Below are 57,068 nucleotides of genomic sequence, written 5' to 3'. Positions count from 1 at the left end.
GTCGAAGAAGCCCTGGATCTGCGCGGTGTGCAGGTCGACGGTCATGATCCGGTCCGCGCCCGCGGTCTTGAACAGGTCCGCGACGAGCCGCGCCGAGATCGGCTCGCGGCCCTTGTGCTTCTTGTCCTGCCGCGCGTACGGGTAGAACGGCATGACCACGGTGATCCGCTTGGCCGACGCCCGCTTCAGCGCGTCGACCATGATCAGCTGCTCCATCACCCACTTGTTGATCGGCTCGCAGTGGCTCTGGATGACGAACGCGTCGCAGCCGCGCACCGACTCCTCGAACCGCACGAAGATCTCGCCGTTGGCGAAGTCGTACGCCGACTGCGGGGTGATGCTGACGTTGATGTGCTTGGCGACCTCTTCGGCCAGCTCCGGATGGGCCCGGCCGGAGAAGAGCATCAGGTTCTTCTTCGGCGTACCGGACTTGGCGTTCATGACTCCTCCTCAGGGCCTGCGGCGGCGTCGAGCGCCTTGCGCGCCGCCTCGGCCGCCGGCGTCCCGGCCCGCCGCCGGAGCACCCACTCCTCGATGTTGCGCTGCGGGCCCCCCGACACCGCGAGCGCCCCGGGCGGAACGTCCTTGCGCAGCACCGTCCCGGCCCCGCTGTACGCGCCGTCGCCGACGGTCACCGGGGCCACGAACATGTTGTCCGACCCCGTCCGAACGTGCGACCCGACGACCGTCCGGTGCTTGGCCACGCCGTCGTAGTTGACGAACACGCTGGCCGCGCCGATGTTGCTCTTCTCCCCGATGGTGGCATCGCCCACATAGGACAGATGCGGCACCTTCGACCCGTCGCCGATCTCGGAGTTCTTCACCTCGACGAACGTGCCGACCTTCGCGCTGGTTCCCAGCCGCGTGCCGGGCCGCAGGTAGGCGAACGGGCCGACGCTCGCGCCGTCGCCGATCTCGGACTCGCGGCCGTGCGTGCGGATGACGTTGGCGTCCGCGCCGACGGCCACGTCGGTGAGCGTGGTGTCCGGGCCGACCACCGCGCCCTCGCCGACCGTGGTGGCGCCGCGTAGCTGCACACCCGGCTCGAGGACGACGTCCCTGGCCAGCTCGACGCCGGCGTCGAGCCACACGCTCGCCGGGTCGACCATCGTGACGCCCGCGCGCATCCAGCGGTCCAGCAGGCGGCGGTTGAGCTCGGCGCCGAGCGCGGCCAGCTGCACGCGGTCGTTGACGCCCTCCACGAGCCACGGGTCGTCGCAGGTCCACGAGCCGACCCGGTGCCCGTCGCCGCGGGCGATGGACAGCACGTCGGTGAGGTACTGCTCGCCCTGGGCGTTGTCGGTGGACAGCCGGCCGAGCGCGGCGGCGAGCACGGCGGCGTCGAAGGCGTAGACCCCGGAGTTGATCTCGCGGATCGCGGCCTGGTCCGGCGTGGTGTCCTTCTGCTCGACGATGGCCTCGACGGACCCGTCCTCGCCGCGCACGATCCGGCCGTAGCCGGTGGGGTCGGCGACCTCGGCGGTGAGCACGGTGACCGCGTTGCCCGCGGAGCCGTGCTCGGCGAGCAGCGCCGACAGGGTGAGCGTGTCGAGCAGCGGCACGTCGCCGTAGGTGACCAGGACCGTGCCGGTGAGGCCCTCGGGCAGCTCGTCGAGCCCGCAGCGGACCGCGTGCCCGGTGCCGTGCTGCTCGGCCTGCACGGCGACGGTGACCGTGGTGTCGATGACCTTGGCCAGCTCGTGCAGGTGCTCGGTGACCGCCTCCCGGCCGTGTCCGACCACGACGGCCATGCGCCGCGGGGTGAGCCCGGCGGCCGCGCGCACGGCGTGCTCCACCAGCGACCGGCCGGCCAGCCGGTGCAGGACCTTCGGCGTGGCCGAGCGCATCCGGGTGCCCTCGCCGGCGGCGAGGGTGATCGTGCTGACTTCGCCGAGCCCGGTGGAGCCCTCGAGCATCAGCTCTCTCCTTGGCGTGATCGAGTTTCCGGCCGTTGGACGATCGGCCGGCGACTCGATCCTACGTGGCCTCCGGGAGCACCCATGCGGGGTCAGGGGTGGCCGGCTCGTCCGCGATCAGGACCTCCGGGCCGTCACCCTCCGTGGTCGCGATCGCGACGACGTCGTTGCCGCCCTTGCGTTTCGCCTGGTACATGGCGGCGTCGGCACGGGCCAGCGCGCTGGCCGTGCCCTCCTCGGGACGCAGCGCGACCACGCCGACGGACAGCGTCACGCCGTGCGAGAGGTCTGGCGGCAGCGCCGCGACGGCCACCGCCGCGCGGCGCAGCGCGGCCGCGGCGGCGAGCAGCGGCGCGCCGGGCAGCAGCACGATGAACTCGTCGCCGCCGTAGCGGGCCACCATGTCGCTGCCGCGCAAGGTGTCCCGCACGGTGCTGGCGACGACCCGCAGCACGTCGTCGCCCTCGGCGTGGGAGAGCCGGTCGTTGACGCCCTTGAACCCGTCGAGGTCGACGAGCGCGATGGCCAGCGGCTTGCTGCCGGCGACGTCGGCCTCGGCGGAGAGCTCCTGGAGCCGCTCGTCGAGCGCGCGCCGGTTGGGCAGGCCGGTGAGCGGGTCCTGCAGGGCCTGGCGGGCGACCGTGCCGTGCCGGCGGGCGAGCCGCTCGTGCTCGCGCCGGGTGGCCAGCGTCGCCGCGCGCGACTCACGCATGTCCCACAGCTGGCTCTCGAGCTCGGCGACGTAGAACCGCAGCGCGCTGGTGGTCCGGTCGCCGTCGTCCTCGCTGCCCGACAGCCGGGCGTACTCGCGGATGAGGCACAGCAGCAGCGCGGGTTCCGGCGCGGTGTTGTCCAGCCGCTTCTGCACGCCGGTGAGGACCTCGACGGCCTCCTCGGCGCGCTGGTCGCGCTCGAGGCAGCGGGCGAGCGCGATGGCGACGAAGATCACCTCGCGCGGCACGGCGGTCTCGAGCAGCCCGGCGAGCCGGTCGATGTGCCCGGGGCCCGGCAGGGCGAGCGCGTGCGCGGCGCCGACGACGGCGATCTGCTCGGCGGCCGGCTGCTCGGGGTGGCGGGGGAACAGCGACTCGCGGAACGGCGCCTCGACGTCGCCGGCCATCGCCGCGGCCCGGGCGAACCGCTCGGCGGCCTGCTCGTCCTCGCCGATCCGCTCGAGCCGCAGACCCCAGCCGAGCTGCATGCGGCAGCGGGTGATCAGGTGCACGGAGATGTCGTGCGGCCCGGCGCCGCCGCGGATGTGCCGGTGCGCCCGGCGCATGACCTGGTCGCCGACCTCGTAGACGCCGAGCTCCATCAGCACGAGGCCGAGGTCCATCAGGGTGGACGCCATCAGCACGTCCCACACGCGGCCGCCGAACGCCGCGTCCGGCGAGACCGTCTCGTCCAGCATCGCGAGGCCGACCGCGGCCTCGGTGAGCGCGACGTCCTCGGCGCCGGCGAGCAGGTACCGCTTGGCGCGCAACGCATGCGCGTCGGCCTGCAGGACGAGCAGCCCGTGCCGCTGGGTGTGGTCGAGGAACTCGTCGACGATCGACTCGGCCTCGGGGGATCCGGCCTGCTCGGCGTCGTTCACCCGGATGACGGCCGCGGCCCGCAGCAGCTGGGCGACCATCCGCGGCTCACCGCGGTGGCGGGCCTCGGCCAGCAGCCGGTCGACCTCGTCGGTGTAGCGGGTGCGGGTGCCGCGCTCGCTCGCCTGGGCGATCGCGAGCAGTTCCCGGGCGCGTCCGGCCAGCCACGCGTCAGATCTCTCGTCCAACGCCGGCAGGTCGACGTCCTCTCGTTCGCTGCCGCCATCCACGCCTGGCTGTCCACCTTCGTGCTGCTGCTGTAGTTGTCCCGCCTCCGCCGCCAGCTCCGCCGCCAGGGATCGAACCTGGACCATCAGAACCAAAATCTGAGGTGCTGCCTTTACACCACGGCGGACCGTGGGTCGGGTGTTCCGCCCACGGTTGGACATCGTGGCACGCATGGATCGTCTGGGGCAGTGGTACCCGGCCAGGAAGACCACAGTGCGGCCGAATGGGTGTGAGCTGGATCACTCCAGCGGCTTTACGCGACGGATCTGGCGCACCGGGTCGGCATGTACTTACGCTGTCGTAGGTTACGGCCGCGTAGGCGAGGCTGACCTTAGGACCGAACCGCACCGGATGACATCGGACGACGAGGTGAGAGGTAGAGGATGACGACGACCCTCGAGGAGACTTCGGGCGGGGACGAAGCGGCCGCGAAGGGGCCGAAGCCGATCACCGTGGGCCGGCGCAAGGGCTGGACGCAGTTCGCGGTGTACGTGTTCATCCTGGTGCCGTTCGCGGCGTTGATCGCGGCGGTGCCGTTGGCCTGGGGCTGGGGGCTCACCTGGGTCGACGTCGGCCTGGCGGTGTTCTTCTTCTACCTGTCCGGGCTCGGGGTCACGATCGGCTACCACCGGCACTTCACGCACGGGTCGTTCAAGGCCAGGCGGGGCCTGCGGGTCGGGCTCGCGATCGCGGGGTCCATGGCCGTGCAGGGCCCGCCGATCATCTGGGTCGCCGACCACCGGCGCCACCACGCGTTCTCCGACCGCGAGGGCGACCCGCACTCGCCGTGGCTGTACGGGACGTCGCCGGTGGCGCTGGCCAAGGGCTTCTGGCACGCGCACATGGGGTGGATGTTCGACCGCTCGCTGACGAACAAGGAGCGGTTCGCGCCGGACCTGTTGGCGGACAAGGACGTCGTGCGGGTAAACAACCTGTTCGTGGTGTGGACCGTGGCGACGTTCGTCCTGCCGGCCGCGCTCGGCGGGCTCATCACCTGGTCCTGGTGGGGCGCCCTCACGGCGTTCTTCTGGGCGGGCTTCGTGCGGGTGGCGATCCTGCACCACGTGACGTGGTCGACGAACTCGATCTGCCACATGATCGGCGAGCGCCCGTTCGTCAGCCGGGACAAGGCGGCGAACTTCTGGCCGCTGGCGATCCTGTCCTTCGGCGAGTCGTGGCACAACCTGCACCACGCGGATCCCACCTGTGCGCGGCACGGCGTCAAGCGCGGGCAGATCGACACGTCGGCGCGGCTGATCTGGGTGTTCGAGAAGCTCGGCTGGGCGAACAACGTGCGCTGGCCGACCCCGCAGCGCCTGGAGAAGATCACCGCCGGCGCGGAGTGACCTGCGCATTCGGCCTAGTTCTGCGCAATCACGTCACGGGCTGTCGGTGGGTGCCCGTAGGGTGACACGAGTGGCGGCCAGGCGGCGAGAGCGCGTTCGGACTCCGGCCGGTCGGGCCGGAGCCCCTGTTCCTCGCGTGCGGATGAGCGGTGAGGAGCGCCGCCAGCAACTGCTGGACGTGGCGCGCTCGCTGTTCGCCGAGAAGGGTTTCGACGGCGCGTCGGTCGAGGAGATCGCGCACCGGGCCAACGTCTCGAAGCCGGTGGTGTACGAGCACTTCGGTGGCAAGGAAGGCGTCTACGCGGTCGTCGTCGACCGCGAGATGCACTATCTGTTGACGTCCATGACCTCGGCGCTGGCCGAGGAGGCCCACCCGCGGTTGCTGCTGGAGCGGGCCGCCGTGTCGCTGCTGGACTACGTCGAGGGCTCGGCCGACGGCTTCCGGATCCTGGTCCGCGCGTCCCCGGTCGCGTCGGCGACGGGCACGTTCTCGTCGCTGCTGAACGACATCGCGCGGCAGGTGGAGGACATCCTTGGGCGGCAGTTCAGCTCGCGCGGCTACGACCCGAAGCTGGCGGCCCTGTACAGCCAGGCGCTGGTGGGGATGGTCGCGCTGACGGGCCAGTGGTGGCTGGACTCCCGGAAGCCGAAGAAGGAGGAGGTGGCCGCCCACTTGGTGAACCTGTCGTGGAACGGCCTCCATCACCTGGAGAGCAAACCCACCCTGCGCGAGTCCCACCCCTGACCGACCCGGCTCTGGTTGAAGCCCGGCTCCGGTACACGCGCCGGGTGAGCCTCGGCTCGGCCGGTTTTCGCGGCCTCGCGTGAGCCTCGTTCGGCTCAGCGAGTTGTCCACAACGCGCCAACTTGTCCACAAGTTGATCTTGCGGCCCTCATTCGCCGTTGCCCTCGAATAGACTGGACCCATGGGGTGCCCCCGGAGTGGGTGGGGGCTTCCCTATCCCCGGTTTCGCTCGCAGGCAAGGGAATCGCGGGAGGGCGGCGGGCATTCTTCGAGGGTCGCGCGAGGGCTTTCGTTCTGGGTCGGCCGGGGTCGGGGCGTGTCGCGTGGACGTGTTGGCGCGGGTCAGGCCGGGGTCACGCGGAGCAGTTTGTCGTCCGAGCCGTTGGTCGTCGTGATGTACAGGGCGCCGTCCGGGCCCGTGCGCGCGGCGCGTAGGCGGCCGAAGCGGTTGTCGAACTCCGTCGGGATCGCCACCGACGCCACGTCCCCCCGCTCGGTCAGGGTCAGCACCAGCACCTTCGCGCCCTTCAGCGCGGTCACCACCAGCGCGCCGTTCAGACCGCCCCACTGATCACCCGACAGGAACGTCGCCGCGCACACGGCCTCCGTCGTGTCGCCGGACTGCCACTTCGCCGGCACGGCGTCCGGGAAGCGCTGCAGGTCGGTCATCGGCACGCCCTCGTCGTAGCCGCCGACCGTCCCGCCCTGCGACGGGTCCCAGCCGTAGTTGCGGCCCGCCTGGATCAGGTTCACCTCGTCGTTGCGGTCCGGGCCGTGCTCGGCGGTGAACACCTGGTCCGAGCCCGGCCGCACGGCGACGCCCTGGATGTTGCGGTGGCCGTAGGAGTACACGTACCGCTCGTGGGCGTTCGCCGAGTCGATGAACGGGTTGTCCGGCGCGGGCTCGCCGCTGTCCAGATCCAGCCGCAGAACCTTGCCGCCGAGGCTCGTGCGGTCCTGCGGGATCGTCCCCTGCGCGGTGTCACCCGTGCCGACCCACAGCTCGCCGTCCGGGCCGATCGTCGGGCGGCAGCCGGAGTGGCGGCCGCTGCTCAGCGGCAGGCCGGTGAGCAGCTCCTTCTCCCGCGTGGCGATCTTGCCGTCCTCGGCCAGGCGCCACGTCACGAGCCGGATGTCGGTCGGCTCGCCGTTCTCGGTGTGCGTCTGGCAGGTGGTGAACCGCCGCGTCCGCTCGAAGTCCGGGTGCACGACCATGCCCATCAGCCCGCCCTCGCCGGAGACGAACACGTCCGACAGGTCCGCCTTCACCTGCGTCGTCGTGGCGCCGGGCTTGGTGCCGGACAGCAGCGCGAACCGGGCCGGCCGCTGGGTGATGAGTACCTTGCCGTCGGGCAGGAACCCGATGTCCCAACCGTGCTCGAGCCCGCCGGCGACCTGCTCGACGCGCAGCTTCGGCGTGTCGCCGCTGCTGGGTGGGGTAGCCGAGCTCCGCGTCGGCACCTGGCCGACCTCGCGGTCCGCGGGTGCGTCGGTGCACGCGGTGAGGCCGGCCAAGACGAGCGCGACGACGAGGAAGCCCGCCCGTTTTGCCATGGGTCCAGAATGCCGGGGTGCGCGTCGCACTTGTGTGAGGACCGCCGTCGAGGGGAGTAACGGGTGAGCGACAACTGGTACACCGACCACCGGCAGAACCGCCGGCTGCAGGGGCTCGAGGAGGACTTGTCCTCCGTGAGCGCGTCGCTGCGGTCCTCGCAGCGGCGGCTGCACGCCGAGCTGTCCAAGGTCAGCGGGTCGCTCGAGCAGCGGCTCAACCGGCTGTCCGCCGCCTTCGACGCGTTCGTGGAGATCAGCGACCTGCGGGTGACGCTCGGGCTCTTCGACGCGCAGGGCCGGGTGCGCCACCAGGCCAGGCAGCTCTTCGCGGGCGCGGGGCCCGACGGCGAGATGTCCGATGTGGACGCGTACTGGCTCGCGCCGGCGCTCGTCGCGTTGCGGGTGGCCGCCGACGGGGTGGCCGACACCGACTCGCTCGAGCTCGCCAAGGCCCGCGACACCCAGCGCGCCACCGTGTTCCACGTGCTCGGGACCGGGCTCCTCGGCGGCCGGGGGACGGTGACCGCCGCGATGCTGGCCGACGCGCTGCCGGTGCCGGCCGCCACGCTGCCGCGCCACCAGCGTGCCGTGTGGACACTCGCGGCGGACGGCTTCTTCGGCGAGGCGGGCTGGGAGCTGGTGCGCCGGCGCGGGGTCGACTTCGTCGGCGCACTGTCCGACGAGGACCGCGCGGCCGCGGTCGACGGCATCCGCAAGCTCGGCACGGCGAAGGCGGAGGTCGGGTCGCTGCCGCGGGAGCTCGAGGGCGTCGGCGACCTCGGCGGTGCGCTGGCCGCGACGGCCGGGCTCTCGGCGCTGCGGTCGTGGGTCGAGGAGGTGCTCGCCGCGCACACGAACGAGCCGGCCGTCGAGATCGACCCGGAGGTGCGGCGCGCGGTGGAGCTGCTGGTCGAGGAGGGCAGCCCGGCGGAGCTGCCGCTGCTGGCCCGCGAGCGCGAGCTGCGGGTGGTCATCGAGGGGACCGGCAGCGAGCCGCCCGCGTGGCACGCCCCGGTCGGCGAGACGATCGCGCTGCTGCGCACGGACGCGGCCGACGCCGAGCACCCCGGCCGGCGCGCGGTGGCCGTGCGGATCAGCGGTTCGCTGGTGCTGGACGCCGCCGAGCGGCTGGCCACGGTGGCGCGCGGCGATGTGCCGGACGGGGCGCAGGCGCGGACGCGGCAGGGTTCGGTGGCGATCACGACGACCGGCCCGGAGCACGCGTCGCTGGCGAAGGCGCGGTCGCGGATCGACGCGGCGGCGAAGGTGTCCGGTCAGGGCCGCGCGGTGGCGTACGGGGCGCTCGGCGTGAGTGTGCTGTTCCTCGTGCTCACGGTGGTGGCCGGCTGGGGCTGGGTGATCGTGGCGCTGGGCGCGCTGGCGGTGGCGGCGGTGCAGTGGCGCAAGGACGTCCAGGAGCGCGCGACCGCGGTGACGAAGGCGGCCGACGCGCACGCGCAGCTGGCGAAGGAGCTGGAGAGCCGGGTGGCGACGTTGACCGACTGCCACGACAAGCTGAGGGCCCGCCGGCCCGCGATCGACGACGACCTGGAGGCACTCCGCAAGTCCCTCGCCTGACAGGGCGGCGGGGCTCAGGCGGGGCGGCCGCGGGCCACGACGCGGGTGCACGCGCCGTCCAGCACGCGCACCTGCAGGGAGCCGCAGCTGCAGCGGCTCCACACGGTCAGGCCGTCGCAGGTGCGGTGGCGGGACACGATCCGGAACGGCTCCTCGTCCGGCCAGCCGCAGTGGGGGCATCGGGTTGACATAGGTCCAGCGTCGGGCCGGCGAACGTGTATGTCCACGTTGACTTTCCGGACGGTACCGTGAAGCATCGGCTTCATGATTGACCTGCGCCGCCTCCGGGTGCTGCGCGCGGTCGCGCACTACGGCACCATCACCGCTGCCGCCCGGGCCTTGCACTTCACCACCTCGGCCGCCTCGCAGCAGATCCGCCAACTCGGCCGCGAGCTCGACCTCACCCTCCTCGAACCGCACGGCCGCAAGGTCCGGCTCACCCCGGCCGCACAGCGCCTCCTCGAACACGCCGACGACATCGAGAAGCGCTGGGAGCAGGCGGAGATCGACCTGCGCACGGCCGGCGACGAGCCGGCCGGGCTGCTGCGCCTGTGCGGCATCCCGACCGCCGTCGCCATGCTGCTCGCGCCGGCCGTCGCGCCGCTGCGGGCCAACCATCCGCGCCTCACCGTGCACATCCAGGAGGTCGAGCAGCAGACGGGCTTCGACCTGCTCTTCGACGGCGCCGTCGACCTCGCGATCCTCGAGGCCACCATCGACAACCCGCCCGCCGGCGACCCGCGGTTCGACCAGCGCCCGCTGCTCGACGACGTCTTCGACCTCGTCGTGCCGGCCGAGCATCCGCTGGCCGGCAAGGACAGCGTGCTTCTCGTCGAGGCGGCCGGCGAGGACTGGATCCTCCCGGCGGTCGCGTGCACCTGCCGCCAGCACACGCTCGCCGCCTGCGGCGCGGCCGGCTTCACGCCGAACGTCGTGCACAACGCGCTCGAGTGGAACGCCATCGCGCACCTCATCGCGCACCGGCTCGGCGTAGGGCTGGTGCCGCGGCTGGCCTACCTGCCGCCGCACCTGCCCATCACCCGGGTGCCGCTCGCCGGCGGCCCCAGCCCCAGCCGCAAGCTCCTGACCTGCACCCGCGCCGGTGGCCGCGACCACCCCGCGGTGGCCGCCGTGCTGGCGGAGCTGGCTACCGTGGCAGCGTGAGCGAGCCTGCGAGCGAACCGTTGACGTCGAGCCTGAGCCTGGAGATCGACGGCGCCGTGGCGACGTTGACCATCGACCGTCCGGCCAAGCGCAACGCGATGAGCTTCGAGATGTGGTCCGCGCTGCCCGGCCTCCTCGGCAAGGTCGAGGCCGACGACTCGGTGCGGGCACTGGTCATCCGGGGCACCGACCACTTCTCCGCCGGCGCCGACATCAGCGAGTTCACCACGCTGCGGGCCGACCCCGACGGCGCCCGCCGCTACGGCGCGGCCGTCCACGCCGGCGAGCGGTCCATCGCCACGCTCACCAAGCCGACGATCGCCGCGGTCACGGGGGTCTGCGTGGGTGGCGGCTGCGAGCTCGCGCTCGCCTGCGACCTGCGCATCGCCGCCGACGACGCCCGGTTCGGCATCACGCCGGCCAAGCTCGGCATCGTCTACAACGCCACGTCGACCAAGCAGCTCGTCGACGCGGTCGGCCCGGCGTGGGCGCGACAGATCCTGTTCACCGGCGAGCTCGTCGACGCGGCGACCGCGCTGCGCATCGGGCTGGTCAACGAGCTGCACCCGGACCCGGCCGCCCGGGCGACGGAGCTGGCCACGGCGATGGCCGCCCGCGCCCAGGTGTCCGTGCGCGGGGCGAAGACGATCATCGGCCGGATCACCGAGGGCCACTTCGACGAGGACGAGACGGTCCACGCGCTGTACGAGGCCTCGGTGACCAGCGACGACTACGCCGAAGGGGTGCGGGCGTTCCTGGCGAAGCGCCCGCCCCGCTTCTGAGCGGCTACGGCCGCTGACCCACCTGGTCGACGATCCCGCGCTGGATCACCGCGGACATGTCCGTTCCCAGGAACACGTGGGTCCGCGCGTCGAACACGAGGGTGCCGGCGTAGCCCCCCGGCCGCGACCAGCGCACGCCGACACCGGTGCGGCCGGCGCCGTCCTGGACGTTCTCCTCGACGGTGAGCCCGTCGATCCGCGCCACCGCCTCGAAGAGCGCGGCGAGTGCCTTGGGCGGCACGTAGCTCTCGCCGACGAGGGCGTAGATGTCCTTGCCCTGGGCGGGGGCACGTAGGCTGGATGGCGAGAACCCCTCCCACGGGCTCGTCCCGGGCAGGGGTGTGTCCGTGTGTGTTTTCAGGGGTGCATTCGCCGTGTCCAAGCCCAGCCCGCTCGCTGGCCTGCTCCAAGCCGTCCTGCCCGACCCAGCTCTCACCACCGTCCTCGAGGCCGCCGGTTCGCCGAGCCTCGAGCTCGAAGGGCCCACCGCGGCCCGCCCGCTCGTCGCCGCCACGCTGGCGCAGAAGAAGCCCGTCCTCGCCGTCACCGCCACCGGGCATGAGGCCGACGACCTCACCGCCGCGCTGCGTGACCTCCTCGGCAAGGACGCCGTCGCCAACTTCCCGTCCTGGGAGACGTTGCCCCACGAGCGCCTCTCCCCGCGGGCCGACACCGTCGCCCGGCGCCTCGAGATCCTGCACCGGCTCGCCCAGGGCCACGCGCCCAAGGTCGTCGTCGCCACCGTGCGGAGCCTCATCCAGCCCATGGCCCCCGGCCTGGGCCGGCTCGCCCCCATCGAGCTGGAGGTCGGCGCCGAGCACGACTTCGACCAGCTCATCGAGCGCCTCGTCGACCTCGCCTACACCCGCGTCGACATGGTCGAGAAGCGCGGCGAGTTCGCCGTGCGCGGCGGCATCCTCGACGTCTTCGTCCCCATCGCCGAGCACCCCGTCCGCGTCGAGTTCTGGGGTGACGAGGTCACCGAGATCCGCCAGTTCGCCGTCGCCGACCAGCGCTCGCTCCCGGCCGAGGACGCCGAGATCCGCGCGTTCACCGCGCCCCCGTGCCGCGAGCTCCTCCTCACCGAGGACGTCCGCTACCGGGCCCGCGAGCTCGCCGAGGAGCACAGCGCCAAGGGAACCGCCGACGCCCACCTCGCCGAGATGCTCGCCAAGCTCGCCGACGGCATCCCCACCGAGGGCATGGAGGCGCTCATCCCCGTCCTCTGCGAGGGCGAGCTCGACCTCCTCACCGACGTCCTGCCCGACGGTGCCCACGTGCTCGTCATCGACCCCGAGAAGGTCCGCACCCGCGCGCACGACCTCGTCCGCACCGGCCAGGAGTTCCTCGAGGCCGCCTGGATGGTGGCGGCCGGCGGCGGCAAGAGCCCGCTCGACCTGGGCCGCTCCGCCTACCAGGACCTCGCCGACATCGCCGGCCACGCCCGCGACACCGGCCACCCGTGGTGGACGCTGTCCCAGTTCACCACGCCCGACGAGGACGTGGTGACGCTCGACATCCGCCCGATCGAGGGCTACCGCGGCGACATCGCCCGCGCCTTCGCCGACCTGCGCGCGCACCTCACCACCGGCGGCGCCGCCGTCCTCGTCGTACCCGGCGCCGGCACCGCCCGCCGCGCGGTCGAGCAGCTCGCCGACGCCGACGTCGCGGCCACCTTCGCCGAGGACGGGCTCGCCGAGGTGCCGCCCACCGGCGTGGTCACCGTCGTCCGGGGCGCCATCGAGGAGGGCTTCGGCGTCCCCCACCAGGCGCTGGTCGTGCTCACCGAGACCGACCTCACCGGCGGCCGGCACGGCACCTCCACCCGCGACCTGTCCACCAAGATGCCGTCCCGGCGGCGCAACGCGGTCGACCCGCTCGCGCTCAGGACCGGCGACTACGTCGTCCACGAGCAGCACGGCATCGGCCGCTACATCGAGATGGTGCAGCGCACGGTCTCCGGCGCCACCCGCGAGTACCTCGTCCTCGAGTACGCCTCATCCAAGCGCGGCCAGCCCGGCGACCGCCTGTTCGTGCCCACCGACCAGCTCGACCAGGTCTCCCGCTACGTCGGCGGCGAGCTGCCCACGCTGAACAAGCTCGGCGGCTCGGACTGGAAGAACACCAAGTCCCGGGCCAAGAAGGCGGTCAAGCAGATCGCCGCCGAGCTCGTCCAGCTCTACGCCGCCCGCCAGTCCGCGCCCGGCCACGCGTTCGGCCCGGACACCCCGTGGCAGCGCGAGCTCGAGGACGCGTTCCCGTTCACCGAGACGCCCGACCAGATGGCCGCCATCGACGAGGTCAAGTCCGACATGCGGCGCAGCGTCCCGATGGACCGGGTGATCTGCGGCGACGTCGGCTACGGCAAGACCGAGATCGCCGTGCGGGCCGCGTTCAAGGCCGTCCAGGACGGCAAGCAGGTCGCCGTCCTGGTGCCCACCACGCTGCTCGCCCAGCAGCACCTCAACACGTTCACCGACCGCATGCAGTCCTTCCCGGTCAACGTCAGGGGCCTGTCCCGGTTCACCCACGGCCCCGACGCCGACGCGGTCATCGAGGGCCTGGCCGCCGGCGAGGTCGACGTCGTCATCGGCACGCACCGGCTGCTCCAGACCGGCGTCCGCTACAAGGACCTGGGCCTCGTGATCGTCGACGAGGAGCAGCGGTTCGGCGTCGAGCACAAGGAGCACATCAAGGCGCTGCGCACGCACGTCGACGTGCTCACGATGTCGGCCACGCCCATCCCGCGCACGCTCGAGATGTCGCTCGCCGGCATCCGCGAGATGTCCACGATCCTCACCCCGCCCGAGGACCGGCACCCGATCCTCACCTACGTCGGCGGCTACGACGACAAGCAGGTCGGCGCCGCCATCCGGCGCGAGCTGCTGCGCGACGGCCAGGTGTTCTACGTGCACAACCGGGTCTCCTCCATCGAGAAGGCCGCCCGCCGGCTGCGCGAGCTGGTGCCCGACGCACGCATCGTCACCGCGCACGGGCAGATGAACGAGGACCGCCTCGAGAAGCTCATCGAGGGGTTCTGGGCGCGCGAGCACGACGTGCTGGTGTGCACCACGATCGTCGAGACGGGCCTGGACATCGCCAACGCCAACACGCTCATCGTCGAGCGCGGCGACCTGCTCGGCCTCGCCCAGCTCCACCAGCTGCGCGGCCGGGTCGGCCGGGGCCGCGAGCGCGGGTACGCCTACTTCCTCTACCCGCCCGAGGCGCCGCTCACCGAGACCGCGCACGACCGGCTCGCCACCATCGCGCAGAACACCGAGCTCGGCGCGGGCATGGCGGTGGCCATGAAGGACCTCGAGATCCGCGGCGCGGGCAACATCCTCGGCGCCGAGCAGTCCGGGCACATCGCCGGCGTCGGCTTCGACCTCTACGTGCGGCTCGTCGGCGAGGCCGTCGAGGCGTTCCGCAAGCACGCGGGCGCCGAGCCGGGCGAGGAGGAGGAAGAGCTCGCCGAGGTCAGGGTCGACCTGCCCATCGACGCGCACATCCCGCACGACTACGTGCCCGGCGAGCGGCTGCGGCTCGAGGCGTACCGCAAGATCGCCGCCGCCGGCGACGCCGAGGGGCTCGCCGCGGTGGCGGAGGAGCTCCAGGACCGCTACGGCAACCCGCCGCTGCCGGTCCAGCGGCTCTTCGCGGTGGCGACGTTCCGGCAGACCTGCCGCCGGCACGGGGTCACCGAGGTCGCCGCGGCCGGCAACGTGATCCGGTTCGCGCCGCTGAAGCTGCGCGACTCCCAGCTGGTGCGGCTCAAGCGCCTGTATCCCAAGTCGAACTACAAGCCGGTGACCGACATGGTCACCGTGCCGCGGCCCACCGAGGGCGCCGCGGGCGGCCGGATGGGGGCGCCGCAGCTGCGGGACACGGCGCTGCTCGACTGGTGTGCCAACCTGCTCGACTCGTTGGAGATCGCCCCAGCACCGGTCGGGTGAACCGCTGTGAGAGGCTTGGCAGCCGTGACGACTGCCAAGCTGCGTCCCCGCGCGACGAAGACCGTGCTGATCGCCGTGCTGACCGCGTTGGTCGCCGCGCTCACCGCGTGCGGGTCAGGGCCGAGCCAGATCAACTCCGCCGTGCTCATCGACGGCCGGTCGATCTCGGTCGACGAGGTCCAGGCCATCCTCGACAAGGTCGTGAAGGAGCAGCCGGCCGCGCGGCCGCTGGCCCAGCAGCACAAGCTGGACCTGGTCGCGCGTGAGGCGCTCAGCCAGCTGATCGTGCACGACCTCGTCACCAAGGCCGCCCGCGAGCAGCACATCACCGCCAACCGCGACGACGTGGCCAAGGCGATGAACCAGGACCCGTTCGGCCAGAAGGTGCCCACCGACGGCAGCGTGCCGGCGGAGGCGCTGGCCGCGCAGCTGGTCTACCGGGCACGCGACCTGCACGACACGGTCACTGACCAGATTCTGCTGGCCCAGCTCGCGGACAAGAACTTCAGCGGGCTCAAGGTCACGATGGACTACACCACCGTCGCGTCCGACAGCACCGGCGCCGCCGCGGCGTCGATGCGCAAGAAGGCCGAGGCGAAGGCCCACGAGTTCGCGGACAACCCCAACGGGGTCGCCGACCTCATCGCCAAGGACCGCGCCGCCGGCTTGGACGCCAACGAGGCGGCCGAGTTCGCCGCGGCCCAGCTGCAGGACCCGGCCCTGGTGTCGAGTGTGATGTTCGGTGCCGAGGAGGGCTCGGTCGTCGCCTTCCAGCCGTCGGCCGGTCAGGCGTTCTGGGTGGTCGGGCTCATCCGCAAGCGCGAGACCAACGCTTCGGGTCAGGCCGCGCAGCCGCCGCAGCTGAGCGCCGAGCAGATCGTCGCCATCGGCAAGCGGATGCTGCAGCCGCTCGCGGACAAGATCGAGATCAAGGTCAGCCCGCGCTACGGCACGTGGGACGCGGCGTCGATGGGCGTGGTCGCGAGCGCGGCGGAGTCGACGGGCATCGTGCTGGCGCCGTCGGGTACCCGCGCGCAGTGAGCCTGCCGGGTGAGCGCGTGACGCGGTCCCACCAGGGGACCACCGTCGTGCTGGTCACCCGCGACCAGCTACCGGCGGCCGCCGTGCCGCTGCTGCGCTCGACCGCCGAGGTGTACGCGACGCCCGGGGTCGGCCTGGGCCTGCCCCCGGTCCCGCCGGACCTGCCGGACTCGCTCGTGCTCGTCACCGACGACCTGGACGACCCGTCCGCCGCCGCGCTGCTGGCCGGCGGCGCGGCGTTGGTCGCGACCGCCCGGGTCGGCGACGCCCTGCTGGACGCGGTCGCGGTGATGGACCGCCTGCGCTCACCCGGCGGTTGCCCGTGGGACGCCGAGCAGACGCACGACTCGCTGCGCCAGTACCTGGTGGAGGAGTGCTTCGAGCTGCTGGAAGCCATCGAGGACGGAGACCGCGCGGCCCTGCGCGAGGAGCTCGGCGATGTGCTGCTGCAGGTGCTTTTCCACGCCCGGGTGGCCCAGGAGTCCGCGGAGGACCCGTTTTCGGTCGACGACGTCGCCGCCGGCCTGGTCGCCAAGCTGGTGGGCCGCCACCCCCACGTGTTCGCCGGCGGCGACCCGGCCGTCCGCGACGCGGGCACCCAGCAGGTCCGCTGGGAGGAGCTGAAACAGGCGGAGAAGCGCCGAGAGTCCAGTGTGGACGGAGTGGCGACGGGCCAGCCCGCGCTGGCCCTGGCGGCGAAGCTGGCCCAGCGCACCGCCCGCGCCGGCCTTCCCGAGGACCTCCTGCCCCGCAACGGCGACACCGGCTCCCGCCTGTTCGACCTGGCCGCCCTGGCGAAGCGCGCGGGCGACGACCCGGAGGGCGAGCTGCGCGGGGTCTCCCGCCGCTTCGCCGCTGACGTGAGAGCGGCCGAGCAGGCAGCCCGAACGGCCGGTGTGGACCCGGAAGCGATGGACCCGGAGAGCTGGCGCCGTTTCTGGCCGGCCCACTGAGCCAAGACCCGGCGAATCAAGCTTGCTCCGGACGGCAGCGGGAAAGGGGCTTGTTTCCCTGACGAGGCTGGGCTGGCTGGTGTGCACCGTTGGGGCAGGCCGGCCCCTCATGATGCGAGCCGCGACGAGAAGGACGAGAGCGAGCGACGGCGCAGCCCCCAGGAGCGAGCGAGTCGACCCTTCGGGGCAAGCAACATCAAACCGAGACCGGAACGTCGGTGGGCGCGGCTAACGTGGCGGCGTGACCGACTCCTACCTCCGCCACCCCCACCTGCACGGCGATCTGGTGACCTTCGTCGCTGAGGACGACGTGTGGCTCGCGCCCCTCGACGGCGGCCGTGCGTGGCGGGTGTCCGCCGACCAGGCCGGGGCCGGCTCGCCCCGGTTCTCGCCCGACGGTGCCCACCTCGCCTGGACCAGCTGGCGCGACGTCGAGCCGGAGGTGCACCTCGCCCCGGCCGATGGCGGGCCGAGCCGGCGCCTCACCTACTGGGGCGACCCGAACACCGAGGTCATCGGGTGGTCCGGCGAGGAGGTCCTGGCCACCAGCACGGTCGGCCAGCCCTCGGCCCGGCGCAGCTGGGCCTACGAGATCGCCGCCGACGGGAGCGGGTCGCGGCGGCTGCCGTACGGGCCGGTCGGCGGGGTGGCCTACGGGCCGGAGGGCGCGGTCCTGCTGCTCGGCGCCTACTCGCGCGAGCCCGCGTGGTGGAAGCGCTACCGCGGCGGCACCGCCGGCAAGCTGTGGCTGGACGCGGACGGCGACGGGGAGTTCGCCCGCTTCCAGGCCGAGCTCGACGGCAACCTCTCCTCGCCCATGTGGGTCGGCGACCGCGTCGCGTTCCTGTCCGACCACGAGGGCGTCGCCGACCTGTACTCGTGCGCGCCCGACGGCAGCGGCCTGCGCCGGCACCGGGTCGACGCGCCCGGCGAGTTCTACGCCCGCAACGCCACCACCGACGGCAGCCGGGTCGTCTTCCACCGCGCCGGCCGGCTCTGGCTCGTGGCCGGGCTCGACAGCGACGAGAACGCCGAGCCGCGCGAGCTGGACATCCGGCTCGGCGGCCCGCGCGGTGCCCGCGCGCCCTACCCGGTGCGCGCGTCCGACGAGCTGGGCGACGTCGGGCCCGACCACACGGGACGGGGGAGCGCGGTCGAGGTCCGCGGCACCGTCCACTGGGTCACCCACCGCGACGGCCCGGCCCGCGCGCTCGCCGCCGAGCCGGGCGTGCGTGCCCGGCTGCCTCGCACGCTCGGCGAGCAGGTCGTGTGGGTCACCGACGCCGACGGCGAGGACGCCCTCGAGATCGCCCCGGTCGACGGCGTCGCCGCGGGCTCGGCGCCGCGCCGGATCGGGTCCGGACAGCTCGGCCGGGTGCTCGAGCTGGCCGCGTCGCCGGACGGCCGGCGCGTCGCGGTCACCACCCATGACGGCCGGCTGCTGCTGGTCGACGCCGACACCGGCGAGCTGCGCGAGGTCACCCGCAGCGAGAACGGCGACCCGCTCGACCTCGCGTTCTCGCCCGACTCCGGCTGGCTCGCCTGGTCGCACCCGGGCCCCATTCCCTTGCGGCACATCAGGATGGCCAGCACCACCGACCTGTCCATCGTGGACGTCACGCCCATCCGGTTCGTCGACACCGACCCGGTGTTCACCGTCGACGGCAAGCACGTGGCCTTCCTGTCCGCGCGCAGCTTCGACCCGGTCTACGACGTCCACGTGTTCGACATGTCCTTCCCCAACGGCTCCCGGCCGCACCTCGTGCCGCTGGCCGCCACCACACCCTCGCCGTTCTCGCCGCAGCTGCGCGGCCGCCCGGTCGACGACGAGGACTCGCCCAAGGACAAGCACGACGGCGAGGACGACGACGCGCCGGCACGCACCGACGTCGACCTGGAGGGCCTGGCCGAGCGGGTGGTCCCCGTGCCGGTGCCGGCCGCCCGGTACTCCACGCTGCGCGCGGTCAAGGGCGGGCTGGTGTGGTTGCGCAACCCGCTCGCCGGCGTGCTCGGCGAGGACGACGACCTCGACGACGAGGACGACTCGCGCTCGGTCCTCGAGCGCTACGACTTCACCAAGCGCAAGCTCGAGGTGCTGGTCGAGGGCGTCGACGACGTGTGGGTCAGCGGCGACGGCGAGCGGCTGGTGGTGCGCGACGGGCACGCCCTGCGGGTGCAGCCCGCCGACCGCAAGTCCGACGGCGACGCCGACTCGGCCGACGACGTCAAGGTCGACCTGTCCCGGGTGCGCGTGCAGGTCGACCCGGGAGCCGAGTGGCGCCAGTCGTTCGACGAGGCGTGGCGGCTCATGCGCGACCACTTCTGGCGCGCGGACATGGGTGGCGTCGACTGGGCCGCGGTGCGCGACCGGTACCGGCCGCTCGTCGACACGGTCGGCTCGCACGACGAGCTCGTCGACCTGCTGTGGGAGCTGCAGGGCGAGCTGGGCACCTCGCACGCCTACGTCAACCCGCCCGGCGGCCACTACGAGTCGGCGCGGCGGATCGGCCTGCTCGGCGCCGACCTCGAGCGCGACGGCGCCGGCGTCTGGCGGGTCACCCGGATCCTGCCCGGCGAGACCTCCGACCCGCACGGCCGCTCGCCGCTGCGCGCGCCGGGTGTCGCGGTCCGGGTGGGCGACGCCGTTCTCGCCGTCGACGGCCGCCCCGTGTCGGCGGCCGAGGGCCCGGGGCCGCTGCTCGCGGGCACCGCGGACAAGCCGGTGGAGCTGCGCATCGGCCCGGCGGGCGGCGGCGCGGCCCGCAGCGTCGTCGTGGTGCCGCTGCTCGACGACATGCTGCTGCGCTACCACGACTGGGTCGCCGACCGGCGCGCGTACGTGCACGAGGCCAGCGAGGGGCGCATCGGCTACCTGCACGTGCCGGACATGGTCGCCACCGGGTGGGCGCAGCTGCACAGGGATCTGCGTCTGGAGATCCAGCGCGACGCGCTCATCGTCGACGTGCGGGAGAACCGCGGCGGTCACCTGTCCCAGCTCGTCGTCGAGAAGCTGGGCCGCAAGATCATCGGCTGGCAGGTCAGCCGCAACGGCCACCGCGCGGAGAGCTACCCCGACGACGCCCCGCGCGGGCCGGTCGTCGCGGTGGCCAACGAGTTCTCCGGCTCGGACGGCGACATCGTCAACGCGGCCATCAAGACCCTCGGCATCGGCCCGGTGGTGGGCGTCCGCACGTGGGGCGGTGTCATCGGCATCGACATGCGCTACCGGCTGGTCGACGGCACGCTGGTCACCCAGCCCCGGTACGCGACGTGGCTGCGCGGCCCGGGCTGGGGCGTGGAGAACCACGGCGTCGCCCCGGACGTCGAGGTCGTGATGACCCCGCAGGACCACGCCGCCGGGCGCGACCCCCAGCTGGACACCGCGGTCCGGCTCGCGCTCGAGGCCCTCGCGCGCACCCCCGCCGCGACGCCGCCGGAGTTACCCCCGCTGTGATCCGGCGCCGCCACCGACCCCGCGCGGGTGGCGGCGATCTCCGGCCGGTCCACGTCGCCGCCGATGACCCGGACGGCCGTGCGGTGCAGGTCGTCGCGGATCACCCTGCATCTCGCGCATGGGCTGTGCCCCTCCCGCGAGTCGCCGGCCGACGCGCCGGGGGAGTGGACAAGGTCCGGCGGGGTCTGGCTCGATGGAGTGCGTGACCACCTTCGACGCCGAGACCGAGCGGATGATCCTCGCCAACCAGGCCAACTGGGACGCCCGCACGCCCATCCACGTCGCCAGCGCGTTCTACGGGCTCGACGGCAGCCGGCCGGCCGCGAGCTGGCTCGCCGACTACGAGTGGGCCGACCTCGGCGACCTCGACGGCGTCGACCTGCTGCACCTGCAGTGCCACCTCGGCGCCGAGACCATCGCGCTCGCCGAGAGGGGCGCGCGGGCGGTCGGGCTCGACATCTCCGGGGAGTCGGTCCGGCAGGCCCGCCGGCTCGCGGCGGACCGGCGGCTGGACATCGAGTACGTGCGGGCCGACGTGTACGACGCGGTCGGCGCGGTCGACGGCCGCACCTTCGACATCGTCTACACCGGCAAGGGCGCGCTCTGCTACCTGCCCGACCTCGACCCGTGGGCGTCGGCGGTCGCCCAGCTGCTGCGGCCCGGCGGCGCGCTGTACGTCGTCGAGTTCCACCCGCTGCTCTACGCGCTCGGCGTGGTCCCGCCCAAGGACGGCGGCGAGGAGCTGACCCTGCGCGGCGACTTCCTGTCCGGCCGCGGCGCCGAGGAGCGCGACGCCACCCGCACCTACACCGACGGCCCGGCGCTCACCGAGGCCACGGTGGCCTACGAGTGGCGCCACGAGCTCGGCGAGGTGGTCACCGCGCTCGCCGGCGCGGGCCTGCGCGTCGACACCGTCCGCGAGGACCCCCGCCTGCCGTGGCCGCGCTGGTCCTCGATGGTCCAGGACGCCACCGGCTGGTTCACCCTCCCCGCCGACCAGCCCCGCATCCCCCTGCTCTACGCGGTGAAGGCCGTCAGGTGAACAGCCCTCAGGTGAACAGCGTGTCGCCCCAGAAGCCGCCCTCGCGCACCCCCGGCGGGACCGCGTAGAGGCCCGAGCCCGTGTGCTCCAGGTACTCCATCATCTTGTCCTGTGTGGACAGTGCCTGCTGCATCGGGACGAACTGCGTGTGCGGGTCGCGGCTGAAGCACACGAAGAACAGGCCCGCGTCGAGGTGGCCGAGGCCGTCCGTGCCGTCGGTGAAGTTGTAGCCGCGGCGCAGGATCCGCACCCCGCCCAGCGACTCGGCCGACGCCAGCCGGAGGTGCGCGGTCGGCGGGATCAGCGGGACGCCGCCCTCCCCGCGCACGTGTAGGTCCGGCTCGTCGAACTCCTTGACCTGGCCCAGCGGCGCGCCCTCGCCCTTGTCCCGGCCGACGATGTCCTCCTGCTCGAACAGCGGCGTCCGGTCCCAGATCTCGATGTGCATCCGGATCCGCCGCGCCACGAGGTAGGTCCCGCCGGCCAGCCAGTCCGGGCCGTCGCCGGGCTGGACCCACACGTGCTCGTCGAGCGCCGCGGTCTCCTCGGCCTTCAGGTTCCGCGTCCCGTCCTTGAAGCCGAACAGGTTGCGCGGCGTCGCCTGCGCGCGGGTGGTCGACGACGTCCGCCCGAAGCCCAGCTGTGACCACCGCACCGCCACCTTGCCGAACCCGATCCGCACCAGGTTGCGGATGGCGTGCACGGCCACCTGCGGGTCGTTCGCGCACGCCTGGACGCAGACGTCCCCGTCCGAGCGCGCCGGGTCGAGGTCGTCGCCGGGAAACCGCGGCAGCCGTGTCAACCCCGCCGGCCGCGCGGCCGCGAGCCCGAACCGGTCGTCGAACAGCGACGGGCCGAAGCCGATCGTCACGGTCAGCGCCGACGCGGACAGGTCCAGCGCCTCGCCGGTGTCCTTCGGCGCCGCCGCGCGCGGCCCGCCGACCGCGCCCTCGTCGACCGCCTCGAGCCCGCGGGTCATCCGCTCGGCCGCGAGCGTCCAGTCCTTCAGCAGCCCGACCAGCTCCTCGCGCGAGGACGTGCGCACGTCCAGCGCGACGAAGTGCATCCGGTCCTGCGCCAGCGTGACGATCCCCGCCTGGCGCTCGCCGTGGAAGGGCACCGGCGCGGCCGACTCCGCCGCGTTCGCCACCGGGTCCGGGCCGAGCGTGCGGTCGGCCAGCACCCCGGCCGCCGCGCCGACGCCGACCGCCGCCGCACCGGCCCCGGCGGCGCCGAGCAGCCGGCGCCGGGACATGCGTGCCGACCCGGTCACTGCCCGGCCACCACCTCGGCGACCTGGCTGATCGGCTCGCCCAGCGCGTCGACCACCTCGGACAGCTCCTTGACCTCGGTCGGCGTGAGCTCGGTGTAGAGCGCGAAACCGTCACCCTCACGGTGCTTCTCCAGCAGCACGTCCACCGCGTGGAACCGCTCGTCCAAAGTGGACAGAAGGTCGGGGTCGCGCTCCTCGATCACCGGGCGCAGCGCCGCGACCGCCGCCTGCGATCCGTCCACATTGGAGCGGAAGTCCCACAGGTCGGTGTGGGAGTAGCGGTCCTCCTCGCCGGTGACCTTGCCGGTGGCCACCTCGTCCAGCAGCTCCTTCGCGCCGCCCGCCATCCGCAGCGGGCTCGGCTCGACGGTCTTCGCCCGGGCCTGGAGGTCCTTGACGTCGGCCAGCAGCCGGTCGGCGATCGACGCCGAGTCCGCCCGCACGCCGGTGGACCACAGGTCCTTCTCCAGCCGGTGGAAGCCGGTGAACTCCATGCCCTGCTCGAGCCCGTCCTCGCGGACGTCGATCTTCGGGTCGATGTCGCCGAAGCTCTCGGCCACCGGCTCGATCCGCTCCCAGTAGATCCGGGTGACCGGGTACAGCGCCTTGGCCTCGTCGACCTTCCCGGCCTTGACCGCGGCGACGAACTCCCCGGTCTTGGTGACCAGCGCGCCGGTCTGCGAGTTCACGTACCGTTGGTAGCTCGCGGCCGCCTCGGCGAGCTTGGTGTCGGTGTCGACGCGCCTGTCGGCCTGGCCGGAGACCGTGAACGCGCCGCGGATGCCGTCGCCGCGCATGCCCGGCTTGCACGCGGTCTGGTAGTCGCCCGCCTCGGAGACCTCGACGATGAGCCGCCGGGTGAGGCCGGGCGTGATGTTCTCGACCTCGCCCATGATCCGGTCGCCCTCGGCGTAGAGGTAGAACTCGGTGACCCGGCTGCCCGTGTTGGTCACCTCGAACGTGAGCGTGCCCGCGTCGGCGGCGGTGCGCGCCACCTTGCACGCCTTGTCGCCGGCGTCGACGGCGATCGCGCCGCCCGACTTCTCCTCCGGGGTCTGCGTGCCGCAGCCGGCGAGCGCGGTCACGGTGACGAGGCCTATCCCGGCCAGAGCGGCGCGGGCGGGGGACGGGATCACGAGTTCTCCTTGACAGAGCCTGCCGGCGCGGGCGCCGGGCGAGCGGGTGCCGCGACCTGCTTGCGCGGCATCAGGAACAGCGTCAGTACGACGGCGACGTAGGCGACCCACGCGAGCGCCTGCAGGACGGTGGTCCGGGCGGAGTAGTTGAGGAGACCCTTGAGCAGCGCGCCGTACCACGAGTCCTCAGGCATCGGCCCGGACAGGTCGAAGGCCAGCGTGCTCAGCCCGGGCAGCACCCCGGCCTCCTGCAGGTCGTGCAGCCCGTAGGCGAGGATCCCGGCGGCCACGAACACCAGCAGCACGCCGGTGATCTGGAAGAACCTGCCGAGGTCGAACCGGAGCGCGCCGCGGTAGATCAGCCGGCCCAGCACGACCGCGACCACGATGCCCACGACGAAGCCGATCAGCGGCTGGGTGGTGCCGCGCTCGGCGGTGCGCACGTTGGCGTAGAAGAACGCCATGGTCTCCAGGCCCTCGCGGCCCACGGCCAGCAGCGCCATGAGCACGACCGCGGCCGGGCCGAGCGCCACGGCCGCGGACAGCCGGCCGCGCAGCTCGGTGGAGATCGTCCGGGCGGTGGCCCGCATCCAGAAGATCATCCACGTGACGAATCCCACGGCGACGACCGACAGCACGCCGCCGAATATCTCCTGCTGCTCGAACCGCATCTCGCCGATCGTGTACGCGATGACGGTGCCGATCGCGACGCAGCCGGCGAGTGCCGCGCCCACCCCGGTCCACACCCATCGCAGGTAGCTCCGCTTGTCGGTCTTGACCAGGAACGCGACGAGGACGCTGACGACCAGGGCGGCCTCCAGGCCCTCCCTGAGTCCGATCAGCGCGCTGCTGAACAGCACGGGTGCCTCCGAAGGTTGGTATGCCTAGCCTTAGTGAACATAGGTAAGGCTCACCTGAGTTGTCCAGGCGCGGCGGGCATCCGCGACCGATCCGCGAGCAAAACCGCCGGTTTTGGGGTATTTGCCCGGCTCGACGGCGGCGAAGAAGCGACGTACCGGGGCGGTTCGCGGGGCACAGCCGTCATCCCGAACGCGGGCGCCCGGCGCGATACGTAGCCTGGGTCGCGTGGCCGTACCTCCGAACCATCCGTCGACCACGCTCTTCGAGCCGCCGTCGGGCCCGCCGGTGCGGCGCAGGCGCCGGGTCGCGGGTCCGCTGCTGCTCGTCGCCGCCCTCGTCGCGGCGGTGGTGGCGGTGATCGTCGGGCTCGACAAGCCCGCGGAGCGCCCGCTCCCGCCGGTGGCCGTGCCGGACTTCCCGGTGCCCGAGCTCGACGTCCCGCCGGGCAGCGCGGTGCCGCACGACGCGGCCATCGCGCCGCGCTCGTCGCGCACCGCGACCCGGCCGACCACCGCGGCCGTGCGGGACTGGGCCAGCACGCTCGCGGAGAAGACGCAGATCCCGCAGCGGAGCCTGGTCGCCTACGCGGAGGCCGAGTTGACCGTCCGGACCAGCACGCCGGCCTGCGGCCTGAGCTGGGCCACGCTCGCCGGTGTCGGCCGCGTCGAGTCCCACCACGGCCGCTACGGAGGCTCCGACATCGGCGCCGACGGCCGCCTCTCGCCGCCGATCATCGGCATCCCGCTGGACGGCTCGCCGGGCGTGCGCGCGATCCCGGACACCGACGGCGGCCGGCTCGACGGGGACGTCCGGTGGGACCGCGCGGTGGGTGCGATGCAGTTCCTGCCCACGACCTGGCAGCGCTGGGGCGTGCGCGCGAGTGGCGACGGCCAGCCCCCGGACCCCCAGAACATCGACGACGCGGCCCTGTCCGCCGCCCGTTACCTGTGCGCGAGCGGCGGCGACCTGTCGACGGCCGCCGGCTGGTGGCACGCGGTGATGACCTACAACCGCTCGGTGCCCTACGGCCAGAAGGTCTTCAACGGCGCCGACGCCTACGCGAAGGCCGCCGCGGCGCTCGGTTAGCGGTCGTTGCGGTCGTTCTCGACGGCGAGGCGGGCGCTGACCTCGCCGAGCGCCTCCTGGTACTCCGGCAGCGGGCGCATGGCCACCGCCAGGCGGAACTGGGTCTGGGCCTCGGTCAGCCGGCTCTGCCGCTGCAACGCCTTGCCCAGCGCGAACCGCGCGTAGTGGTCGGTCGGGTCCAGCTCGAGCACCCGCAGGAAGGCCTTCTCCGCCCGGCGCAGCTGGGCCGAGCCGAGGTACGCGCGGCCGGCCAGGAGATGAACACTCGACGAATCCGGTTCCGCGTCGAGGACCGGCGCCAGGGCCGCCAGGGCGTCAAGGGGCCGGCGTTGCGCCACCAGCGACTCCGCGCGGCGGAACGCCTCGAACGTGCTCTGCCCGTCCTCAGCCATGGTTGCCGCCAACGCTACCGAATGACGCGCTGTTCCATAACCTCGTTCGCGCGTGCCTCCACCGGGTGGGAAAACCACCCCGCTACGCTCGATGCCGAGAGTCCCCGGAGCCGGTTGAGGAGCACGACGTGGCGGTTATCGAGCAGGTTGGCGCGCGCGAGATCCTGGATTCGCGTGGTAACCCCACCGTCGAGGTGGAGGTCGCGCTGGACGACGGCACGCTCGCCCGGGCGGCGGTGCCCTCGGGCGCGTCGACCGGCGAGCACGAGGCCGTCGAGCTGCGCGACAAGGACACGGGCCGGTACAACGGCAAGGGCGTCGAGAAGGCGGTCACCGCCGTGCTCGACGAGATCGGGCCGGAGATCACCGGCACCGACGCGGTCGACCAGCGCATCGTCGACCAGAAGCTCGTCGACCTCGACGGCACGCCGGACAAGTCCCGGCTGGGCGCCAACGCCATCCTCGGGGTCTCGCTCGCGGTCGCCAAGGCCGGCGCCGAGTCCAGCGGCCTGGAGCTGTTCCGCTACATCGGCGGGCCGAACGCGCACGTGCTGCCGGTGCCGATGCTCAACATCCTCAACGGTGGCGCGCACGCCGACACCGACGTGGACATCCAGGAGTTCATGATCGCGCCGATCGGCGCCGAGTCCTACCGCGAGGCGCTGCGCTGGGGCGTGGAGGTCTACCACTCGCTCAAGTCCGTGCTCAAGAGCCGCGGCCTGGCCACCGGCCTGGGCGACGAGGGCGGCTTCGCGCCGAGCCTGTCCAGCAACCGCGACGCGCTGGACCTCATCGTCACCGCCATCGAGAAGGCCGGCTACACGCCGGGCCGCGACATCGCGCTGGCGCTGGACGTGGCCGCCACCGAGTTCTTCGCCGACGGCGCGTACGTGTTCGAGGGCAGCAAGCGCAGCGCCGAGCAGATGATCGCGTACTACAGCGAGCTGCTCGACTCCTACCAGATGGTCTCCATCGAGGACCCGCTGGCCGAGGACGACTGGGACGGCTGGGTGCGGCTCACCGACGAGATCGGCGAGCGGGTCCAGCTGGTCGGCGACGACCTGTTCGTCACCAACCCGGAGCGGCTCGAGGAAGGCATCGCCCGCCGCGCGGCCAACGCGCTGCTGGTCAAGGTCAACCAGATCGGCACGCTGTCCGAGACGCTGGACGCGGTCGCGCTGGCCACCTCCTACGGCTACCGCAGCATGATGAGCCACCGCTCCGGCGAGACCGAGGACACCACGATCGCCGACCTCGCGGTGGCCACCGGCGTCGGGCAGATCAAGTCCGGCGCGCCGGCCCGCGGTGAGCGCACCGCCAAGTACAACCAGCTGCTGCGCATCGAGGAGATCCTCGGCGACGCCGCCCGCTACGCAGGTGACCTGGCCTTCCCCCGGTTCAACCCGGAGTCGTAATGCCCCCCGGCCGCGAGTCCGACCGTGGCCGGCGGCGCGGCACCGGAGCCACCGATGCCCGCGCCGGCCGTTCCGCGCGCCGGCCGCGGAGCGCGCGCCGGACCCGGCCCCGCGACGGGCGCCCGGGCCGGCCGGTCGGCCCGGACCGGGACAGCGAGCGCGACCGGGGTCGCGGCCGCACGGTCCGCGCGGCCGCCGCGTTCGGGCTGTCGACGACGCGCCGCGCGGCGGTGCTCGCGATCGTGGTCTGCGCGCTCGCGCTGTCGGTCGCCGTCCCGCTGCGGACCTACCTGTCGCAGCGGGACGAGGTGCAGATCCAGGAGCAGCGGCAGGCGAAGTTGCGGGACAAGGTCAACGCCCTCGAGCAGCGCAAGGCCCAGCTCGAGGACCCGGCCCAGGTGGAGGCCGAGGCCCGGCGGCGGTTGCGCTACGTGATGCCCGGCGAGACCCCGTACATGGTGGAGCTGCCCGGCGACGCGCAGGGCGGCGGCGGCAACGACAAGGCGCAGCGCCGCGTGCTCGACGAGTCCTGGTACCTGGAGCTGTGGAAATCGGTGTCCGGCGAATGAACCTCGTGCCCGTGTCCGACGTCGACCGGGAGACCGTCGCCGCGCAGCTCGGCCGGCCGCCGCGCGCCATCCGCGCGGTCGCCGCCCGCTGCCCGAGCGGCCACCCCGCGGTGGTGCAGACCAGCCCGCGGCTCGAGGACGGCACGCCGTTCCCGACGCTGTACTACCTGACCTGCCCGCGGCTGACGTCGCTGGTCAGCAGGCTGGAGGCGAGCGGGCTGATGCGGGAGATGACCGCGCGGCTCGGCGAGGACCCCGACCTCGCCGACGCCTACCTGGCCGCGCACCGGTCCTACCTCGCCGAGCGGGACGCGATCGACCCGCTCGGCACGGAGGTCAGCGCCGGCGGGATGCCGGGCCGGGTCAAGTGCCTGCACGTCCACGTCGCGCACTCGCTCGCGGTCGGCCCAGGGGTGAACCCGTTCGGCGACGAGGCGTTGCTCCAGTTGGCGGACAGCTGGCCGGCAGGCGACTGCGCGTCCTAGCCACCGGATGTTCCCGAAAGGGCAACCCCACGGCCAGTGATTTCCGTCAGTGATGCGAAGAGGATCTACTTGACTCACCGTTGACCTCTTTCTTGTGATGATGGTTCGTGAGACGGTGGCAGGCGGCGTACAGACTGCGACGGACCGCGACCCGGAGGTTGGGTCGGGTGTCGCTCGGGTCAGTGAAGGGAATCGGTACAGGTGAGTGCGGCGAAGAGCAGTAGATCGGCCGGCAACGAAGAGCGCCGGACGAGGCGGCGTCGTCGTAAGGCCGCGGCGGCCACCGGCACGATGTTGCTGGTCGCGGCCGCTGTCGCTGGTGAGCCGATCAGCCTCGCGAGCTCGGCGACGCAGGCCGCGGGTGGGGTGGGTGGTGGCCTGTTCGGCCTGACCGACCCGAACTCGGTGAGCGCGAACGGCCAGCCCGGCGGCGCCGACAAGATCGGCGACGAGGTCCTCGCGAGCGCGGGCAACATCGATCGGCTGCGCCAGCTCGCGCCGCCGGGTGACCTGCCGAGCGGTCCGGTGGGCATTCCGGGCAAGGTGCTCGAGGCGTACATGAACGCCGCGAACATCCTCGCGGCGGAGCAGCCGGGCTGCCGGTTGCACTGGTCGCTGCTCGCCGGCATCGGCCGCATCGAGTCCAACCACGCCCGCGGCGGCCGCGTCGACGGCGCCGGCAACACGACGCCCAACATCCTCGGCCCGGTCCTCAACGGCGGCGGCTTCGCGGCGATCATGGACACCGACGGCGGCCGGCTCGACGGCGACGCCCGCTGGGACCGCGCGGTCGGTGCCATGCAGTTCATCCCGTCCACGTGGCGTGGATACGCCTCGGACGGCAACCACGACGGCGTCTCGAACCCGCACAACGTCTTCGATGCCACCCTCGCGGCGGGCAAGTACCTGTGCTCGGGCGGCCTGAACCTGTCCGACCCCAAGGATCAAGCGACGGCCGTTTTCCGCTACAACCACTCGGACACGTATGTGAGCACGGTCCTGATCTGGGCCAACGCGTACGCCACGGGTGCGCAGCCGCTGGCGCAGACGGTGGTGCCGGATCCGGCGGCGCAGGCCGCGCTGGGCCCGAAGCCGGTCGTGCCCGCTCCGGCCGCGCACAAGCCAGGCACCACGAAGCCGAAGCCCGGCACGACGACGACGACCACCACGAGGGTGACGACCCCGACGACGACCACCACCACGACGACGACAACGACGACCTCGTGCACCCCGACGGCCCCGCCGACGACCACGTCGACGACGACGACGGTACCGACGACGACCACTTCGGACACGCCGCCGTCGCAGACGACCACCACGACGACGACGACCACGGACCCGCCGCCGACCCCGCCGAGCTGCTGAGCCGGATGGGTTGAGGCCGGCCACGGCGAGTCGAGGTCGAGCGAGGGCGGCCGTGGAGGGCTGAGGCCCGCCGAGCCGGGGCGCGGCAGTCCGGGCGGAGCGACGATGCGAAGCGAGCCGAGTACGCCAGCGCGAGGGTGAAGCGAGCCCGGTCCACGCGAGACCGCGGACCCGGCGAATAGAGTCACCGCCATGCCGAGGTTTGCCGCGATCGACTGTGGGACGAACTCCATCCGCCTCCTGGTGGCCGACGTGACCGTGCGCGAGGACGGCACCGCCCACCTCCGCGACGTCCACCGGGAGATGCGCATCGTCCGCCTCGGTGAGGGGGTCGACGCCACCGGGCAGCTGAGCCCCGCCGCGCTGCGGCGGACCAAGGACGCGCTCGTCGACTACACCGCGGTCTGCCGGCGCAAGGGAGCCGAGCGTGTGCGCATGGTCGCCACCTCCGCCACCCGGGACGCCCGCAACCGCGACGAGTTCTTCGGCATGACGCGGGACGTGCTCGGGGTCGAGGCCGAGGTGATCTCCGGGGACGAGGAGGCCCGCCTCAGTTTCACCGGCGCGGTCGGCGATCTCGAGCCCGACGACGGCCCCTTCGTCGTCACCGACATCGGGGGTGGCTCCACCGAGGTGGTCGTCGGCACGTGGGACGGTGTGCGTGCGGACATCATGGGCGCGCGGTCGGTGGACGTCGGCTGCGTGCGGGTCACCGAGCGCTGCCTCAGGTCAGACCCGCCGACGGACGCCGAGAAGACAGCCGCGCGCACACTCGTCGGCGACGTCCTCGCCGGCGCGTTCGCCAGCGTCCCCGTCGAGAAGGCCCGCACGTGGGTCGGCGTCGCCGGCACCATCACCACGCTTTCCGCTGTGGCGCAAGAGCTTCCGGAGTACGACTCCGAGCGCACCCACCTGTCCCGGCTCACCGGCCCGGAGCTCGACCGGACCGCACAGCGGCTGCTCGACGCCACGCACGACGAGCGCGCGGCCATCGGCTCCATGCACCCGGGCCGCGTCGACGTCATCGGCGCCGGCGCGCTGATCACGCAGGTCCTGGCCGAGAAGTTCGCGCACACCGCGGGCATCACCGAGCTGTTGGTGAGTGAGCACGACATCCTCGACGGAATCGCGCTTTCCCTGGTGTGACACCAATTCCCGAACCGAAAATATGCGCGGGAAAGTGCCCGATCGTCGCGCCTTCGTGACGCCTGAGAACACCGTTTTCGCGCATTGATGCCATTAACGTCCCGTCACATTCCGATTGGGAGGAGCTGACGGGATGTGTAGACCGCACCGGATTGCCGCGGGGTTACTGCCGATCGCGCTCGTCGTCGCCGGCTGTGGCAGCGGCGACGGGCCGAGCACTGGGAGCGGCGGTGACCCGCGGAAGAACGAGAACACCGAGATCACCATCTTCGGCACCGAGCCGGAGCGCCCGCTCGTCCCGGGCGACACCAGCGAGACCGGCGGCGGCAAGATCGTCGACGCGCTGTTCACCGGCCTGATGGACTACGACCCGGTCACCGGCGAGCCCCGCGCGGCCAACGCCGAGTCCTTCGAGCTCACCAAGCCCGACGAGTACACCGTGAAGCTGAAGAAGGACTGGACCTTCCACGACGGCACCCCGGTCCTCGCCAAGAACTACGTCGACGCCTGGAACTACACCGCCTACAGCCCCAACGGCCAGCAGCACGCCAGCTTCTTCGCCCAGATCGAGGGCTTCGACCAGGTCTTCACGGTCGACCCCGACGGCGACGGGCCGAAGCCGCCGCCGACCCCGCCGGCCAGGACGATGTCGGGCCTGAAGGTCGTCGACGACCACACGTTCACGATCACGTTCACCCAGCCGCACGCGGTCTTCAAGACCAAGACCGGCTACTCGGCCTACATGCCGCTGCCCGACAGTTTCTTCGCGGACAAGGAGAAGTTCCTCGCCCACCCGATCGGCAACGGCGCCTTCGAGTACGTCGACCGGGTGCCCCAGCAGGAGCTGCGGATGGCCCGGTACGAGGACTACAAGGGCACCGACAAGCCCAAGATCCGCCAGGTGAAGGTCCGCTTCATGGACTCCGACGCGGCCTACGTCGACATCAAGGGCAACCAGCTCGACTTCCTCGACACGCTGCCGCCGCAGGCGATCGCGGGCAACGTGTGGCGCGAGGACCTACCCGGCCGCGCCGACGTGGCCGCCGTGCTCGCCAACCAGACGATCGCGTTCCCCTTGTACGACAAGAAGTACCAGAACAAGGACTTCCGGCACGCGGTCTCCATGGCGATCAACCGCCAGGAGGTCGTCGACGTGATCTTCGAGGGCAACCGCGAGCCCGCCACCGGCTACGGCGTCCCGAAGCTGCCCGGCTGGCAGGAGGGCGCCTGCGGCACGTACTGCGAGTACAACCCGGAGGAGGCCAAGAAGCTCTTCGACAGGTCCGGCTGGACCGGCCCGATCGAGATCACCAGCAACGGCGACGGCGGGCACAAGGAGTGGGTCGAGGCGATCTGCGGCCAGATCTCCAACGTCCTCCAGACCGAGTGCGCGTTCGCGCCGGTGCAGGAGTTCAGCGAGATCCGCGAGGCCATCAACGCCCGCGAGATGACCCAGATCTACCGCGCGGGCTGGCTCGCCGACTACGCGCTGGTGGAGAACTTCCTCAACCCGCTGTACCGCACGGGTGGCTCGTCGAACGACAACGGCTACGCCAACCCCGCGGTCGACGCGAAGCTCGCCGAGGCGGACAGCGCGCCGACCGAGCAGGAGGCCTTCGCGCTCTACCACGAGGCCGAGAAGCTGATCGCCGAGGACATGCCGGCCGTGCCGCTGTGGAACACGCCGTCGATCTACGCGTGGTCCGAGCGGCTGACCAACGTGCGGCTGACCCCGAAGCGCGAGCTCGACCTGTCCTACGTCGAGGTCAGGTAACCGACCGGTGACCGGCCGGCCCGTGGCGCCGTCGCGGGCCGGCCGCGCACCGTGACCCCCGGGGGTGCACGAAGACATGGGCCGCTACGTCCTGCGCCGCCTGCTCCAGCTGGTTCCGGTGTTCGTCGGCACCACGTTCCTGATCTACCTGCTGGTGTGGTCGATCCCGGGCAACCCGTTCGCCGGCATGTGCGGCGAGCGCCCGTGCCCGGACTCGTTCATCGCGATGATGACCGACAAGTACAACCTCGACGACAACCTCTTCGTCCAGTACGTCAAGTACATGCGCGACCTCGTCACCGGCGACTTCGGACAGACGTTCTCCGGGCTCGACGTCGGCGAGCTGATCTCCTTGCGCTACCCCGTCTCCGTGCGGCTCGCACTCGTCGCGGTGGCCATCGAGGCGGTCATCGGCCTGTGCGCGGGCATCCTCACCGGCCTGCGCGGCCGCGGCTTCCTCGACAACCTGGTGCTGGTCTCGACGCTGTTCCTGATCGCCATCCCCACGTTCGTCACCGGGTTCGTGATCCAGATCCTGCTGGGCTTCCAGTGGGAGATCATGACGCCGACGGTGTCCTCGGCAGGCGGCTGGGCGGAGCTGATCATCCCCGGCTTCGTGCTCGGCAGCCTGTCGATGGCCTACGTGTCCCGGCTGACCCGGACCTCGATCGCGGAGAACAAGCACGCCGACTACATCCGCACCGCCCTCGCGAAGGGCCTGCCGCAACGCCGGATCGTGTGGGTGCACCTGCTGCGCAACTCGGTGATTCCGGTGCTCACCTTCCTCGGCACCGACGTCGGCGGGCTGATGGGCGGGGCCATCGTCACCGAGGGCATCTTCGGCGTCAACGGCATCGGCCGGCTCGTCTACACCGGGATCGTGTCCAAGGAAGGCGTCGTCGTGACCGGCGTCGTCGTGCTGCTGGTGATCGTGTTCCTGGTCGTCAACCTGATCATCGACCTGCTCTACGCCGTTCTCGACCCGAGGATCCGCTATGACTGACCCGACGGCGGCCGCGACCGGCGCCACCGTGACCCAGCCCGCCGAGTCCTATGTGGTCGCTGCCGGGCACGTGCCGGGCACGCCCGGCAGGCCACGCAGCCTGTGGTCGGACGCCTGGCGCGACCTGCGCCGCCGGCCACTGTTCGTCGTCGCCGGCGCGGTGATCCTGCTGCTGGTGGTCATCGCCCTGGTCCCGGGCCTGTTCACCTCGGCCGACCCGAACCTGAAGAGCCTCCCGCTGTCCCGGGACACCCCGTCCGGTGACGCGTGGTTCGGCTACGACACCCAGGGCCGCGACATCTACGCACGGGTGATCTACGGCACCCGCTGGACGCTGCTCGTGGGGGTCGCGGCGGCGCTGCTGACCGTGCTCGTCGGCGGCGTGCTCGGCATCCTCGCCGGCTTCTACGGCGGCTGGCTCGACGGCCTGCTGTCCCGGATCGGCGAGGTCTTCTTCGGCCTGCCGTTCGTGCTCGGCGCCATCGTGATCCTGAGCATGTTCCGCAACGCCGGGGTGCGCGGCGCGCTGCCGATCGTCGGTGTCGTGGTGGTCTCGCTCGGCGTCCTGTCCTGGCCGGTGGCCATGCGGATCATGCGGTCCGCGGCCATCGCGGCCAAGCAGCAGGACTACGTCAAGGCCGCGCGGGCACTGGGCGCGCGGCCGAGCCGGATCGTGTTCAAGCACCTGCTGCCCAACTGCCTCGCGCCGGTGCTGGTGTACGCGACGATCGCGCTCGGCGCGTTCGTCGGCGCGGAGGCCACGCTGTCGTTCCTGGGCATCGGCCTGCGTGACCCGGCGGTGTCCTGGGGCGTGATGATCGCCGACTCGCGCAACTACGTGCGGGTCGCGCCGCACATGCTGCTGTTCCCCGCCGGGTTCCTGACCGTCACCGTGCTCGCCTTCGTGATGCTGGGCGACGCCGTGCGGGAGGCCCTCGACCCGAAGCTGAGGTGACATGTCCGACACCGCTACCGGGCTGAGGCCCGAGCCGCCGCTGCTCGAGGTGGCCGACCTGGTCGTCGAGTTCCACACCCGCGACGGGGTGGCCAGGGTGCTCAACGGGGTCAGCTACCACGTCGACGCCGGCGAGACGCTGGCCGTTCTCGGCGAGTCCGGGTCCGGCAAGAGCGTCACCGCGCAGGCGGTCATGGGCATCCTCGACACCCCGCCCGCGGTGGTGCGCGGCGGGGAGATCCGCTACCGCGGCGAGAACCTGCTGACCGCCACCCCCGAGCGCCGCACCGGCGTGCGTGCCCAGGGCATCGCGATGATCTTCCAGGACGCGCTGTCCGCGCTGAACCCCGTGTTCACCGTCGGCTTCCAGATCGAGGAGCAGCTGCGGGTCCGCCTCGGCATGACCCGCAAGGAGGCCCGCGCCCGCGCGGTCGAGCTGCTCGACCTCGTGCGCATCCCCCACGCGCGGCGCCGGGTGCGGCAGTACCCGCACGAGTTCTCCGGCGGCATGCGCCAGCGCGCGATGATCGCGATGTCGCTGGCCCTGGACCCCGAGGTGCTGATCGCCGACGAGCCGACCACCGCGCTCGACGTCACCGTGCAGGCCCAGATCATGGACCTGCTCGCCGAGATCCAGGCCGAGCGGCGGATGGGCCTGATCCTCATCACCCATGACCTGGGCGTGGTCGCGGAGGTGGCCGACCGGATCGCGGTGATGTACGCGGGCCGGATCGTCGAGTACGCCGACGCGGTGTCGCTCTACCGCATGCCGGGCCATCCCTACACCGCCGCGTTACTGCAGTCGCTGCCGCGACTGGACCAGAAGGGTGCCGAGCTGAACACCATCAAGGGTCTCCCGCCGAGTTTGCTCGCGATTCCGTCCGGTTGCCCCTTCCATCCGAGGTGTCCGAAGGCGCAGGATCTCTGCCGGGTCGACAAGCCCGGGGACCACCGTCTCGGGCTGGGCAGGACGAGCAAGTGTCATTTCGCGGAGGAGCTGGTGCGTAGTGTCTGAGCAGACGCTGCCTGACCGGGCCTTCGTCGATGCTGCCCGCGAGCCGGTCCTCGAGGTCCGCGACCTGGTCAAGCACTTCCCGGTGCGGGTGGGGGTGCTGTTCAAGCACACGATCGGCCACGTGCGCGCGGTCGACGGCGTCTCCTTCGACCTCCACCGAGGCGAGACGCTCGGCGTGGTCGGCGAGTCCGGCTGCGGCAAGTCGACCCTGGCCCAGGTGCTGATGCGCCTCGAGCCGCCCACCAGCGGCTCCGCCCGGTACGAGGGCCGGGACATCTTCGCGATGCGCGGTGCCGAGCTGCGCAAGCTCCGCCGGAGCATCCAGATCGTGCTGCAGGACCCGTACACGTCGCTCAACCCGCGCATGACGGTCGGCGACATCGTCGGTGAGCCGTTCGAGATTCACCCGGAAGTGGCGCCGAAAGGGTCGCGCGCGGCGAAGGTCCGCGAGCTCCTCGACGTGGTCGGGCTCAACCCCGAGCACCTCAACCGCTACCCCCACCAGTTCTCCGGCGGGCAGCGCCAGCGCATCGGCATCGCCCGCGCGCTGGCCCTGCGCCCGGCCGTCATCATCTGCGACGAACCGGTGTCCGCATTGGACGTCTCGATCCAGGCGCAGGTGATGAACCTGTTGGGAGAGCTGCAGTCCGACCTCGGGTTGTCCTATGTGTTCATCGCGCACGACCTGTCGGTGGTGCGCCACCTGTCCGACCGGGTGGCGGTGATGTACCTCGGCAAGATCGTCGAGGTGGGCACCGAGGAGCAGATCTACGCACAACCCATGCATCCCTACACCCAGGCGTTGCTGTCGGCGGTCCCGGTGGCCGATCCCACCGTGCGCGGGCAGCGACAGGTCATCCGTCTGGAGGGTGACGTGCCGAGCCCGGTCGATCCGCCGTCCGGGTGTCGGTTCCGCACCAGGTGTTGGAAGGCGCAGGAGATCTGTGCCGATTCCGAACCCGAACTGGTCGTGCGCGGTGGGGGGCATCCCAGCGCGTGCCACTTCGCTGAGGAAAGATCAGTCGTGCCCTAACTGGAGGGCGGTCGGGGCGGTGTTAGTCGAGCGAGGAGGAAATGCGTGAAACGCAAGACAATGCTGGCATTGCTGGCCGTACCGGTGTTCGCCGTGGTCACGGTCGTGTCGATGCCCAGTGCCGCCGCGCAGCCGGAGCTGTCCGGTAAGACGGTCGAGTACAGCGTGCTCGCCCGGGACGGCGTCGCCGCAGGCAAGGCGGAGGCGGCGGTCAAGGCCGCGGGCGGCAAGGTCGTCCGCAGCAACCCGGCCGTCGGGCTGGTCACCGCGACCGCCCCGGAGAACGGCTTCAGCCAGCGGCTGGCCGGGTCGCAGGACGTGCTGTACGCCAGCCGCACCCGGGTCATCGGGCAGTCGCCGGACCGCGCCGCCGACAAGCGGGTGGTCAAGGAGGCCCAGGAGAAGGGTGCCAAGGGCGCGAAGGCCAAGGCCGCGCCGAAGGCCGGGATGGACCCGCTGGACGGTCAGCTGTGGGGCCTCACCGCGGTCCGCTCGAACCTGTCGCGCACGGAGCAGCCTGGTGACCGGCGGGTCAAGGTCGGCATCCTCGACACGGGTGTCGACGGCAGCCACCCGGACATCGCGCCGAACTTCGACGCCGCGCTGTCCCGCAACTTCACCCACGACATCCCGACCGACGAGCTCGGCCAGGTCGTCGACGGCCCGTGCGAGTTCCGCGGCTGCGTCGACCCGGCCAACTGGGACGACGGCGGGCACGGCACGCACGTCGCCGGCACCATCGCCGCGGCCGCCAACGGCTTCGGTGTCTCCGGTGTCGCGCCGAACGTGTCCATCGTGAACATCCGCGGTGGCCAGGACTCCGGCTTCTTCTTCCTCCAGCCGGTCGTCGACGCGCTCACCTACGCCGGTGACTCGGGCATCGACGTGGTCAACATGTCGTTCTTCGTGGACCCGTGGCTGTACAACTGCCCCGACAACCCGGCCGACTCGCCGGAGGAGCAGGCGCAGCAGCGGACCATCATCACGGCGATGACCCGGGCGCTGAACTACGCCCACCGCAAGGGCGTGACCAACGTGGTGGCGCTCGGCAACCAGCACGAGGACAACGGCAACCCGCTGCCCGACCGGACCAGCCCGGACTTCCCGGACAACACCGCGAAGGTGCGCACCGTCGACAACGCCACGTGCCGGAGCCTGCCGGTCGAGGGCCCGCACACGATCGGCGTGTCGGCGCTCGGCCCGTCGGGCGGCAAGGCGGACTTCTCGAGCTACGGTCTGGAGCAGATCTCGGTGTCCGCGCCGGGTGGCTACTTCCGCGACTACTTCGGCACGCCGCGGTTCCGCACCAACGAGAACCTGATCCTCTCGACGTACCCGAAGAACGTGGGCGTCGCGGACGGCAACATCGACGCCGACGGCAACGTGACACCCGACGGCGTGGCGGTCGGCGTGCAGAAGGCGTGCAAGGCCAACGGGGCCTGCGGGTACTACCAGTTCCTGCAGGGCACCTCGATGGCCTCGCCGCACGCGTCCGGCGTCGCCGCGCTGATCGTCAGCGAGTACGGCCGGTACAGCGGCAACAAGGTCACCATGGATCCGGACAAGGTGCAGCGCGTCCTCGAGGGCACCGCGTTCGAGACCCCGTGCCCCGAGCCGAGGACGGTCGACTACCTCGACGAGGGCCGGGACGCGACGTTCACCGCGACGTGCCAGGGTGACAAGAACTTCAACGGTTTCTACGGCAACGGCGTCGTCGACGCCTGGGCGGCTGTCACCCAGGGTGGGCGGTACGCGCACTAGTTTTCCAGCTGTTCGACAGGAACGCCCCGGGTCTTGGCAGGCCCGGGGCGTTCCGCTGGGTTGGCTTGCTGTCTCCCGAATCCGGCCGGCCGCACGGGTGAAGTTCGAGGCCGGTCGCCGGTGCCGCGGTCAGCGGTTCGAGGCGTCCGTTACGAAATCGGCCAGGTCCTTGGACTGTTGGATTCGCGAGGGCTCGTGCACGTACATCATGTGGCCCGCCTCGTAATAGGCGCTCGAGATGTTCCCGCGCAGCTCCTCGGGAATGTTCAGGTGCGCCAGCACGTGCTCGGACGCGAAGTACGGTGTCGCGCCGTCGAGGTAGCCGAAGGCCACGTGCACCTTCAGGTGCTGGTTCGCGCGCATCGCGGCGGAGAGCTTGTCCGTGACGGTCACGTGGGCGTTCTCGAACTCCTTGTACGACCACGTGTTGTTGACGCCCGTGCTCAGCACCTCGTACGGCAGGTCGTTCGGGTAGTCCAGCTCGGACCGCAGGTAGTGGTTCAGCGCCGCCGTGTACGCGCCCATGACCGCCGCGCTCGACGGGTCGTCGTCCATGTGCTCGCGGCCGTAGTCCGGGCCCCAGCCGGTGAACCGCGAGTCGAGCCGGCCGACCACCAGGCGCCTGTGCCGCAACAGCTCCGTGAAGAACCGCACGTGCTCGACGCGCAGGTCCACCCGGTCGACGTAGTCCTCGGACAGCCCGGTGAGCGCCGCGATCCGGGACACCGTCGCCGCCCGCTCCTCAGTGGACAGACGGCTGCCCTGCGCGAGCGCCCACGGGTAGTCGCGCGCGGCGAAGTCCTCGGCCTCGGACAGGACCTCCTCGAGCGGCCGGTCGCCGAGCAGGCCGTGGTAGTGCCCGATCGCCGCGTAGGTCGGCAGGAACAGCGCGTACGGCAGGTCGTTGCCGACGGTGAAGTCCAGCGTCGCGAAGTCGAGCACCGCGGAGATCAGCATCAGCCCGTTGAGGTACATGCCGTACCGGTTCTGCAGGTGGTGCGCGAGCCCGCCGGCGCGGGTGGTCCCGTAGGACTCGCCGGCCAGGAACTTCGGCGACATCCACCGGCCGTTGCGCGACGTCCACAGCCGGATGACCTCGCCGACGGACTCGATGTCGGCCTGGAAGCCGTGGTAGTCGCCGGGCTTCTCACCCTTCACCGCGCGCGAGTAGCCGGTGGACACCGGGTCGATGAACACGAGGTCGCTGTGCTGCAACAGCGTCTCGGTGTTGTCGACGAGCCCGTACGGCGGCGGCGCGAGGTCGCCGACGTCGCCGGAGACGACCCGGCGCGGGCCGAGCAGGCCGAGGTGCAGCCAGACGCTGGACGAGCCGGGCCCGCCGTTGAACGCGAAGGTCACCGGGCGCTTGGCCGGGTCCGCACCGTCCAGTGTGTACGCGGTGAGGAAGACCTCGGCCTTGGGCAGGTACCCGTCGAACTTGCCGTCGGTGAGCACCTCCTTGCGCAGCACGACGCGGCCGGTGGTGGCGGTGTAGTTCAGCTTGCGGCGTTTGACCGTGAGCGAGTGCGAGGTGGTGACGAGGTCATCGGTCGGTTCCGCCGGCTTCTCCTCGGTGGTGGACTCGGGTGGTGCCTCGTCAGTCGTCGCCATGATCCGCACCCTACGTGTTCTGATCAGCCGGGTGCCAAGCAGAATCAGCATGTGTCCGACCTGGCCTCGCTCGACCTGCAGGTGACCCGGTGCCGCGCGTGCCCGCGGCTGGTGGCCTGGCGCGAGGAGGTGGCCAGGGTCAAGCGCGCGGCCTTCGCCGACCAGGAGTACTGGGGCCGGCCGGTCCCCGGCTTCGGCCCCGCGGACGCCCCGCTGGCGATCGTCGGCCTCGCGCCCGCGGCCCACGGCGCCAACCGCACGGGCCGCATGTTCACCGGCGACCGCTCCGGCGACGTCCTCTACGCCGCGCTGCACGCCGTGGGCCTGGCCTCCCAACCGACGTCGACCCACCTCGGCGACGGCCTGGAGCTCCACGGCGTCCGCATCACCGCGCCGGTCCGCTGCGCCCCGCCGGCGAACAAGCCCACGCCGCGGGAACGGGACAACTGCCGCCCGTGGCTCGCGCGCGAGCTGTCGCTGCTGCCGGTGCGCGCGATCGTGGTGCTGGGGGCGTTCGGCTGGCAGGCGTTGCTGCCGGTCCTGTCCGAAGCCGGCTGGCACGTGCCGACGCCGCGCCCCCGCTTCGGCCACGGCGTCGAGGTCGAGCTCGCCGGCCCGCGGCCGCTGCACCTGCTGGGCTGCTACCACGTGAGCCAGCAGAACACCTTCACCGGAAAGCTCACCCCAGCGATGGTCGAGACCGTCCTGGCCCGGGCGAAGGAACTCGCGGGCCTGTAAAGGCCTGAGCATTCCGTCACCGAAGGGGCACCCTTCGCGAGCGCAGGCCAGTCCGTCGCGCCGAGTGGGTTTGTTCGGACAACTCCTGGCGGGCACAAGAAATCACCGGGAATGCACAGGCCGGGCACAGCAGGCGCCGTCGGCAGATATCGACTGGATAAAGTCCCGCCGTTCGGTGAATCGGTGAGGCATGCTGCGGGGGATGAGAAGCTCCCGGGTCGCCGTTCTGTGCACGGTCGCCGCATTGCTTCTGTTCGCGGTCATCGCCGCGCGGGGGACGTCGGCCGTGCCCGGCACCCTGCGGGACGTGCCGTTGGAGCGGGGCGTCGGCGGCGGTGTCCCCATGCACGGGTCCAACACGGACAAGAACGCGTTCCTGGTCGACATCACCGACGAGCTCGGGCTGGTCCAGACCTCCTTCGTCATCATCGCGTTGATGCTGCTGCTCGTCGCCTTCTCCCTGCTGCTCCGCCGCGTCCGCCGCCTCCGCAAGCGCAAGCAGCGGCTGGGTGTCGGGGTCGAGACCCACGAGGAACTGGGCGCGCTCGAGGTCACCATGCCGATGCGGCTGCGCAAGGCCGCCGAACGGGCCCGCGGCGAGCTCGCCCAGCGGCGGGGCGGCGCGCCGGGCGACGCGGTCATCGCCGCCTGGCTGCGGCTCGAGGAGGCCGCCGCGCACGAGGGCGCCGGCCGCGAGCCCCACCAGACCGCCACCGAGTTCACCGCCGCGCTGCTCGCCCACTACCTCACCAGCGAGCCGGCCCTCGACGAGCTCCGCACCCTCTACCAGCGCGCCCGCTTCGGCCCGCCCGGCCAGGTCGGCGACGCCGAGGCCGACGCCGCGCTCGCCGCCCTCGACCGGATCCTCAACGCCCTGGCAGCCAACAGCAGTCCCGCGGGGAGCCCCGCGTGAGCCCACTGCGCGCCACCCTCCTCGCCGTCCTGGCCGCCGTCGCGGTGGCGGTCACCGCCGTCGCCGCCATGGGCACGCCCGTCCCGTGGGCGGTCCTGCTCTCCCTCCCGGCCGGCGCCGCGGTGCTGCTCACCGCCCTGTTCTCCGGCGCGTTCGACGCCGACTGGACACCCGAGCCCGACCTCCCCGCGGCCAGCGTCTGCCTGCACGCGAGCTCCCTCACCGACCGGCTGACCCAGGCCGCCGGCGACCCTTACCGCTTCACCTCACGCGTCCAGCCGCGGCTGCGCAGGCTCGCGGTCAGCGCGCTGCGCCGCCACCCCGACACCAAGGACCTCGCCGACCTGCACGACCCGCGCGCCCGCGACCGGCTCGGCGCCGACCTGCACCGGCTGCTCACCGCCCCCGACGCAAGCCTGCCCAAGCCCGCTGAGCTCGCCGCGCTCGTGCGGCGCCTGGAGGAACTGCTATGACCTCACCGTCCACAGTGGACAACGTGCCGACGCCCGAGGTGATCCGCGCCGAGTCGGCCGCGGTGCTCGACGCGGTCGCCGGCGTGGTCGTCGGCCGGCAGCGCACGGTCCGGCTGGCGCTCGCCGCCGTGCTGGCCGGCGGGCACGTGATGTTCGAGGACGTCCCCGGGCTCGGCAAGACCCTCATGGCGCACACCCTCGCCCAGGCGCTCGGCCTGGACTTCCGGCGCATCCAGTGCACCCCCGACCTGCAGCCGGCCGACATCACCGGCTCGTTCATCTACGACCCCACCGAGCGGGACTTCAGCTTCCGCCAGGGCCCGGTCTTCGCCGGCATGCTGCTGGCCGACGAGATCAACCGCACGCCACCGAAGACGCAGGCCGCGCTGCTGGAGGCCATGCAGGAGCGCCAGGTCACCGTCGAGGGCCGCACCTTCCCGCTGCCCAAGTCCTTCCACGTGCTCGCCACCGCCAACCCCATCGAGTACGAGGGCACCTACCCGCTGCCCGAGGCCCAGCTCGACCGGTTCCTGCTGCGCCTGGACGTCGGCTACCCGCCGCCGGAGGAGGAGGCCGAGGTGCTCCGCCGCCGGATCGCCCGGCAGCGCGAGGCCGTGGTGATCGAGCCGGTGATCGACCCGACCCGGCTCGCCGAGCTGCAGGCCGGCCTGGAGCGGGTCGAGGTGGACGACGACGTGCTGCGCTACTGCGTCGACCTCGCCGGCTCCACCCGCGGCCACCGCTCGGTCGAGGTCGGCGCCTCCCCCCGTGGCTCGCAGGCGTTGCTGCTGGTCGCGCGCGCCCTCGCGGTGCTGGCCGGCCGCGACTTCGTGCTGCCCGAGGACGTCAAGGAGTGCGCGGTCCCCGCGCTCGCGCACCGGCTGACGCTGCGTGCCGAGACGTGGAGCTCGGGGATGTCCGGCGAGCAGGTCGTCGAGGAGATGCTCGGCGCCGTGCCCACCCCCAGCACGACCCGGTCCCGGCGTTGACCTCCTTCGAGCAGCAGGCGGCCATGCTGGAGCGCCGCCAGCGGGGGCTCGGCCACCGGGCGCGCCGCTGGTTCCTCGGCCGGCGGGAGGTGCGCACCCATGGCTGGCGGCGCACCGACGCGCTGGTCCGGGCGATCGCGTGCGGCTTCGGGCTCGCCGTCGCCGGCGTCGTGCTGCACCGCCTGGAGCTGCTGCTCGTCGGCGCGCCGCTACTGGTCAGCGTGTTGCTCGTGACACCGCCGACCGGCCGGCCGAAGGTCGAGGCGACGCGCCTCGCGGACACCGTCGACGCCGGTCGCAGGAGCCGGGTGACCGTGGCGATGGAGCCGGGCGAGGGCGCGCGGTTCATCGCGCTGCGAATGCCGGTCGCGTCCCGGTCCGGGGTCGGGCCGGTGCACCTGCTGCCGGCGGTCACCGGCGACGTGCACGCGACGATCACCTGGAACACCTGGGGCCTGTCGGACTATCTGCGCCCGGACCACCTGGTGGCGAGCCACGACGGGCTCTACGTGCTCGGCCCGATCGTCGGCCGCACGGCCAACCACACCGTGCTGCCGCCGATCGACCCGCTGCCGGGCGCGCCGGTGCCGCCGCGGGCCGCGGGCCTGGTCGGCGCGCACCGCTCGGCCCGCGCGGGCGACGGCATGGAGCTGCGCGACATCCGGCCGTTCCAGCTCGGCGACCGGCTGCGCCGGGTCGACTGGCGGGTGTCCCTGCGGGCCGCGGCGGCCGGCGGTGGCGTGCTGGCGCCGGGCACGCTGCACGTCCGCGAGCGGCACGCCGAGGCCGACGCCGACCTCGTGCTCGCCCTCGACACCACGCTCGACGTGAGCCGGGAGATCGCCGCCTGGTCGGAGCAGACGGTCGGCGCCGAGACGCGGGTGGGCGGCAGCCTCGACATCGGCGTGCGGGCGGTGACCTCGCTCGCCGCGGCGTTCCTGCGGCAGGGCGACCGGGTGGGGGTCATCGACATCGGGCACCCGCGCGGCGGCGTGCCGGTCGGCTCCGGGCGCCGGCAGCTGCAGCGGATCCGGCACTCGCTGGTGCTCTCCGCGCAGCGCGTGTCGGGCGCGGGGGAGCCGGTGCTGCGGGCGGCGCAGGTGCCGCCGGGCGCGACCGTCGTGGTCCTGTCCCCGTTCCTGGACGACAAGCTGGTCGAGCTCACCGTGCGGGGCGCGCGGCGCGGCAACCTGGTGCTGGCCGTGGACCTGCTCCCGCGGGACCTGGTGCCGGACGACGACACCCCGTGGGGCGAGGCGGTGCGTGGCGTCGTGGTCGCCGAGCAGCGGGTGCGCCTCGCGGTCCTCGGCGAGCACGGCGTCCCGGTCGTGCGCTGGGGCGAGGGCGGCGCGATCGGCGCGCTGCTCCAGTCGGCCCGGCGGCGGCCGCGGGTGCCCCGATGAGCACCGCCGGAATCGCCGGGACCGCCGACGCGCCGCGGCTCGGCCAGGGGCTGCCCGCCTGGACACTGCGTGCACTCGTCGCGCTGAGCGGGACGGGCGTCGTGCTCATCCCGGCGAGCGAGGGGGCCCTGTGGGGGGCGCTGTTCGTCCTCGGCCCCGCGATCCTCGCGTCCGTCTACGCGCCCGCCTCGCCCGTGCCGTCGGCCGTGGTGATCGGCGCCGCCGTCCTCGTCGCGCTCACCGGGGACGACCCGCTGCGGCCCGCGGTCCTCGCGATGATCCCCGTCGTCCACCTGTTCCACGTCAGCTGCGGGCTCGCCGGGGTGTTGCCGTCGCGTGGCCGGGTGCACCTGCGTGCCTTGCGCGGCACGGCCGTGCGGTTCGTCGTGGTGCAGGCGGTGGTGTTCGCGTTGGCCGGGCTGGCCGCGCTGATGCCGGTCGGGCCGACGCCGGCCGTGCTGGAGGTCACCGCGCTGGTGGCGCTGACGGCGATCGCGCTGGTCATCCTGCTCTGGCACCGGCAGCGCCGCGACCACTCTCACACGGGGGCAGGCGGGCGTGGCGACGGTGGAGGTGCCACCATGGACTCATGGGGCGAGGGAAATCCGCACCGACCCGGATCTTGATTCTCGGCGGTGGTTACGTCGGGCTGTACACGGCACTCGGCCTGCAGCGCAAGCTGCGCGGCAACGAGGCCTCCGTCACGGTCGTCGACCCGCAGCCGCACATGACCTACCAGCCGTTCCTCCCGGAGGCGGCGGCCGGCGCCATCGAGCCGCGGCACGTGGTGGTGCCGCTGCGTCGCGCGCTCAAGCGCTGCCACGTCCTCACCGCACGCGTCACCAAGATCGCGCACGGTGACAAGACGGTCACCATCGAGGCGCCGGACGGCCATCTCGAGGAGCTCGAGTACGACGTGCTCGTCGTGGCGCTCGGCTCGGTCGCCCGGCTGATGCCCATTCCCGGGCTCGCCGAACAGGGCATCTCGTTCAAGACCATCGGCGAGGCCATCTACCTGCGCAACCACGTGATGTCCAAACTGGACGCCGCCAGCAGCACAGTGGACCCCGAGCTGCGCCGCAAGCTGCTCACGTTCACCTTCGTCGGCGGCGGGTTCGCCGGCATCGAGGCGCTCGGCGAGCTCGAGGACATGGCCCGCTACGCCATTCGTTACTACGAGAACATCGAGCCCTCCGACCTGCGCTGGGTGCTCGTCGAGGCCGCCGGGCGGATCCTGCCCGAGGTGCGCGAGAGCCTCGGCGTCTACACCGTCCTGCAGCTGGAGCGGCGCGGCATCGAGGTCTATCTGTCCACTCTGGCGAAGTCGTTCGAGGACGGTCACGTGGTGCTCTCGGACGGCACCGAGTTCGACAGCGACACCATCGTCTGGACGGCCGGCGTCAAGGCCAACCCCGTGCTCGCCGCCTCGGACTTGCCGATCGACGGCCGCGGCCGGGTGCGCGCCACCGCCACGTTGCAGGTGGACGGTGTGGCCGACGCGTGGACCGCGGGCGACAACGCCGCGGTGCCCGACCTGTCGCGCACCGACGAGGACCCCGACGCGCTGTGCGCGCCCAGCGCCCAGCACGCCGTGCGCCAGGCCACCGTGCTGGCCAAGAACATCGTCGCCGTGCTGCGCGACCGCGCGCCCAAGCAGTACTTCCACAAGAACGTCGGCTCGGTCGCGAGCCTGGGCCTCCACAAGGGAGTCGCCGACGTCTACAACATCAAGGCCAAGGGGTTCATCGCCTGGGCGATGCACCGCGGCTACCACGTGGCGCGGGTGCCCACGTTCAACCGGAAATTCCGCGTAGTAGCCGACTGGTTACTGAGTGGACTGTTACGGCGTGAGGTCATCTCGATGGGCCAGATCAACAATCCGCGGGCCGAGTTCGACCGCGTGTCCCGGGACTGACTCGCGCAAATTCTCCGCAGCCGGACGGCGTTGCACCGGGTAGCCTTACCCGGCCCTGCCGGGTACAGCCAAAAGGCGTATCCCGGGTTGGGCCAGCGGACGCAAGTTCTGGAAAACCCGTCCGTAGCCTGGTGATCACGTCCTAGGCTGCGGCTGCCCCCGTAGCCCAACTGGCAGAGGCAGCCCCCTTAAAAGGGGTGGAGTGCCGGTTCGAATCCGGTCGGGGGCACACCGATGCTGTAATTCACTCGCCGTCGCTCCGCGACTGTTAGCAATTGATTTGACACTCAGCGTGGCGCCATTTTCCCGCGCCCATTTTCATCAGCCGTTCAACGGGCCCCGCCCGAGCCGGGGGTTGACAGCGCGCGCTCGCGCGGTACATTGAACCTGTCGGTTAATTAACTAGGTGGTTGAGTACATGAGCGTTGATCAGCTGAGCAGCACCTTCGCGGCGCTGGCCGACCCGACCCGCCGGGCGATCCTGGCCCGGCTGACCAAGGGGGAGGCGACGGTCACCGAGCTGGCCGAGCCGTTCGAGGTGAGCCTGCCGGCCATCTCCAAGCACCTGAAGGTGCTCGAGCGCGCCGGCCTGATCGCTCGCGGTCGCTCCGCGCAGTGGCGGCCGTGCCGGCTGGACGCGGCGCCGTTGCGGGACGCCAACGACTGGCTCGAGCGCTACCGGCAGTTCTGGGAGGGCAGCTTCGACCGGCTCGACGAGCACCTGCGGGAGCTCCGCGGACACGCCAAGCGGCGGGAGAAGAAGAAGGATGTCGACGATGAGTGACACCGCGTCCGAGCGCGAGCTCGTGGTCACCAGGGTGTTCGACGCCCCGCGTGAGCTGGTGTTCGAGTGCTGGACCGACCCGGACCACCTGGCGAAATGGTGGGGCCCGACCGGGTTCACCGCGCTGTCGGTGACGGTCGACGCGACCGGCGGCGGCGCCTGGCGGACCTGCATCCGCGACACCGCGGACGGCACCGACTACTGGGCCGGCGGCGTCTACCTCGAGATCGTCGCGCCGGAGCGGCTGGTGTTCAGCTTCTCCTGGGACCCACAGGGGGACCAGCCGGTGGAGGACACGCTGGTCACGGTCACCTTCGCCGACCGCGACGGCAAGACCGAGATGACCTTCCACCAGGCCGGCTTCGTCAGCGACCCGTCGCGCGACGGGCACGAGGACGGCTGGCGGCAGAGCTTCGCCGACCTCGCCGGCTACCTCGCGGGCGGTGCGCGATGACCGCCGCGCTGCGCCAGGGAGACCTTCGCCTGCTCGACACCGACGTGGCCCAGCGGCTCCTGCGCGAGGTGATCACCGCCCGGCTCGCCTACGTCGCGCGGGACGGCACCCCGCGGGTGCTGCCGATCAACTTCCACTGGACCGGCGAGGAGATCGTGATGGGTGGCTTCGCCACGTCGGCCAAGGTCCGCGCGCTGCGGGTCGACCCGGCGGTCGCGCTCACCATCGACACGCCCGAGCCGCCGCCGCGGGTGCTGCTGATCCGCGGCGTCGCGGAGGTCACCGAGGTCGACGACGTGGTGCCGGAGTACGAGGCGGTGATGCGCCGCACGATGCCGGCCGAGGCCGCCGACGCCTACTTCGCCGAGCTGCGCCGGCGCGACGTCCGGATGGAGCGCATCGCGGTGCGTCCGGCGTGGGTTGGTGTCGTCGACTTCCAGTCCCGGTTCCCGGGCGCGATGCCCGAGTGGCTCCGCTCGTAGCGAGGAGGGTTCGTGATGACGTTGCCCGAGATCGTCGCCATGCCGCAGTGGCAGGCCGCGCGCGCCGAGCTGCTGGTCAAGGAGAAGGCCGCCACCCGCGCGCTGGACGCGCTCAACGCCGAGCGCCGGCGGCTGCCGATGGTCGAGTTCCCGGACCACCGGTTCGAGGGGCCGGACGGCCCGCTGTCGCTGGTGGACCTGTTCGACGGCAGGCGGCAGCTGATCGTCTACCACTTCATGATGTTCGCCGGCGACGACCACCGGTGTCCCGGCTGCTCGATGCTGGCCGACGGGCTCGGCCACCTCGGGCACCTGAACGCGCGGGACACCACGCTGGTGCTCACCTCGCCCGCACCGCAGTCCCAGCTCCAGCCGTACCGGTCGCGGATGGGCTGGTCGGTGCCCTGGTACAGCGCGTCGACCGAGTTCACCGAGGACTGCGGCGCCGGCCACGGGTTCGGCGTGAGCGTGTTCCTGCGCGACGGCGACCAGGTGTACCGGACCTACTTCACCACCGGCCGCGGCGGCGACCTGATCAACACGACGCTGCGCTGGCTGGACCTCACGCCGCTGGGCCGGCAGGAGGCATGGGAGGAGGCCGGGCACGGGGACAGCGCGCCGAGCAGCTGGTGGCGGCTCCATGACGAGTATATGTAAATCGCGGTAACATGCTGGGTTATGAGTCGTCAGCCCATTGAGGTCGCGTTCGAGCGTCGGGGGAGCGGCAGCCCGCTCGTGTTGCTGCACGGCATCGGTCACCGATGGCAGGCCTGGGAGCCGGTGCTCGACCCGCTGGCCGAGTCACACGACGTGATCGCCGTCGACCTGCCGGGGTTCGGGAGGTCGCCACTGCTGCCGGACGGGCGCGGGTACGACATGCCGAGCGCGGTGCAGGCGTGCGCGGACATCTTCGAGGACCTCGGGCTGGAGCGGCCGCACGTGGCGGGCAACTCGCTGGGCGGGGTGCTGAGCCTGGAGCTCGCCTCGCGCGGGCTGGTGTCGTCGGCGACCGCGCTCGCGCCGGCCGGGTTCTGGACGCCGCGGGACCGGGCGTGGGCGCTGTGGGTGCTGCGGATGGTCCGGCTGTCCGGGCGGCTGCCGTTCGGGTCGACGCTGCTGCGGTGGCGGTACTTCCGGATGGTCGCGGGCGGGCTGCTCTACGGGCGCCCGTCGCGGCTGACCGCGGAGGTCATGCTCGCCGACCTGCTGTCGATGGTGGGCTCGCCGGCGTTCGACCTGGTGGCGGCGGCCGGGCGGGACTACGAGTTCGCCTCGCCCGCGCCCTCGGTGCCGGTCACCGTGGCGTGGGGGACGCGGGACCGGATCCTGTGGCCGCGGCAGGCCCGGCGGGCGGCCGAGCTGCTGCCGCGGGCCCGGCACGCGTGGCTGCACCGGTGTGGGCACGTGCCCATGACCGACGATCCCGACCGGGTGGCGGCGCTGATCCTCGAGACCTGCGCCGCCTCGTCCTCCTCGGCGGAGGCGGCTTGACCTCCGGTTCGGTGGAGGATGGAGAATCGCCGGCATGGAAGATCGTCTGCTGGCGTTGCTGAGCGGTACCCACGGCGGGGTGCTGACGACCATCAAGCGGGACGGGCGGCCGCAGCTGTCCAACGTCTCCTTCACCTTCGCGGACGGCGTCATCCGCATCTCGGTCACCGACGGCCGCGCGAAGACCGCCAACCTGCGCCGCGACCCGAGGGCGAGCTTCTACGTGACGTCCCCCGACTTCCGCGCCTACGCGGTGGCCGAGGGCATGGCCGAGCTGACCCCGGTGGCCGCCCACCCGAACGACCCGACGGTCGACGAGCTGGTCGAGGTCTACCGCTCGATCGGCGGCGAGCACCCCGACTGGGACGAGTACCGCGCGGCGATGGTGGCCGACCGCCGCATGGTGGTCCGTATCCCGGTGACCCGGGTGTACGGCATGGCCTGACGCTCAGCGCTTGGCGGGCTGGGACCTCTTGGCCCGCTGCGGCGGGACCGCGCCCTTCTCCTTCGCGGGCTCGGCCTCGGGGTCGGCCGGCTCCATGACCACCGTCGGCGGGGCGGTGGCCGGGGGCTCGGCGGCCGGCGGCTCGGTCGCCGGCGGCTCGGGCATCGGGAGCGGGTCCTGCCCGGTCAGTTCGGCCTCGGAGGTCATCGGCTCCAGCAGGGCGGCGCTGCGCTCCAGCAGCTCCTGGGTGCCCCGCAGCCGCTCCGACAGCTGCGTCCGCACCTCGGTCAGCTGCTTGACCTGCGCCGTCACCGAGTCGACCCGGCGCTGCGCCTCCACGTCGGCCGCCTGCAGCTTGGCGTCGACCTCGGCCACGCACGCGGCCCGGCGCTCCGTCAGCTCGCGGTCGAGGGCGGCCCGCTGGTGGGCCATCCGCTCGGAGAACTCGCGGTCGATCCGGATGCGGTCCCGCTCGGCCGCGGCGTCCAGCTCGCGGCGGCGGCGCTCGGCGCCGGTCGTCAGCTCCTCGGCCTGCGCCCGCGCGGTCGCGAGGATCGACTTGTGCGTCTGGCGGATCTCCGTGTGCTGCTCGTCGAGGTCGGCGAGCATCTTGCGGTACTTGTCGCGCAGCTCCGTCGACGCCCGCTCCGCCGCGGCCCACGTGCCGTCCGCGGCCGCGCGTGCTCGCGTCGTGATGTCGCTGGCCTGCGACTTCGCCACGTCGACCAGCCGCGCCGCGCTCTCCTCGTCGGCCGGCCGGCCGACCTCGTCGAGCCGCGAGGACAGCGCCGCGATCTCCCGGCGCGCGATCTCGAGCTCGCCCTGCAGCTCCGCGACCTGCGAGGCAACCTCGGAACGGTCGGCCTCGGCGCGCTGCGCACGCTCGGTCAGGGCCCGCACCTGCTGTCTGACCTCGGCACGATCGAAACCGTGGCGTGCCACGGTGAAGCTGACATCCGGCGCGGAGAGGTCATCAGCCATGACGTGACCGTACCGGTGTGAGCGGGGACCGCAACAGGATCAAATCCCGCGGTCCACAATGGACAAGACAGTTCTGGGTGGCACCTAGCACGCCACACCGACAGAAAAGCAAGCGACAAGGGCGGAATAGCCCGGGTTATCCACATCCGGGCCAGTTGTCCACAGTTGGCGCCGGTCCGCCGGCCCACGCGGGAACAGCGGGCACGATCGGAGGCATGAACGAAACGCCCCTCCCCGCCGCCCCGTCCCGTCCCGCACGGCCGTTCCGTTTGTCCATAGTGGACAGGCTGGTCCGCGCCGTGGCGCCGTCACCAGTGAAACCCGCGGGTCAGCCTGGCCAGCGCCATCGCCGCCGCACCCAGGTGCCGGTCACCCTTGCCTATCTTGACCCGCCCGCCGCCACCAGCCGCGGTGGAGTCCGGGAAGATCCGGTAGCCCTGGTAGGCGATCGCGTCGACCAGCCCGGGGGCCACCGTGTACGCGGCGGAGATCATCCGGCCGGTTGGCGTGCCGATGTGCTTGGGCCGCTTGAGCAGGGCCTCCAGCACCATGTCGGCGGCCTGCTCCGGCGACTTCGTCGGAAACGCGTCGTAGATCTTGGTCGGCCGGATCATCGGCGTGCGGACCAGCGGCATGTGCACGGTGGTGAACGTGATCCCGGCGCCGTGCGTCTCGGTGGCGACGATCTTGGAGAAGTAGTCCAGCGCCGCCTTCGACGCGACGTAGGCCGAGAACCGCGGCGCGATGCCCTGCACGCCGATCGAGGACACGTTCACGATGTGCCCGAACCGTCGCTCGATCATGTGCGGCAGCAGCCCGAGGATCAGCCGGACCGCGCCGAAGTAGTTGATCGCCATCGCACGCTCGTAGTCGTGCATCCGGTCATACGACAGCTGCACCGACCGCCGGATCGACCGGCCGGCATTGTTGACCAGCATGTCGATGCCCGGCTGCTCGTTGAGCATCGCCTCGACGGTCTTGGCCACGGACTCGTCGTCGGTGAGGTCGCACGGGTAGACGTAGGCCTGCCCGCCGGCTGCGGCGATCTCCGCCTGGACCTCCTCGAGCTCGGCCTGCCGGCGCGCGACCAGCAGCGGCACCCCGCCCGCGGCGGCGACCTTGAGCGCGGTGGCCCGGCCGATGCCCGAGGACGCGCCGGTGATCACCACACGCCGGCCGTCGAGCTCGCCGCGCTGGCCGTGCCGGCGGGCGCGGAACGGGTCGAGGTGCTCGCGCCAGTACCGCCAGAGCACGTCGGCGTAGTCCTCGAGCCGCGGCACGGCGATGCCCGCGCCGTTGTTGGCGCCGGCCAGGGCCTTGCGGGTCTCGGTGGAGTCGAAGCGCGGCTCGAAGGTGAGCGTGGACAGCAGGACCGGCGGGATGCCGAGCCGGTCGAGCACGGCGTCGCGGGCGATCGTCACGCCCGGCACGTGCTCGGCGAGCTTGACCAGGCTGATCAGCGGGTTCGACAGCCGGTGGTCGAGCTCGCCCGTGGCCACCGGGGCGCCGGCCGCGCGGGCGAAGCTGTTGTAGACGCTGCGGGCCGACTGCGGCTCGGGGTTGACCAGGTGGAAGGCGCGGCCGTCGAGACCGGGCTCGTTGACGAGGTGTGCCATCGCGGCGGCCACGTAGTCGACCGGGACGATGTTGGTGTCGCCGATGTCCGGGAAGACCAGCGGCACGCTCGGCACGGCGCTGAGCCGAGCGAGCGCGGCGAAGAAGTAGTACGGCCCGTCGATCTTGTCCATCTCACCGGTCGCCGAGTTGCCGACGACGATCGCCGGTCGGTAGATCCGCCAGGGCACGTCGGTCTGCGTGCGGACCAGCCGCTCGGACTCGAACTTGGTCCGGTGGTAGGCGGTGACCAGGCGCTGGCCCGCGTCGAACATCTCCTCGGTGAACCGCCCCCGGTGGTCCCCGGCGACGGCGACCGAGGACACGTGGTGCAGGCAGCCCGCGTCGATCCGCTCGGCCAGCTCGATGACGTGCCGCGTGCCGTCCACGTTGGCCGCGATGCTCGCGTCGTCGTCGGCCGCGATGTCGTACAGCGCGGCGAGGTGCACGAGGTGGTCGACGTGCCCGGTGAGCTCGTCGAGCTGCGCGTCCTTGACGCCGAGGCCGGGCTCGCGCACGTCGCCGACGACCGGCCGGGTCTTCCCGGCGTCGGGCCACTCCCGCGCCGCGGCGGCGAGCTTGTCCTGCGACCGCTCGCGGACGAGCAGCCACACCCGCTCGGTGTCCGGCCGGGCCAGCAACTCGGCGACGAAGTGCCTGCCGATCAGACCGGTCGCCCCGGTAACCAGGTAGGTCGCCATCGCCTCGTCCTTCCGTCGGGTCCCGCCGCCGCTCAGCATCCCACGGTAAAACCGGATGAGTTCGGTCGCCGCGACCAGGACCATCGGACCATGGTGTGGGACGGGAACGGCGGCAACCGGCTGGACTGGGCCGGGGTGCCCGGCGCGGTACGCGCGGCCATCGAGTCCGCCATGGGGGCGCCGGTCGTCGAGGCGGTGAGCCAGCCCGGCGGGTTCTCCCCGGGACTCGCGGCGCGGCTGCTGCTCGCCGACGGCAGGCGGGTGTTCGCCAAGGCGGTCGGCGACCCGCATTCCGTTCGGATGCATGAGCGTGAGGCCGAGATCGCCGGCCGGCTCCCTGCGAGTGTCGCCGCGCCGCGGCTGCTGTGGAGCAGCGTGGGCGACTGGGCCGTCCTCGTGTTCGAGGACGTCGAGGGGCACCCGCCGCCGCTGCCGTGGCGTCCCGGGGACTGGCGGCGGGTGCACGACGCGCTCGTCACGCTGTCCGCCGACCTCACCCCGGGCCCGTGGACGCCGGGCCGATCGGCCTGGACCCGGCCGCGTTCTCCGGCTGGCGCTCGCTGGCCGCCGACCCCGCGCTTGCCGCCCGGCTCGACCCGTGGAGCAGGGCCAACGTCGACCGGCTGGCCGCGCTGGAGGCCGACTGGGCGATCGCGGCGCGGGGCACCACGCTCCTGCACGGCGACCTGCGGGCGGACAACATCCTGCTCACCGACGACCGGGTGCTGTTCGTCGACTGGCCACAGGCGGCGCTCGGCGCGCCCTGGGTCGACCTGCTGTGCATGCTGCCGAGCGTGACCCTGCAGGGCGGCCCGGATCCGGCGGAGGTCTGGCGCACCTCGCCGGTCGCCGCCGGCGCCGACCCGGCCGCGGTCGACTCCGTGCTGGCCGCGGTCACCGGGTTCTTCGTCCACTCCGCGCTGCTGCGGGCGCCGCCGGGGTTGCCCCACCTGCGGCGGTTCCAGCGCCTGCAGGGCCGCCCGGCGCTCGCGTGGCTGCGCTCGCGGGTCAGGTGAGCTGGGCGGGCGGCATCGTGCGGAAGGTGTCCAGGACCTCCGGGTCCTGCAGCTTCATCCACTTGATGACCTGTGCGTACGTGGCGCACACGGTGTGCTCGCGCACGCAGACCTCGGCCATGAACTGTTCGGTCGCGTCGCTGAACGCGCCGCCCGACCAGTCGTTGAAGTGGTTGCCCACGGTCAGCGGCGCGCGGTTCGTGTTCAGCGCCGCCTGGTACGCGGCCCGGTAGGTGTCGAGGGTCACCGCGGTGAACTCCTTGTCCCGCGACGGTTCCTCCTGCGCGCCGTTGAGGGAGTACCAGAGGTTGTAGTCCATCATGATCACCTTCTTGCCGGCCAGCGCCGGCACCCGGACCACGGGGACCCGGAACTGCCAGATGCCGTCGCGCAGCTGCGGCCAGGTGATGCCGTCCGAGGTCAGGCTCGAGTCGTAGGCGAGACCGTGCGCGGCCAGCGCCGGGGCGAGTGCGGCGAAGTCGCCCTCCAGGCACGGGATCCGGCCGCCCTTGATCGTGTTCTCCGCGACCAGCAGGCCGCGCGTGGCGGCGTCGCGGACGAAGCCGAAGAACTGGTCGAGCTCCGCGGTCCACTGCGCGGTGCTCCACCGGCTGCCGCTCGGCTCGTTGCCGCTGCAGAAGTGACCGTTGTAGTGCGTGCCGATCTCGTGTCCGCGCGCCACCGCGTCGTTGAGGTCGGCGATGCGGTTGGCCACCTCCTGCTCGGTCCCGCCGAAGCCGATCGCCGCGCGGCCGGGGGCGTGGCCGGGGCCGGTGTACTCGCCGCGCCGGGTGTCCGGCAGCAGGTAGATGCCCGACAGGAAGCCGGTGACGTGCGCGTTCACCTTCTCCGCGAGCGGCAGGACGCGCTGCCAGTGCTCGTGCGAGCCGGCGCCGTCGAAGGAGAAGAGGACGAACTGCGGCGGCTTCTCACCGGGCCGGAGCTTGCGCATCCACGACGGCGGGGCGGCGGAGCCCTGCGCGGCCGGCGCGGGGTCGTCCCCGCCGGCAGCGGGTCCGACGGTGCCGAGCCCGACGAGGACCGCGAACGTCAGCGCCAGCGCGACACCGGTGACGATCGGCCCCCAGCGACGCGTCATCGAACCCTCCCGACTTAGCCGTCAGTAAAGGCTAGGGAGACTAGTAGCCGGGTTGGGGGACGCCAGGCCGGGCCCGCGGTCACGATTTTGTGGCTGCCAGTGATCACGACCCAGCGCCGTCCGCCGCGGAGTGGTCAGGCCGGATGGCTGTGACACCGGCTACTGTGAGGCCGCGATCACGGTTCACGGGTTCCCGGGTAACGATCACGCAATGTCGAGTAAAGTCACCTTTACTCACCGGGAACCGAACGGCATGGTTGGTCGTTGAACCCGGTGCAGGAGCCATCAGGCCCAGGAGGAACAGGTGCGTTCTACCAGTAATCCCGCGTTCCGGAACCTGCCGACCGGCGGGTTCGGCGGCGGCTACGCGGGCTTCCAGACCCAGCCCCAGCCCCAGGGCGGTATGCCGGGATACGGCGGCTACCAGGCCCCGCCGACCACGGCCGACCGCCCCATGACCGTCGACGACGTGGTCACCAAGTCCGCGGCCACCATCGGCCTCGCGCTGATCACCGGCATCATCACCGCCGTCGCCGTGCAGGCCGGGATGATCAGCCCGTTCCCGCCGATGATCATCGGTCTCATCGTCGGCCTCGTCCTCTCGCTGATCATCATCTTCAAGCGGATGCCCAACCCGGCGATGATCCTCACCTACTCGGCCGCCGAGGGCGTGTTCCTCGGTGCCATCACCGGGGTGTTCAACTACCTCGTGCCGGGCATCGCCATCCAGGCGGTCATGGGCACCGCGCTGGTGTTCATCACGATGCTGGTCGTCTACAAGACGGGTGCCATCCGGGTCACGCCCAAGCTCACCAAGTGGATCATCGGCGCCACGGTCGCCGCCGCGGGCTTGATGCTGATCAACCTGCTGCTGTCGATGTTCGGCGTGAACATGGGCATCCGCGACGGCAACAGCAGCATGGCGATCATCTTCAGCATCATCGTCATCGGCATCGCGGCCTTCAACTTCCTGCTCGACTTCGACATGGCGGACCAGATGATCCGCACCGGGATGCCGTCGAAGTGGGCGTGGTACGCCGCGTTCGGTCTGATGACCACGCTCGTGTGGCTGTACCTGGAGATCCTGCGTCTGCTGTACTACTTGCAGAGCGAGTAGGACTTTCCCCGGGGGAGGGGGCGCTCGGCCGTACGGTCGGGCGCCCCTTCTGTATTTCCAGCTATTTCCGGTTGTCTTTCCGGCGCTGGTTGTGCTGGTAGCGGGGGCACTTCGCACCCGGCCGGCGCGGCGGCCGCGGCCTCCCGCCCCCCGAGATCTGTGAGTGTCTTTGCGGCGCCCCTGGATGGCGGATCGGTGCGCCGGCGGTGCCCCCTGTGGGCCGGT

51 protein-coding genes and 2 tRNA genes (1 of these 53 running past the window's edge) are annotated in these 57,068 nt (G+C 72.1%); 38 read left to right on the top strand and 15 right to left on the bottom strand.

The window, feature by feature from the left end; genetic code table 11:
- The 4 genes from VGD70_RS16785 to VGD70_RS16770 form a co-directional block, all read right to left on the bottom strand.
- A protein-coding gene (locus VGD70_RS16785) for a ribose-phosphate diphosphokinase (RefSeq protein ID WP_331082400.1) crosses the window boundary here: on the bottom strand, window positions 1-441 show its 5' portion. The gene continues 540 nt to the left of window position 1, outside the view; only the first 441 of its 981 coding nucleotides appear in the window; the start codon lies at window positions 439-441; the stop codon falls past the left edge of the window.
- On the bottom strand, window positions 438-1,916 hold the full coding sequence (gene glmU / locus VGD70_RS16780; RefSeq protein WP_331082399.1) for a bifunctional UDP-N-acetylglucosamine diphosphorylase/glucosamine-1-phosphate N-acetyltransferase GlmU: 1,479 nt from the start codon (window positions 1,914-1,916) through the stop codon (window positions 438-440). Before glmU ends, VGD70_RS16785 begins: the two co-directional genes overlap by 4 nt.
- 61 nt (window positions 1,917-1,977) lie before the next feature.
- On the bottom strand, window positions 1,978-3,822 hold the full coding sequence (locus VGD70_RS16775; protein WP_331082398.1) for a GGDEF domain-containing protein: 1,845 nt from the start codon (window positions 3,820-3,822) through the stop codon (window positions 1,978-1,980).
- Window positions 3,793-3,863: transfer RNA gene (locus VGD70_RS16770), tRNA-Gln, on the bottom strand. Before VGD70_RS16770 ends, VGD70_RS16775 begins: the two co-directional genes overlap by 30 nt.
- Before the next feature lie 256 nt (window positions 3,864-4,119).
- Between VGD70_RS16770 and VGD70_RS16765 the strand changes: the two genes are divergently transcribed.
- Together VGD70_RS16765 and VGD70_RS16760 are read left to right on the top strand one after the other, a co-directional pair.
- The gene (locus VGD70_RS16765; protein ID WP_331082397.1) at window positions 4,120-5,082 is read left to right on the top strand and encodes an acyl-CoA desaturase; all 963 of its coding nucleotides are present in this window, start codon (window positions 4,120-4,122) and stop codon (window positions 5,080-5,082) included.
- A gap of 142 nt (window positions 5,083-5,224) precedes the next feature.
- Complete coding sequence (locus tag VGD70_RS16760; protein ID WP_331082396.1) at window positions 5,225-5,827, top strand: TetR/AcrR family transcriptional regulator; 603 nt, start codon at window positions 5,225-5,227, stop codon at window positions 5,825-5,827.
- 342 nt (window positions 5,828-6,169) lie between these two features.
- Here VGD70_RS16760 and VGD70_RS16755 read toward each other — a convergent pair whose 3' ends face one another.
- Window positions 6,170-7,381 carry a PQQ-dependent sugar dehydrogenase gene (locus VGD70_RS16755; RefSeq protein WP_331082395.1) on the bottom strand — a complete coding sequence of 404 codons (1,212 nt, stop codon included), beginning with the start codon at window positions 7,379-7,381 and terminating at the stop codon, window positions 6,170-6,172.
- Between the two features lie 63 nt (window positions 7,382-7,444).
- Here VGD70_RS16755 and VGD70_RS16750 point away from each other — a divergent pair, with 63 nt between their 5' ends.
- A complete protein-coding gene (locus VGD70_RS16750; RefSeq protein WP_331082394.1) occupies window positions 7,445-8,959 on the top strand; it encodes a hypothetical protein in 1,515 nt (504 codons plus the stop codon).
- Between the two features lie 14 nt (window positions 8,960-8,973).
- On the opposite strand, the gene VGD70_RS16745 is transcribed toward VGD70_RS16750, so the two are convergent.
- Window positions 8,974-9,150, bottom strand: a complete 177-nt coding sequence (locus tag VGD70_RS16745) for a hypothetical protein (RefSeq protein WP_331082393.1) — start codon at window positions 9,148-9,150, stop codon at window positions 8,974-8,976.
- A 73-nt stretch (window positions 9,151-9,223) separates the two neighbouring features.
- On the opposite strand from VGD70_RS16745, the gene VGD70_RS16740 reads away from it, so the two are divergent.
- Complete coding sequence (locus tag VGD70_RS16740) at window positions 9,224-10,123, top strand: LysR family transcriptional regulator (RefSeq protein WP_331082392.1); 900 nt, start codon at window positions 9,224-9,226, stop codon at window positions 10,121-10,123.
- Entirely contained in the window at window positions 10,120-10,905 is a 786-nt protein-coding gene (locus VGD70_RS16735) for an enoyl-CoA hydratase/isomerase family protein (protein ID WP_331082391.1), read from the top strand. The genes VGD70_RS16740 and VGD70_RS16735 overlap by 4 nt, the downstream gene beginning before the upstream one ends.
- A 4-nt stretch (window positions 10,906-10,909) precedes the next feature.
- On the opposite strand, the gene VGD70_RS16730 is transcribed toward VGD70_RS16735, so the two are convergent.
- On the bottom strand, window positions 10,910-11,287 hold the full coding sequence (locus VGD70_RS16730) for a hypothetical protein (RefSeq protein WP_331082390.1): 378 nt from the start codon (window positions 11,285-11,287) through the stop codon (window positions 10,910-10,912).
- Between VGD70_RS16730 and mfd the strand changes: the two genes are divergently transcribed.
- The 5 genes from mfd to VGD70_RS16705 all read left to right on the top strand — a co-directional run bounded on the left by mfd (window position 11,280) and on the right by VGD70_RS16705 (window position 21,348).
- On the top strand, window positions 11,280-14,858 hold the full coding sequence (gene mfd / locus VGD70_RS16725; RefSeq protein WP_331082389.1) for a transcription-repair coupling factor: 3,579 nt from the start codon (window positions 11,280-11,282) through the stop codon (window positions 14,856-14,858). The genes VGD70_RS16730 and mfd overlap by 8 nt on opposite strands.
- A gap of 24 nt (window positions 14,859-14,882) precedes the next feature.
- Complete coding sequence (locus VGD70_RS16720; protein WP_331082388.1) at window positions 14,883-15,899, top strand: SurA N-terminal domain-containing protein; 1,017 nt, start codon at window positions 14,883-14,885, stop codon at window positions 15,897-15,899.
- A 17-nt stretch (window positions 15,900-15,916) separates the two neighbouring features.
- On the top strand, window positions 15,917-16,852 hold the full coding sequence (locus VGD70_RS16715) for a MazG family protein (RefSeq protein ID WP_331082387.1): 936 nt from the start codon (window positions 15,917-15,919) through the stop codon (window positions 16,850-16,852).
- A 241-nt stretch (window positions 16,853-17,093) separates the two neighbouring features.
- Complete coding sequence (locus VGD70_RS16710; RefSeq protein WP_331082386.1) at window positions 17,094-20,306, top strand: S41 family peptidase; 3,213 nt, start codon at window positions 17,094-17,096, stop codon at window positions 20,304-20,306.
- 202 nt (window positions 20,307-20,508) lie between these two features.
- Window positions 20,509-21,348: a class I SAM-dependent methyltransferase gene (locus VGD70_RS16705; protein ID WP_331082385.1), complete on the top strand. Its 840-nt coding sequence runs from the start codon at window positions 20,509-20,511 to the stop codon at window positions 21,346-21,348.
- Between the two features lie 7 nt (window positions 21,349-21,355).
- Here VGD70_RS16705 and efeB read toward each other — a convergent pair whose 3' ends face one another.
- Genes efeB through efeU form a run of 3 tightly spaced genes read right to left on the bottom strand, consistent with a single transcriptional unit; the run spans window position 21,356 to window position 24,617 of the window.
- Window positions 21,356-22,621 (bottom strand): iron uptake transporter deferrochelatase/peroxidase subunit, encoded by a 1,266-nt coding sequence (gene efeB, locus VGD70_RS16700; protein ID WP_331082384.1) that lies wholly within the window; start codon window positions 22,619-22,621, stop codon window positions 21,356-21,358.
- The gene (gene efeO, locus VGD70_RS16695) at window positions 22,618-23,757 is read right to left on the bottom strand and encodes an iron uptake system protein EfeO (protein WP_331082383.1); all 1,140 of its coding nucleotides are present in this window, start codon (window positions 23,755-23,757) and stop codon (window positions 22,618-22,620) included. Before efeO ends, efeB begins: the two co-directional genes overlap by 4 nt.
- Entirely contained in the window at window positions 23,754-24,617 is an 864-nt protein-coding gene (efeU, locus tag VGD70_RS16690; RefSeq protein ID WP_331082382.1) for an iron uptake transporter permease EfeU, read from the bottom strand. Before efeU ends, efeO begins: the two co-directional genes overlap by 4 nt.
- A gap of 226 nt (window positions 24,618-24,843) precedes the next feature.
- On the opposite strand from efeU, the gene VGD70_RS16685 reads away from it, so the two are divergent.
- On the top strand, window positions 24,844-25,704 hold the full coding sequence (locus VGD70_RS16685) for a lytic transglycosylase domain-containing protein (RefSeq protein WP_331082381.1): 861 nt from the start codon (window positions 24,844-24,846) through the stop codon (window positions 25,702-25,704).
- Here the strand turns inward: VGD70_RS16685 and VGD70_RS16680 are convergent.
- Window positions 25,701-26,096, bottom strand: coding sequence for a tetratricopeptide repeat protein (locus tag VGD70_RS16680; RefSeq protein WP_331082380.1), 396 nt, complete (start codon window positions 26,094-26,096; stop codon window positions 25,701-25,703). The genes VGD70_RS16685 and VGD70_RS16680 overlap by 4 nt on opposite strands.
- Window positions 26,097-26,224: 128 nt before the next feature.
- Here VGD70_RS16680 and eno point away from each other — a divergent pair, with 128 nt between their 5' ends.
- The 11 genes from eno to VGD70_RS16625 all read left to right on the top strand — a co-directional run bounded on the left by eno (window position 26,225) and on the right by VGD70_RS16625 (window position 38,617).
- A complete protein-coding gene (gene eno / locus VGD70_RS16675) occupies window positions 26,225-27,511 on the top strand; it encodes a phosphopyruvate hydratase (RefSeq protein ID WP_331082379.1) in 1,287 nt (428 codons plus the stop codon).
- The gene (locus VGD70_RS16670; protein ID WP_331082378.1) at window positions 27,511-28,080 is read left to right on the top strand and encodes a septum formation initiator family protein; all 570 of its coding nucleotides are present in this window, start codon (window positions 27,511-27,513) and stop codon (window positions 28,078-28,080) included. Before eno ends, VGD70_RS16670 begins: the two co-directional genes overlap by 1 nt.
- Window positions 28,077-28,565 (top strand): DUF501 domain-containing protein, encoded by a 489-nt coding sequence (locus tag VGD70_RS16665; RefSeq protein WP_331082377.1) that lies wholly within the window; start codon window positions 28,077-28,079, stop codon window positions 28,563-28,565. The genes VGD70_RS16670 and VGD70_RS16665 overlap by 4 nt, the downstream gene beginning before the upstream one ends.
- Before the next feature lie 291 nt (window positions 28,566-28,856).
- On the top strand, window positions 28,857-29,930 hold the full coding sequence (locus VGD70_RS16660) for a lytic transglycosylase domain-containing protein (RefSeq protein ID WP_331082376.1): 1,074 nt from the start codon (window positions 28,857-28,859) through the stop codon (window positions 29,928-29,930).
- Window positions 29,931-30,122: 192 nt separating this feature from the next.
- Window positions 30,123-31,076 carry a Ppx/GppA phosphatase family protein gene (locus VGD70_RS16655; protein WP_331082375.1) on the top strand — a complete coding sequence of 318 codons (954 nt, stop codon included), beginning with the start codon at window positions 30,123-30,125 and terminating at the stop codon, window positions 31,074-31,076.
- Window positions 31,077-31,209: 133 nt separating this feature from the next.
- The gene (locus tag VGD70_RS16650; protein WP_331082374.1) at window positions 31,210-32,850 is read left to right on the top strand and encodes an ABC transporter substrate-binding protein; all 1,641 of its coding nucleotides are present in this window, start codon (window positions 31,210-31,212) and stop codon (window positions 32,848-32,850) included.
- Between the two features lie 76 nt (window positions 32,851-32,926).
- Window positions 32,927-33,853 carry an ABC transporter permease gene (locus VGD70_RS16645; RefSeq protein WP_331082373.1) on the top strand — a complete coding sequence of 309 codons (927 nt, stop codon included), beginning with the start codon at window positions 32,927-32,929 and terminating at the stop codon, window positions 33,851-33,853.
- Window positions 33,846-34,808, top strand: coding sequence for an ABC transporter permease (locus VGD70_RS16640; RefSeq protein WP_331082372.1), 963 nt, complete (start codon window positions 33,846-33,848; stop codon window positions 34,806-34,808). The genes VGD70_RS16645 and VGD70_RS16640 overlap by 8 nt, the downstream gene beginning before the upstream one ends.
- 1 nt (window position 34,809) lies before the next feature.
- Entirely contained in the window at window positions 34,810-35,823 is a 1,014-nt protein-coding gene (locus tag VGD70_RS16635) for an ABC transporter ATP-binding protein (protein WP_331082371.1), read from the top strand.
- Complete coding sequence (locus VGD70_RS16630) at window positions 35,816-36,856, top strand: dipeptide ABC transporter ATP-binding protein (protein ID WP_331082370.1); 1,041 nt, start codon at window positions 35,816-35,818, stop codon at window positions 36,854-36,856. Before VGD70_RS16635 ends, VGD70_RS16630 begins: the two co-directional genes overlap by 8 nt.
- 60 nt (window positions 36,857-36,916) lie before the next feature.
- Window positions 36,917-38,617: a S8 family peptidase gene (locus VGD70_RS16625; protein ID WP_331082405.1), complete on the top strand. Its 1,701-nt coding sequence runs from the start codon at window positions 36,917-36,919 to the stop codon at window positions 38,615-38,617.
- Window positions 38,618-38,746: 129 nt separating this feature from the next.
- Here the strand turns inward: VGD70_RS16625 and VGD70_RS16620 are convergent, their stop codons facing one another.
- Window positions 38,747-40,228 carry a S10 family peptidase gene (locus VGD70_RS16620; RefSeq protein WP_331082369.1) on the bottom strand — a complete coding sequence of 494 codons (1,482 nt, stop codon included), beginning with the start codon at window positions 40,226-40,228 and terminating at the stop codon, window positions 38,747-38,749.
- A gap of 51 nt (window positions 40,229-40,279) precedes the next feature.
- On the opposite strand from VGD70_RS16620, the gene VGD70_RS16615 reads away from it, so the two are divergent.
- The 14 genes from VGD70_RS16615 to VGD70_RS16550 all read left to right on the top strand — a co-directional run bounded on the left by VGD70_RS16615 (window position 40,280) and on the right by VGD70_RS16550 (window position 50,315).
- Window positions 40,280-40,966 (top strand): uracil-DNA glycosylase, encoded by a 687-nt coding sequence (locus VGD70_RS16615; RefSeq protein WP_331082368.1) that lies wholly within the window; start codon window positions 40,280-40,282, stop codon window positions 40,964-40,966.
- A gap of 202 nt (window positions 40,967-41,168) precedes the next feature.
- Complete coding sequence (locus VGD70_RS16610) at window positions 41,169-41,879, top strand: DUF4129 domain-containing protein (RefSeq protein ID WP_331082367.1); 711 nt, start codon at window positions 41,169-41,171, stop codon at window positions 41,877-41,879.
- Entirely contained in the window at window positions 41,876-42,352 is a 477-nt protein-coding gene (locus VGD70_RS16605) for a hypothetical protein (protein ID WP_331082366.1), read from the top strand. Before VGD70_RS16610 ends, VGD70_RS16605 begins: the two co-directional genes overlap by 4 nt.
- On the top strand, window positions 42,349-43,341 hold the full coding sequence (locus tag VGD70_RS16600) for a MoxR family ATPase (RefSeq protein ID WP_331082365.1): 993 nt from the start codon (window positions 42,349-42,351) through the stop codon (window positions 43,339-43,341). Before VGD70_RS16605 ends, VGD70_RS16600 begins: the two co-directional genes overlap by 4 nt.
- Window positions 43,338-44,744, top strand: a complete 1,407-nt coding sequence (locus VGD70_RS16595) for a DUF58 domain-containing protein (protein ID WP_331082364.1) — start codon at window positions 43,338-43,340, stop codon at window positions 44,742-44,744. The genes VGD70_RS16600 and VGD70_RS16595 overlap by 4 nt, the downstream gene beginning before the upstream one ends.
- Window positions 44,741-45,370 carry a hypothetical protein gene (locus VGD70_RS16590; RefSeq protein ID WP_331082363.1) on the top strand — a complete coding sequence of 210 codons (630 nt, stop codon included), beginning with the start codon at window positions 44,741-44,743 and terminating at the stop codon, window positions 45,368-45,370. Before VGD70_RS16595 ends, VGD70_RS16590 begins: the two co-directional genes overlap by 4 nt.
- The gene (locus VGD70_RS16585; protein ID WP_331082362.1) at window positions 45,334-46,659 is read left to right on the top strand and encodes an NAD(P)/FAD-dependent oxidoreductase; all 1,326 of its coding nucleotides are present in this window, start codon (window positions 45,334-45,336) and stop codon (window positions 46,657-46,659) included. Before VGD70_RS16590 ends, VGD70_RS16585 begins: the two co-directional genes overlap by 37 nt.
- Before the next feature lie 155 nt (window positions 46,660-46,814).
- Window positions 46,815-46,888: transfer RNA gene (locus tag VGD70_RS16580), tRNA-Leu, on the top strand.
- A 189-nt stretch (window positions 46,889-47,077) separates the two neighbouring features.
- Entirely contained in the window at window positions 47,078-47,443 is a 366-nt protein-coding gene (locus VGD70_RS16575; RefSeq protein WP_331082361.1) for a metalloregulator ArsR/SmtB family transcription factor, read from the top strand.
- Complete coding sequence (locus VGD70_RS16570) at window positions 47,436-47,897, top strand: SRPBCC domain-containing protein (protein WP_331082360.1); 462 nt, start codon at window positions 47,436-47,438, stop codon at window positions 47,895-47,897. Before VGD70_RS16575 ends, VGD70_RS16570 begins: the two co-directional genes overlap by 8 nt.
- On the top strand, window positions 47,894-48,379 hold the full coding sequence (locus VGD70_RS16565; protein WP_331082359.1) for a pyridoxamine 5'-phosphate oxidase family protein: 486 nt from the start codon (window positions 47,894-47,896) through the stop codon (window positions 48,377-48,379). The genes VGD70_RS16570 and VGD70_RS16565 overlap by 4 nt, the downstream gene beginning before the upstream one ends.
- 15 nt (window positions 48,380-48,394) lie before the next feature.
- Window positions 48,395-49,036: a DUF899 domain-containing protein gene (locus tag VGD70_RS16560; RefSeq protein ID WP_331082358.1), complete on the top strand. Its 642-nt coding sequence runs from the start codon at window positions 48,395-48,397 to the stop codon at window positions 49,034-49,036.
- A gap of 21 nt (window positions 49,037-49,057) precedes the next feature.
- Window positions 49,058-49,870 (top strand): alpha/beta hydrolase, encoded by an 813-nt coding sequence (locus VGD70_RS16555; protein ID WP_331082357.1) that lies wholly within the window; start codon window positions 49,058-49,060, stop codon window positions 49,868-49,870.
- Between the two features lie 34 nt (window positions 49,871-49,904).
- Window positions 49,905-50,315: a PPOX class F420-dependent oxidoreductase gene (locus VGD70_RS16550; RefSeq protein WP_331082356.1), complete on the top strand. Its 411-nt coding sequence runs from the start codon at window positions 49,905-49,907 to the stop codon at window positions 50,313-50,315.
- 3 nt (window positions 50,316-50,318) lie between these two features.
- Here the strand turns inward: VGD70_RS16550 and VGD70_RS16545 are convergent, their stop codons facing one another.
- Both VGD70_RS16545 and VGD70_RS16540 read right to left on the bottom strand, forming a co-directional pair.
- Window positions 50,319-51,296, bottom strand: coding sequence for a hypothetical protein (locus VGD70_RS16545; RefSeq protein ID WP_331082355.1), 978 nt, complete (start codon window positions 51,294-51,296; stop codon window positions 50,319-50,321).
- 308 nt (window positions 51,297-51,604) lie between these two features.
- Complete coding sequence (locus tag VGD70_RS16540) at window positions 51,605-53,611, bottom strand: SDR family oxidoreductase (protein WP_331082354.1); 2,007 nt, start codon at window positions 53,609-53,611, stop codon at window positions 51,605-51,607.
- Window positions 53,612-53,976: 365 nt separating this feature from the next.
- On the opposite strand from VGD70_RS16540, the gene VGD70_RS16535 reads away from it, so the two are divergent.
- Window positions 53,977-54,627 (top strand): phosphotransferase family protein, encoded by a 651-nt coding sequence (locus VGD70_RS16535; RefSeq protein WP_331082353.1) that lies wholly within the window; start codon window positions 53,977-53,979, stop codon window positions 54,625-54,627.
- On the opposite strand, the gene VGD70_RS16530 is transcribed toward VGD70_RS16535, so the two are convergent.
- Window positions 54,620-55,726: a polysaccharide deacetylase gene (locus VGD70_RS16530; protein ID WP_331082352.1), complete on the bottom strand. Its 1,107-nt coding sequence runs from the start codon at window positions 55,724-55,726 to the stop codon at window positions 54,620-54,622. The two genes, VGD70_RS16535 and VGD70_RS16530, sit on opposite strands and share 8 nt — an antisense overlap.
- 304 nt (window positions 55,727-56,030) lie before the next feature.
- Here VGD70_RS16530 and VGD70_RS16525 point away from each other — a divergent pair, with 304 nt between their 5' ends.
- Window positions 56,031-56,843 (top strand): Bax inhibitor-1/YccA family protein, encoded by an 813-nt coding sequence (locus tag VGD70_RS16525; protein WP_331082351.1) that lies wholly within the window; start codon window positions 56,031-56,033, stop codon window positions 56,841-56,843.
- Window positions 56,844-57,068 lie beyond the last annotated feature (225 nt).

Source organism: Actinophytocola sp., assembly GCF_036402745.1.
GTDB lineage: Bacteria > Actinomycetota > Actinomycetes > Mycobacteriales > Pseudonocardiaceae > Actinophytocola.
This window is presented reverse-complemented; position numbering and strand designations above follow the sequence as displayed.

Coding starts and splice junctions, on each gene's coding strand:
- VGD70_RS16670 (WP_331082378.1), top strand. CDS start 27,511: ATGCCCCCCGGCCGCGAGTCCGACCGTGGCCGGCGGCGCGGCACCGGA.
- VGD70_RS16555 (WP_331082357.1), top strand. CDS start 49,058: ATGAGTCGTCAGCCCATTGAGGTCGCGTTCGAGCGTCGGGGGAGCGGC.
- VGD70_RS16620 (WP_331082369.1), bottom strand. CDS start 40,228: ATGGCGACGACTGACGAGGCACCACCCGAGTCCACCACCGAGGAGAAG.
- VGD70_RS16665 (WP_331082377.1), top strand. CDS start 28,077: ATGAACCTCGTGCCCGTGTCCGACGTCGACCGGGAGACCGTCGCCGCG.
- VGD70_RS16755 (WP_331082395.1), bottom strand. CDS start 7,381: ATGGCAAAACGGGCGGGCTTCCTCGTCGTCGCGCTCGTCTTGGCCGGC.
- VGD70_RS16550 (WP_331082356.1), top strand. CDS start 49,905: ATGGAAGATCGTCTGCTGGCGTTGCTGAGCGGTACCCACGGCGGGGTG.
- VGD70_RS16590 (WP_331082363.1), top strand. CDS start 44,741: ATGAGCACCGCCGGAATCGCCGGGACCGCCGACGCGCCGCGGCTCGGC.
- VGD70_RS16740 (WP_331082392.1), top strand. CDS start 9,224: ATGATTGACCTGCGCCGCCTCCGGGTGCTGCGCGCGGTCGCGCACTAC.
- VGD70_RS16745 (WP_331082393.1), bottom strand. CDS start 9,150: ATGTCAACCCGATGCCCCCACTGCGGCTGGCCGGACGAGGAGCCGTTC.
- VGD70_RS16660 (WP_331082376.1), top strand. CDS start 28,857: ATGTTGCTGGTCGCGGCCGCTGTCGCTGGTGAGCCGATCAGCCTCGCG.
- VGD70_RS16600 (WP_331082365.1), top strand. CDS start 42,349: ATGACCTCACCGTCCACAGTGGACAACGTGCCGACGCCCGAGGTGATC.
- VGD70_RS16640 (WP_331082372.1), top strand. CDS start 33,846: ATGACTGACCCGACGGCGGCCGCGACCGGCGCCACCGTGACCCAGCCC.
- VGD70_RS16530 (WP_331082352.1), bottom strand. CDS start 55,726: ATGACGCGTCGCTGGGGGCCGATCGTCACCGGTGTCGCGCTGGCGCTG.
- VGD70_RS16635 (WP_331082371.1), top strand. CDS start 34,810: ATGTCCGACACCGCTACCGGGCTGAGGCCCGAGCCGCCGCTGCTCGAG.
- VGD70_RS16625 (WP_331082405.1), top strand. CDS start 36,917: ATGCTGGCATTGCTGGCCGTACCGGTGTTCGCCGTGGTCACGGTCGTG.
- VGD70_RS16565 (WP_331082359.1), top strand. CDS start 47,894: ATGACCGCCGCGCTGCGCCAGGGAGACCTTCGCCTGCTCGACACCGAC.
- VGD70_RS16765 (WP_331082397.1), top strand. CDS start 4,120: ATGACGACGACCCTCGAGGAGACTTCGGGCGGGGACGAAGCGGCCGCG.
- VGD70_RS16650 (WP_331082374.1), top strand. CDS start 31,210: ATGTGTAGACCGCACCGGATTGCCGCGGGGTTACTGCCGATCGCGCTC.
- glmU (WP_331082399.1), bottom strand. CDS start 1,916: ATGCTCGAGGGCTCCACCGGGCTCGGCGAAGTCAGCACGATCACCCTC.
- VGD70_RS16545 (WP_331082355.1), bottom strand. CDS start 51,296: ATGGCTGATGACCTCTCCGCGCCGGATGTCAGCTTCACCGTGGCACGC.
- VGD70_RS16540 (WP_331082354.1), bottom strand. CDS start 53,611: ATGGCGACCTACCTGGTTACCGGGGCGACCGGTCTGATCGGCAGGCAC.
- VGD70_RS16570 (WP_331082360.1), top strand. CDS start 47,436: ATGAGTGACACCGCGTCCGAGCGCGAGCTCGTGGTCACCAGGGTGTTC.
- VGD70_RS16775 (WP_331082398.1), bottom strand. CDS start 3,822: ATGGTCCAGGTTCGATCCCTGGCGGCGGAGCTGGCGGCGGAGGCGGGA.
- VGD70_RS16575 (WP_331082361.1), top strand. CDS start 47,078: ATGAGCGTTGATCAGCTGAGCAGCACCTTCGCGGCGCTGGCCGACCCG.
- VGD70_RS16645 (WP_331082373.1), top strand. CDS start 32,927: ATGGGCCGCTACGTCCTGCGCCGCCTGCTCCAGCTGGTTCCGGTGTTC.
- VGD70_RS16655 (WP_331082375.1), top strand. CDS start 30,123: ATGCCGAGGTTTGCCGCGATCGACTGTGGGACGAACTCCATCCGCCTC.
- VGD70_RS16680 (WP_331082380.1), bottom strand. CDS start 26,096: ATGGCTGAGGACGGGCAGAGCACGTTCGAGGCGTTCCGCCGCGCGGAG.
- VGD70_RS16610 (WP_331082367.1), top strand. CDS start 41,169: ATGAGAAGCTCCCGGGTCGCCGTTCTGTGCACGGTCGCCGCATTGCTT.
- VGD70_RS16560 (WP_331082358.1), top strand. CDS start 48,395: ATGACGTTGCCCGAGATCGTCGCCATGCCGCAGTGGCAGGCCGCGCGC.
- VGD70_RS16585 (WP_331082362.1), top strand. CDS start 45,334: ATGGGGCGAGGGAAATCCGCACCGACCCGGATCTTGATTCTCGGCGGT.
- VGD70_RS16760 (WP_331082396.1), top strand. CDS start 5,225: ATGAGCGGTGAGGAGCGCCGCCAGCAACTGCTGGACGTGGCGCGCTCG.